The following is a 57671-nucleotide window of genomic DNA, read 5'->3' on the forward strand; positions in this document are numbered from 1 at the left end:
GCATGTGTAAGGCACGCCGCCAGCGTTCACCCTGAGCCAGGATCAAACCCTCCATCTCTATCTCGGGCTCGTCCTTCTTATCCGCAGAGCTGCTATCTATTTTTCAATGACCTCCTCAACCTCGCGTCTTCTAATTTACCATACTTATCTTTTTCTGTCAACCCTTGCCTTTTGTTAAATTTTATTTAAGAAAAAAACAATGGCTTCGGAAACCCGAAGCCATTAGATTTTTATTCTCCGTATTCTTCGGCTAAATACTTATTAATTTGATCATCTGCCGTTTTTATTGCCGTTTCCATATCAACTTTTCCATTTACAAAATCAGAAAACATGTTTCCGACTACACTCCTTATTTCATACCATACACCTATTTGTGGATCAAATACTGCATTATCAATTTGAGTTAAAGGAATTTCAGCAAGTGGATCAGATTTTACATTTTCTTTCCATATATTTGTTTCAAGTGCACTCTTTCTTACTGGGATATACCCCGTATTTACTGACCAGAATGCTGTAACATCTGGAGATATAAGATATTTCATAAATTCCCATGCAGCTTTCTTTTGCTCTTCGGTTGCATTTGAAAACATAATAACATCGGTTCCCGCAAATGGTACATTTCTTGTTTTCCAAACAGGAACTGGTGCCCAACTCCAATTAAATTTTCCTTTAACCGAACTTTCAACATATTTTCTACCTGCAATTGTTCCAATATACATAACAACTTTTTGTTGACCAAATGGATCATTCATATATCCACCTTGATAATATGCAATTCCTTCATCAATTAATTTTTTTACAAATTTCAAAACATCCCTTGTTTCTGGACTATCAATATTTGAAACCCATTTTCCATCAACAAACTTCAAGATTGACCCGCCTCTCAAAGACAAAAGAATTTGGAACAAATCGGCAGTAGTTCTAAATCCAAAACCGTATTGATCAGGTTTCCCATCACCATCTACATCTTCTGTTAAAACCTTAGCTGCATAATATAATTCGTTAATAGACTTTGGAATATCTACACCATAAAGGGTTAAAAGATCAGCATTGTAATACAACATATACAAACTCTTGTTAAATGGAATTGCATAAACATCATTACCCCACATACAATTCTTTCTCAAAGGTTCATAAATATCTTCCCATTCCTCTTTAGTTAAACCTATTTCTGTATCCGAAAGAAAACCATTTAATTTTTGGACAACACCACTTTGAATAAGCTTTGCAGTCCAGTTGGAATACGCTTGTGAAATCGTAGGAAGTTCTCCTGCCTGAGCGCCAGCAAGCAATTTTTGGCTTAATGCACCATAATTTCCAACATATACAGCTTCAACCTCTATATCTGTATGAGAATCATTAAAAGATTTCACAATCTGTTCCAATGTTTTTCCGTGATTTCCACCCATAGCATGCCAGAACACAACTTTAGTTTTTGCAAATGACACCAAAACTAAAAGTGATAACAAAACTACCAAAAACTTTTTCATGTTACCCCTCCTTCTTATACGTTATTTGGCTTTATATATTATACCACATTGCGTACTATTTTTATATTAAAATAAAATTTACAAAACTTTATGTAAAAACATTAAAATCATATAAAGATATTAAAATCCATTTATCTTATTTTATCTTAGACAACACCATATTCTGGTATAATTAACAAAAGGAGGAATTTTATGGAAAAAATAATAGCCAGAGAATTAAATTTAGAAGAATGGAAAGTAAAAAATGCAATAAGTCTTCTAAAAGAAAACACAATACACTTTGTAGCTAGATATAGGAAAGATCAAACAGGTGGTTTGAACGAAATAACATTAAGAGAAATTGAAAAAAAGTACAAATATCTTGAAAAGGTAGAAAAACTAAAGAAAAAAATACTCAAAACTTTGGAAAAAGAAAGAAAACTCACAACTTCGTTAAGAAAAAAGATACAAAATTCATACAATTTAACAGAGCTTGAGGATATCTACCTTCCATACAAAAAAAGAAAAAAAACTAAGGCAGATATTGCAATAGAGAACGGTCTACTCCCGCTTGCAGAAAAAGCATGTAAAAACCAAAAAATAGATATAAAAACACACTATACATCTCTTTTTAATACGAAAGAAAAAATAATAGATGGAATAACGGACATATTGGCCCAAAAATTTGCACATAACGATATAATAAGAAAAAAGTTAGAGTTAATTTTACTTGAACATGGACACATAAAATGCCAAAAAAAGATAAAAGAAAAAACAAAATACGATACATACGACAAATTTGAAAGGAAAATCAAACATCTCAAAGAACATAATATACTATCTATTAATCGAGGGGAAAAAGAAGGTGTTTTACAGGTAAAACTGTATATTAACAAAAAACACCAAGAATACTTATACAGTCTAACCAAATGGGAGCAAAATAAAATAATACGAAAGGGTCTTGAAAAGGGATGGAAATTGTTATTTCCTTCAATTGAAAAAAGAGTAAGAAACACATTAACAAAAAAAGCAGAAGACAGGGCTATAAAGGTGTTCGCGGAAAATTTAAAACAACTCCTACTAACAAAACCACTAAGAAACAAAAGGCTCATTGCGATTGATCCAGGTAATAAAACAGGATGTAAAATTGCAATTCTCGACGAATTTGGTAACCTATTAGACTATGCTATTATATTTCCCACATCTCCTCACCTTGATTTTGAAAATTCAGAAAAGAAGGTTTTAGAATTTATAGAAAAATATCACCTTGATTTAGTAGTTATAGGAAATGGAACTGCCTCAAGAGAAGTCCAAAAATTCATAGTATCTCTTATAAAAAAACATAAATTAGATATTAAATACACTTTTTCAAATGAAGCAGGTGCATCGGTATATTCCACTTCAGATATAGCAATTGAAGAATTTCCAGACTTAGATCCAACCATAAGAAGTGCAGTTAGTATTGGAAGAAGAATCCAAGATCCTATGGCAGAACTCGTAAAAATAAATCCAAAGTCACTAGGTATAGGGCAATATCAACACGATGTTAATCAAAAAAAACTAGATGAAGAACTCAAAAATGTAGTTAGTGATGTGGTAAATTTAGTTGGAGTAGATTTAAACAGTGCTTCTTCAAAACTTTTAGAATATGTCTCTGGAATAACCCCTTCTATTGCAAAAAAAATAATAAAATACAGAGAAAAGATCGGAAAATTCACCGAAAGAAAACAACTACTTGAAATAGACGGACTTGGAAAAAAAACATACACGCAATGTGCTGGATTTCTTAGAATAAAAGATGGAAAAAATCCTTTAGAGGCAACCGGCATTCACCCTGAACATTACAATATAGCCGAAGAAATATTAAAAAATCAAAACATTAAAGAAATTTCTGAAAAATACAACATTGGAAATCTAACTTTAGATTACATATTAAATGAGATTAAAAATATGGGAAAAGATTTAAGAAATAGCTCACATGAAGTTATATTCTATGATAATATAATAACATTTGAAATGCTAAAAGTTGGAACAATTCTAAAGGGAAAAGTAACAAATATAACAGACTTTGGTGTTTTTTTAGATATCGGATTAAAAGAAAGTGGCTTTATCTATAAAAAACTTCTCAATAGAGAAATGAAAATAAATGATATAATAAAAGTAGAAGTAATTGAACTCGACAAAGAACTAAGACACATAAAGCTAAAACCTGTATGATATAATTTTTCTATGGAGGTGAAAGAATGGAACTTAAAGTTTTGACTTTTATCCTTGGTGATGAGGAATTTGCAATTGATATCATGAAAGTCGACAGAGTAAAAGAATACGAAAAAACAACTAAACTTCCAAATTCATTAGACTTTGTTGAAGGTATAATAAACCTCATGGGAGAAGTAATACCGATAATAAACCTCAGAAAAAAGTTTATATTACCGGACTTTCAAGACAAAGAAAAATCAAAGATCATAGTAATTAGATTTGAAAATGAAAAGAAAATGGGCTTCTTAGTTGATGATGTTAAAGAAGTAATAACTTTAACAGGCGAACAAATTGATCAAACTCCAGAATATAGTGGTCAATCATCAGAATTTCTATTGGGTGTAGCAAAACTCGAAAACAGGATGATACTAATACTAGATGTAGAAAAAGTATTAAAAAAAGAGGAAAAATTAGAAATTTCCTCCATGGTTAAGTAACATATAAAGACGGGGGATTAACCCTTATCTTTACCTTTGTAGGATATTTTGAAATTACTTCGTTTAAAATACGATTTGTTTTACCTACATCATGCGTTTTTACTATAAAATGATACAAGAAGTTATTTCTTATTTTTGGAATAAAAAATTCAGTAGGTCCAAGTATTTTCAGATTAAAATTTTCAAGTTCAAGTACAAGTTTTTTTGCATTTTTTAGACCAAGCTCCTTATTATTAGAATAAACAATAACCTGAATAATATCTACAAAGGGGGGATATTCTAGATCCTTCCTTTGTTTTAATTCGTATTCATAATAACCTTCTACATCTTGTCTTAATGCATATTCTATGACAAAACTATCTCTTTCATAAGTTTGTATCAAAGCTTTCCCTTTTTCCTTTCTTCCAGCTCTTCCTATTACTTGAACTAATAATCTAAAAAGATTTAAAGAAGAATTGTAATCTGGGATATTCCTCATTGCATCTACATCAATAACCCCAATTAAACTCACGGTAGGAACATCTAATCCCTTTGTAATCATCTTTGTTCCAATTAAAATATCAATTTCTCCTTCGTATAATTTTTTCAACACCTTTTGAAATTTTTGGTAATTTTTTACCACTTCCGTATCAACTCTTACTATATTTCTACCCGGGAAAACTTTTTGTAATTCTCCTTCCAATCTTTCAGTTCCCATTCCTTTTTCGTAAAAAAGGACAGAACCACAAATTTGGCAAGAAATTTCAGGAACACTTTCAAATCCACATATATGACACTTCAATTTTCTTTCAGATTTATGGTAAGTTAATGCCACATCACAATTTGGACACTTTAATACATTTCCACAATTTTGACACATAATTAAAGAATATCCTTTTCTTCTAACAAAAAACATAACACTTTTTCCATTTTCCAGTTCTCTCTTAACATTTTTCAAAATACTCTTTGAAACATATGGTATAACTTTTTCTTCTTCTTTCATATCAACAACTTCAACCTTCGGAAGTACCGTCCCGTACCTCTCCTTTAACGTACAAAGTTTCATATCATTCCTTGTAGCCTTCACGTAGTGTTCCAATCTAGGGGTAGCAGAACCAAAGATTACAAGTCCTGGAAATTTTTCTACAAGGTAAATCAAGTCATAAACAACTTCTCCGTCTTGATAATAGCTATCATCGTGTTCTTCGTCAACAATTATCAAATCTTTATTAAATGGTATAAAGAACGCACTCCTTGTTCCTACAAGTATATCGATCTTCCCAGTTACTGCTCTCATCCATAACTCTATCTTTTGACTCTTTGTAAGATAACTATGAAATATCCCCACCTTTTTCCCAGAAAGTCTTGATTTTATCCTATTTACCGTCTGTTCTATCAATGAAACTTCTGGAACAAGATATAATGTCTTTGAATTGCTTTTTTTAATTACAGAAAGATAAACTTCTGTTTTCCCACTACCTGTTACACCATATAACAATACCTTTAATTTATTTTTCTTTAATATATCTTCAACAATTTTTTTTTGACTTTCGCTTAAATCTATATCTTCAAAATCCTTCGGAAATTCCTCATTTAATCTCAACAATCCCTTTCTTTCAAGCTGTAATAAGACATCCTTATTTATATCCAAAAACTCCCTAAGTTCTGAATAAGTGGTGTAATTGTTCACAAGAAGATAATCTATAACTTTTTTTTGCTTTTTGGTAAGTTTCTTTTCAAAAATTTCCGAAGGTAAAGCATTTAAAAATACATATAACTCTTTCCTTGGCCTTGGAAACTTATACTGAAAATCCTTTTCTATGTAAATTACTCCGTTCATTAAAAATTCCTTTAATTTTTTTTCTCCAAACCTTTCAATAAATTCTCCAACTGCCATTCCATTAAAGTCATAAAGTGGGTTATTAGAAAACACTTTTTCAACAAAATAATTTTCTATCCCCTTTGGAAAGGAAAGATCAAACAATCTACCAATTGGTGTATTAAAAAAATTAGAAGCCTCATTCAAAGCTTCAACAAACCACCCTTCTAAAAAACTCCTACCATCTACCTTTCCTATTACTTCACCTTCAACCTTTCCAGGATTTTCTTTTAAAACATAACCTATCTCTTTTCTTCCCCTAAACTTTAAGAAAATCCTTTCGCCAGTTTCCAATTTAAAATCAGAGTTTACAAAGAAAGTCCTTTTAAAACTTGAGTTTGAAATTGCAACTTCGTATATCATATAATCACCTCATTAGAATTGTACCATATTATAAAACTTGACTTATAGTTAATGATATTGGATAATATAAAGGGTAAAAAATAAAATAGGAGGTGATAAAATGCCACTGTACAGATACGTTTGTAAAAAATGCGGAAACGAAAAAGTTGAATTGCACTCATTTAAAGAACAACTGAATCTCGAATGCGAAATATGCGGTTCACAAATGGAAAAGGCAATAGGAAGAGTTGGTATAGTCTTTAAAGGTAGTGGATTCTATATAACAGATAGCAAAAAAAGTACTTCTTCAAATAATTCTAGTTCAAATGATTCTAAATAAAATTAATGCCCCCTTACGGGGGCCAATTATAATCCTACTTTAATTATAAATTAAAGAGGTTTAACATTTGCTGCTTGAGGACCTTTTTGACCATCTTGAACTTCAAATTCCACTTCTTGTCCTTCTTTTAATGTTTTGAATCCATCTGTTTGAATAGCACTCCAGTGAACAAAAATGTCTTCTCCGTCCTCCTTGGTAATAAATCCATAACCTTTTTTTGCATCAAACCACTTTACTGTACCTTTCATAAAAAAACGCCTCCTCGTAAATCTTTTTACAATCCCCGCCTCTCGGGGTTGATTAAAGTATACACCCATAATTATTTTTTGTCAACTGTTTTTGAGCTATTTCAAAAATAAAAAGAAAACACTCAAACTTAATCGAAAATTTCACAACTATATTCTGCCACAACTTCCTTGAAATTCTACTTTCAAGGGGAGACCTAGGTATTTTTAAAAGAACTGTTTACTCTTTTATTTAGAGAGACATTAGAAATGGGAACGTTATACTTTGAGAAAATTCCATATCTTAGAGCTTTCCATCTTCAATGAACTTCAAGAAAATATATAAAATGTTATTGTAGACAGTATACGATGTTTTATCCGGAATAAACCCAATAAAAAATCCATTTTGGAAACATTAAAACTATTTTTGCCTACAGAAAAAATGTAGTTTTTAACCTTTTTTACGATTAACTTTTAAAACAACAGTAATTTCGCCTCTTACTCCTTCTGAGAATCTTTCTAAAGCTCTTTGCACTGTGCCTTTAAAATATTCTTGATGAACCTTTGTGAGTTCCCTTGCCACAAAGATCTCCACATTTCCTAAAATATCATACACATCGTTTAACGTTTTCATCAATCTTTCTGGACTTTCAAAAAAAATATATACATCTGACATATCATTTTCTTTTATTTTTCTTAAAATCCTTCTTCTTTTTTTATCTCTAGGCATAAATCCCAGAAAAACAAACCTATTCCCATAAAAGCCACTTGCAGCAATAGCAGTTAGCACGGAACTTACTCCAGGTATTACATCCCATTCAATATTATTTTCCACACATAAATTAACCAGTTCAGTTCCTGGATCAGCAATTACCGGCATACCCGCATCCGAAAGATAAGCTATATTTTTACCATCTTTCAACATTGATAAAATTTTATCTATCTTTTTTAACGATGAATGTTCGTTATATGAATCTACAGGTTTCTTTATTGAATAAAAATTTAAGAGCTTCAATGCTCTTCTTGTATCTTCTGCAAAAATATAATCTACCTCTTTTAAAATTCTAAGTGCCCTTAAAGTTATATCTTCTAAATTTCCTATTGGCGTTCCAATTATATACAACAAAACTTTTTTCTCTCCCTCTCTGCAGATTTCAAAATTTTATCTACATCTTGAAACTTTATCAATCCAAATTTTTCATCAAATTTTTCATACAATAACTCTCTCAATCTGTTAATTTCAATGTTTTTAGATTGGTCAATTCCATATTGAACTATTTTTTGATTTGTATTTTTAAAACATCTATCAACGTTATCTATAGTCTTTAAAACAATAGAACCATGCTGCAAAACAAATGATCTAGTTCTCATTTGCGCACTTCCCACTACTTTTTTGTTATCCAAAACAATTTCATACCAAGATGGTGCATCAAAGCACACATTGGTGTTTCCGCGAATCCCTCGAGATACTAACCTTACAGGCACATCTAATTTATTTAAAACATCTACAATTAATTGCGAAATTGCTTTATAAAGACTTATGATGGACAATCTATACAGCTCATGTCCATTTGGAATAACAATACTATATGTCAATTCATATTTGTGCAATACCGCTCTACCACCCGTAGGTCTTCTTACACACTTTATATTATTTTCCCTCAAAAAATCAAAATCTACATCTTCAACACTTTGATTTTTACCTAATGAAAGTGTTGGTTCTTTCCAAGTATATAGTCTAAAAAATGGAGCATTGGATTTCCCCAAAACATAATCAACTGCCATATTCAAATCTCCCGAAAGCTTCCACGTTTCAATGTAATACATTTATATCCTCCTAAATGCATCTAACACACTCTCAGCAATAGCTGTGTATTTATCAACTTTTAATTCTGCAGCCCCTATAATACTTTCCTCATATGAATTGTATTCTTTTGAAAGGTGCGTGATTATAAATTGTTTTCCCGCAATTGTTGCTTCAATAGAATCATCCACTGAAATTGCAAAGTTATGAATATTTTCAAGCGCATTTAAAACGGCATTTCCAATAATTATTGGAATATTCTTGCGCGTTTTCGGGCCAGCAAATTCCCCTATAAAAACCTCCTGGCCATGTGTTATTTCTACCTTTACACTTAATGTTCGTTCTTTTTCCTGGACATTTATATCTGTCAATCTATAAGGAATGATCTTTGAGGATTCCATGCCTAAATTTAACTGAGCAATACTAACCACTTTTCTATCAATCTTCAAACCTAAACTCGCAAATAAAACGGTTTCGATATCCCTTACAAGTTGTTTGGGGCTTTTCTCATCATCTGCGACAACATGTATCTCTACAACTTGATCATTTTCAATGACAACTTTTGCAGCCTCAACCCCAGGAATCTTTGAAAGAACATTTTCAACACTTTCAACTTTTAACATACTATCCCCCCAAATCCTTTACAAAACCTCTAAACTTTTCAAAATCATCCACAAAACTTTCCACATATCTCCATTTTTCTTTCAAATCTTCCAAATCTACTTTAAACATTCCAATAACTTTGTCTTTCATATCAGAAATAGGAAAATATTTACCAGGCTGAAATTTATACTTATTTCTTAAAAATGAAAAAAATTCTGCGTATAAATTTTTATGTTCTCCTTCTCCAATACCTACAAAATAAACCCCATCATCTGTTAAAAAAGTCTTTAAAAAATAGTAATTCTTCCCGTTTAAAGCTAAAAGCTCATCATATGTCTTATCATCCACCTTTTTGGAAAAATTAAGCCAACTTTTTCCAGAAACCTCTTCTGAAAACAATTCCTTTGAAATTAGAGACTTTTCACCACCAAGTGCTAAAAAATGCGTCATTATTGGGAATTTTAAAATTCCAGCAGTCATAAATGGAATTTTTCTTGTTGAAAAACTATTTATATATAAATTTTCAAAATCTTCATTAAAATATTCCATTTTATAAAGTGATGGTGTTCTTAAAAACGGATTACTAAGTGAAACTCCAAAAAAGAACTTACCATCTGGATTATAACCAGCATTTAAAAAAAAGATACCATTAGATCCCACTGTAACAAGTATTAGATGTTTATGAAAAACATCTAGTACATCTTCAAACTTATACAAAAAATCCATCAACACATTCTTATCTTTTTCGAGTAAACTAAATACTTCGTTCATTAAAGGTCTCAACTTTTCAGGACCAAAATATACCATTTTTAGCGTCTCCTAGTTATAAAATATTCAATGCTTCTATTCCATGTTTTTTCTTCCTCATCCGTAAAATAACAAGCGGGTAACTCTCCACGTTCCCTATGATATGCTATACACTCACAACATTTACCTTTTTTAGGACATCCAGGATAACTACAATTACACTTTTCTAAGTTTTTTTCAAAATTTCCACAGTACATCATAAATCCCCCTTTATTTCCACTACCTCATTGTTTTCATCCATTATTAAAACTTTTGGACCTTTATATTCTCCATCAGAATACACACCAAAAGCCATAATAATTACCCTGTCACCTTCTTCTACTAACCTCGCAGCAGCACCGTTTATCACTATTTTTTTACTTCCTCGTTCTTCAGGGATTGTATAAGTAACAAAGCGCTGGCCGTTGTTCACATCCGCTACCAAAACCAATTCATATGGTTTAATATTGGACTTTTCCAAAAGTTCTATATCTATACCTATACTCCCCATATAATTGATACTTTTATCCGTCACACGTGCCATATGTATCTTTGATTTTAACAAAAATTCCTGCATTTTACTCCTCCTCATCTTTTAAAGGTAATTCAAAAATAAATGCATTTCCATTTTCATCAGGTTCAACCCATATTTTTCCATCATGTTCATCTTCTATAATTTTTTTACATATTGGCAAACCCAATCCCGTTCCATGTACTTTTGTTGTAAAAAATGGAATAAATAACTTTTCCAAGATATCCCTGGGAATTGGAGTACCTTGATTCCAAACCTTAATCTTTACAGTGTTTAAAAATTTCTTTACTTCAATTGATATTTTACCACCATATGGTGTTTCATCAATAGCATTTTGAATTAAATTTATCAAAACTTGTTTTAATCTCTGTTTATCCGCATACACTTCAACATTTTCATCGGCTTTGAATTCAAAAAGTATATTTTTATCTTTTATTTTATCCTCTAGTAAAATATAAACTTCGGATATTAATTCATTTAAATTAAAGAGGACAAATTCTGTTATCCTCCTATCTCTACTAAATTCCAAAATTTCACTCACAATTCCCTCTAATCTAACAATTTCATCTGATATTATTTTTATGTATTTTCTCCTTTTATTTTCATCATCTATATACTTTTCAAGTCTTTTTATAAACCCACCTAAAACAGATATGGGATTTCTAAGTTCGTGAACCACTCTCGCAGCCATTTCACCAAGTACAGCTAATTTTTCCTGTTTTTTTCTCTCTTTTTCCAAAATTACCCTTTCTGTTACATCCTCAAAAGTAACTATTATACCCTTTATTAAAATCCTTTCTGCATCCCAAAGTGGAGAAATAGAAACATCAAAGTATTTTTCCTGTCCCATTACGGGTATTAGGTAATTTGAAAGTTTTATCTCTTCCTTCATCTTTAAAACTTCAAAGGCCATGCTTTCTATATCCTCAAATTCAGATCCTAAATCTGCTAACCTTTTTTCTATCATCTGTTCCTTATTTCTACCAAAATAATACTCTGCGCGCGAATTCCACTCGCTTATATTCCCATTCTTCGAGATTACAATAACTGCTGCTGATAAATTTTGTAAAATGAGCTCTGAAAACTCTTTTAAAAATTCCACTAAATTCTTTTGCTTTTCCAAATTAATAGTCTTATCCTTTAATTCTTTATAATTCAACGAATTTTCAATGGCAAGTCCTGCACTATCCGATATTAATCTTAAAATTTCCACATCTACATTCGAAATTTTATGCTTTGAATACTTATTATCCAATATTACAACACCTATTGTGTCATTCTTTCCAATCAAAGGTACTATTACAAATTCATCGGTATCCAATAAAGGAACAAGATAGTCTAGTTCTTCCACTAAAACCTTTTTATTCACATGTACTATTTTTCTCCTTAAAACAGCTCTTTCTAAAAATTTACTAGATCTATATGGAAAAATCTTATTTCTTATTTTCTGAGTTAACTCGTTGTTCAGATCAAGTCCCAACGATTCTTCTCTCAAATATTGAACAATATCTGCATACTTCATCGCTCTTTGATTTGCTTTTTTCCAAATAGTGTCAACTTCCTTTTCATTAGCAGGACCTATCCACGCCTTCCCTATCAACGCATTTTTTTCATTATCTTTTAACAAAAGAAGTGCTCTGTTAAATCCCAGTGTTCTTCCCGATGTCAATCCAATTAAGAAAATTTTTAAAACATTATTTGGGTCATTACTACTTCTCATCGCCTGGCTCAAATAATGGACTATACTCATCTTCCTTAGTTGTTCTTTCTGGCCCTCTATCAATTTTTCATGCTCTTTTTTTAATACGTTTAATTTTTCCACTTCAGATTTTAAATTTTCATAGAATACAAGTCTGGAAATAGCCAAGTTAAACCTCTTTACAGCAGAAATTACTAAATCCAAATCAAAATCTTCATAACTTTTATCTGGAATATAACCTTCTCCATGTCTTTTATTAATAAAAACAAGCCATTGTTTTTCATCCACTGGTACACTTATCAAAGATTTTACAACTAAATCAGAATTTATAAAATTAACACTAGGTTTTATCAAAATCTGTGGTTGTTTTTTAAAAACAAAAAAGGAAAAATCAGAAAAACCCGGTATTATCTTCCCAACAAAGTCTTTTGGCTGAGAATATTCCACAAAAAAATCTTCCCCTTTTTTTCCAACCAATACAATAAGATCACTCGGCAAATACTCGGAAAGTTTTTCAACAAAATTTCTCTTTAACTCAAATAAATCTTGACTCTTCTCAAAAATGTCCGTCAGTTGTAGAATATTCTCCAATTTTTCCTTTCTCTTTTCAATCAAAAACAAATCACATACAAGCCCAAAAATATTTGAAAATTCATCAAAAAAATCATTCTTTTCAAATTTTTCATTTGAAATTATCGCACCTATTTTCTTGTCACCAAAATACAAAGGAATAACATCTTTATCATTTGCAGGCACCTTTTTTCCAACATCTTTTCCCGCAATTATTCTATAAATATTCTTTCTCTCTTCGTATAAAGAAAGTCCTAATTCTTTTATATTAAGTTTTTCTCTCAATAAATTAGCGAGCCTCTCTAAATTTTCATTTGGATAACCAATTTCAAACAAATCTTTCACTGCATTATAAATTAAAGAAAATTCAATCATAAAATCACCTCAAGTATATTCTACCACAAAAAAAGCACCCATATGGGTGCTTTTTTTATTCCTGAAATTCATATAAAATAAATTTTCCATTTTTCAAACGCAGTAACATATTAATTTCATTAGTTTCCATATTTCTAAAAACAAAAAATTCGTGATTCATTACTTCCATTTGTGCAATTGCTTCTTCTAAACTAGTTATCATCAAATTAACTCTCTTTACATTTGAAATCTTCTCATCCTTTTCTCCCTCTGGCATCTCATCCTTGAAAATTTCACCTAGTCCTTTATTATTTGCCTTATGCGTAGGCCTTACATAATCTTTTTCTCTTTTAATCTTCTTTTCAAAAGAATCTGTTAAAATATCAATTAAATTATAAATATCCATGGATTTTTCCGAAACAATAATGTCTTTTCCCAAATAATGCACCATTATTTTTCCTACATACTCTGAAGAATCTTTCTCAAATTTAATATCTAGATGTACATTATCCTCAATAACCCTATCTACCTTCTCTAACCTCTTTTCTAAGTAATTTTTAATTGCATCGGTAATTTCTACACCTTTTGTTGAAACACGAAAATCCATAAAATCACCTCCTACTGGTTTTCCTGAATTTTTCTAAGTCTAAAGTTTACATGTGGTGCAAATTCTAAAAGATAAAAAGACAACGTTAAAATCAAAAAGAGAGTTTTCAACAAAACATTACTTTCATTTATCTTTTTATCTACTATCAATATCAATGATACCACAAGTGATGCTGAAATAATAAACAGCAAAGGAAAAAAATATGACAAAAAACTAAACGTAATAGAAAATATTATGTAGAAATAAAAAATTATTTTATTATTTTCGGATATATCTGGAATTTTAAGACACCATTTCCATAAAACTATGATATAACCAAGTAGTCCAATAAAAAATATGGTATTCGACACAAATATATTTTTTAGAACAAAACTAAAAAATAAATTTGATGAAAAACCTATTGAAAAAAGAATAGAAGAAAATACCACCAAATCATCGCTTGGCAACTGATTTGAAAATAACTTCTCTAAATTTTTTTCCATAAATTGGAGGTATACCTCCTGTCCCCCCCTTCAAATTAAAACTGACCTATAACAATCCCAAATACCTCGGGACCTGTATGTACTCCCACTGCTGCACTAATCTGGGCAATATCCTTTATATTAAAATGCTCAATTAGTCTATCTAAATATTTTTTGTATTTTTGGCTTCCATATCCGGCTAATATATATGGTTTTTTTATCCCCTGTTTTTTTATAAAATCCTCACCAAGTTCAATTATCTTGTCAACTACACCCGAAAATTTCCTATCTTTTGCAACCAATTCTACCGTTCCATCACTATCCACACTCAAAATGGGTTTTATTTTTAATATTCTACCCAACAGTGCTTTTGCTTTACCTATTCTTCCTCCCTTTTCTAAGTATTTTAAAGACATTACCCCAAAAAGAAGTTTCGTATTCTTTCTTAACTCATCAACAAGCTCCTGGGTAATCTTTACCCCTTTTTCCAAATAATGAACAATTCCTCTATATAGCACATACAATTCAACACTAGCACTTTTTAAATCCAAAACAGTTACTCTATCCTTATACGGGGCACTAATTGCTTTAAACATGTTGTATGTTCCACTTAATTTACTAGATATAGAAAGCATATATACATGTTCATAACTTTCCAATAATTTTTTTAGCAAATCTTCCGTTTCCTTGGGATTTGGCAATGAAGTAGAAAAAGTTTCTGCCTTATCTAGCATGCCGTAAAAATCATCAACGGTTAAATTTTCCTTATCAATATACTCTCTACCATCAATATACACTCTTAAAGGTGCATAAAAAATAGGATATTTCAATTCTACATCGGGTTTATCAAAAGATGAATCAACAATAAATGCAACCATTTCCTATCCCCCCAAATACTCATGAGGATTTATTTCATCCTTAACATCCTCTGTTATTATTATAACATTTTCACCATCACAATGTAAAAAACCATCATCAACTATATACTCAAATTTTTCATCGTTTTTTTTTGCAATTACTTTATCTACTTTTAACTTTGCTATAATCGGAGCCCTATCCTTTAAAATTCCCATTTCTCCCACTTCTGTTCTTACGGTAACAATATCTACTTCTTTATCAAAATACAAACCATTTGGATAATATATCTTTAGGCGCAAATTCTTCACCTCCAAAAAATGCGTGAGCAAAATTGCTCACGCTTTTTGTAATTTTTTGGCCTTTTCAACTGCCTCATCTATAGTACCAACCATGTAAAATGCCATTTCTGGTAAGTCATCATGCTTTCCATCTAATATTTCTTTAAATCCTCTTATTGTCTCACTAACTGGCACATATTTTCCAGGAATATTACTGAATTTCTCAGCAACGTGCACAGGTTGACTCAAGAATCTTTCTATCTTTCTGGCCCTTTGAACTATTAGTTTATCCTCTTCCGATAGTTCTTCCATACCAAGAATTGCAATGATATCTTGCAAATCTTTGTATCTTTGCAATACTTCTTGGACACCTCTTGCCACTTCATAGTGTTCCTGACCCACTACATTAGGATCCAACATCTTTGAAGTAGAATCTAATGGATCCACAGCAGGATAAAGCCCTAAAGCTGCTCTTCTTCTTGACAAAACTACAGTAGCATCAAGGTGAGTAAATGTTGTAGCAGGAGCAGGATCGGTAATATCATCAGCGGGAACGTAAATTGCCTGCACCGAAGTAATTGATCCCTTCTTTGTGGAGGTAATCCTTTCTTGAAGTTCTCCCATATCCGTCGCAAGGGTGGGTTGATATCCCACTGCAGATGGCATCCTTCCAAGAAGTGCTGATACTTCACTACCAGCCTGAACAAACCTAAAAATATTGTCTATAAATAACAAAACGTCCCTTCCTTCAACATCTCTAAAGTACTCTGCAATAGTCAACGCAGACAGAGCCACCCTAAACCTTGCCCCAGGGGGTTCATTCATTTGTCCAAAAACCAACACGGTATTGTCAAGCACTTCCGCTTCTTCCATGTCCAGGTATAATTCGTTACCTTCTCTTGTTCTTTCACCAACACCGGCAAACATGGAAAAACCATGGTGCTCAATTGCTATATTCCTTATCAATTCCATAACCAAAACAGTTTTTCCAACACCTGCACCACCAAAAAATCCTATTTTTCCACCCTTTGGAAACGGAGCAAGAAGGTCTATAACCTTTATACCTGTTTCCAATATCTCAACCGATGTGGATTGTTCAGTAATGGATGGTGGAGTTCTGTGTATCGGCCAATATTCTACATTTTCAACTTTTTCCAATCCATCAATTGGCTCACCTATAACGTTAAACATTCTTCCCAAAGCACCTTTTCCCACAGGAACTTTTATAGGTTCACCTGTATTTATAACTTCAAGACCTCTCATTAATCCATCTGTAGTGTCAAGTGCAACTGTTCTTACAGCGTTATCACCTATGAGCTGTTCAACCTCTAAAATAAGCTTTTTACCAGTTTGAGGATTTACAACCTCTAAAGCATCATATATATCTGGAAGTTCCTCCTCATCAAATTGAACATCCACTACAGGACCTATTACTCTTAAAATCTTTCCTTTAGATTTCTTTGACACTTTATCACGCTCCTTTAAGATTATTCCTCTTGCAATGCTTGAGCGCCAGAAACTATTTCTATAAGCTCCTGGGTAATCGATGCTTGCCTTTCTTTGTTGTATTCAAGTGTTAATTCTCTGATCACCTCTTCTGCATTTTCGGTTGCATTTCTCATTGCATTTTGTCTTGCATATAACTCACTTACTTTCGTTTCAAAAGCATACGAATATATACTAGTCGCTACCATGAATTCCACTGCTTTCTTTGTTAACATTTCTATATCTGGCTCAAATTCATACCTTGAAGATTTTACACCTTCAAAAGTTATTGGTGTTAATTTAACAATTTCTGGTTTTTGGATCAACCTATTTTTAAACTTTCCATATGCAACATAGATAATTCCAACTCCATCGTTTAGTAAATCATTAGTCAAAGTTTTAGAAAAATCAAAATTAGGAATATCGTATGCACGTTCGTATATTCTTCTTGTTTTTGGATGTTTTCTAAAAAACGGAATACTTTTATTACCTATAGCGTAAACATACTCTATCTGTTCTTTCTCAATAAAATTCAAAGATGCTCTTCCTATTTCAGTGGGAAATGCCCCGCACAACCCCATATCTGTTGATATAACGATTAACGCCTTTTTCCCATTCCCCGTTAAGAATGGATGTTCGCCTATAAGCTCTATATTCTTTATCATTCTAACGGTTTCATCCAAAAACTCCCTTACACCCTGTAAACTTTTTTCTATTTTTTTTACCCTTGCAGTAGCCACCATTTCCATGGCTTTTGTAATTTTTTTCAAAGACTCCGTTGCTTGGACCCTTTTCTTTATTAAAAGTAATTTACCCCTACTCATTTAAATCACTTCCCGTACACTTTCACAAATTCATCTTTGAATTCTTCTATGGCATTTTTCAACTCTTTTTCCGTTTCTTCATTTAAATCTTTTGTTTCTTTTATTTTGTTAAGCAATTCTTTTTTGTTCTCCCTTAAAAATTGTAAAAGTCTCTTTTCGAATTCTTTAACTTTTTCAACTTCCAAATCGTCTAAATATCCATTTATACCTGCGTATAACACAACAACTTGATCTTCCACCTCAAGTGGTGCGTATTGCTCTTGCTTCATTAACTCCATTAACCTTTGACCTCTTGTAATCTGTGCCTGCGTTGCAGGATCAAGTTCCGTTGCAAATTGTGCAAATGTTTCTAATTCTTGATATTGTGCAAGATCAAGTTTTAGAGATCCTGCTACTTTTTTCATAGCTTTGACTTGTGCGGCTCCACCAACACGAGATACTGAAAGACCTATGTTTACCGCAGGTCTCTGTCCTGCATAAAACAGAGATGGTTCTAGATAAATTTGTCCATCGGTAATTGAAATGACATTTGTTGGAATATAAGCAGAAATATCATTTGCTTGTGTTTCTATAATTGGAAGTGCAGTTAGTGATCCACCACCATATTTATCATCAAGCCTTGCGGCTCTTTCAAGTAATCTAGAATGCAAATAAAAAACATCACCAGGATACGCTTCACGTCCAGGTGGCCTTCTTAGCAAAAGTGAAAGCTGTCTATACGCAACTGCATGTTTTGATAAATCATCGTATATCACAAGTGCATCTTTTCCATTGTACATGAAATATTCTCCCATTGCACATCCTGAATAAGGAGCAATATACTGCAAAGATGCATTATCAGCAGCACTTGCAACAACTACAGTAGTATACTCCATAGCACCTTCTTCTTTTAGCTTATCTACTAAACGTGCAACCGCCGATGCTTTTTGTCCAATCGCCACGTAAATACAATAAACACCTTTTCCCTTTTGATTGATAATTGTATCGATGGCTATAGCAGTCTTACCAGTTTGTCTGTCTCCTATTATTAATTCCCTTTGCCCCCTACCAATTGGTATAAGGGCATCAATTAATTTAATACCAGTTTGTAGAGGAGTATCAACTGGCTTTCTATATATAACACCTGGCGCTTTCACTTCAACATCTCTATATTCCGTTGTATTGATTGGGCCAAGACCGTCAACTGGCACACCCAAAGGATTTACAACCCTTCCCAACAATTCTTCACCAACTGGAACCTGCATGATCTTTTTTAATCTTTTTACCGTGTGTCCTTCCTTGATGTCTTTGTAATCACCTAATATAATTATCCCTACATTATCCTCTTCTAAATTAAAAGCAACACCAATTGTACCCGTTTCTACAAATTCTACCATTTCATTTGCCATAACGTTATTTAATCCATATGCACGGGCAATACCGTCACCTACTTGTATAACCTTTCCAACATCATCTAAATTTATCTCCTCTTTAAAACCCTCTATCTTTGATTCCAATACTTTTACAATTTCTCCGGGATTTATTCTCAAAATGTCACCCCTTTCTCAAGGAAAAAACTTCCCTTGCAATCTTATTGAGTCTTCCACTAACCGAGACATCAATCATTTTTCCCGCAAATTCAATTACCGCACCTGCTATAAGTGTTTTATCCACTTTTTCTTCAATAACTGGTGTTCTATCTACATACCTTTTAACAAACTCTTCGATAGCCTTTTTCTCCTCATCAGAAAGTTTATCAGCACTCTTTACATCCACTAATATCTTATTTTCAATATCTACAGACGCGTACTTGTAATAAACTACCATTTGCGGAATAAATTTTTGCCTCTTATTTTCAAAAATTAGAGAAACAAAATTTAGAAAAATATCATCACTGTATTTATCCAACGCTTCCTTAATAACACTCACTTTTTTCCAAACCTTCACCGTTGGATTATCAAAAAAACTTCTATAATTCTCATAAACAATATCCAAAACCTTTAAAAACTGGCCATATTCTTCCAATTTATTTAATTTTTTTCCAATTTTCAACAATGCACTAACATATTTTGAAGCAATAGTAGAATACCTCATTTTTCCTTCTCCTTTAACATTTTAATAAGGTATTCTCGTTTTGCCTTCTCATCCAATGTCCCTTTTAAGATCTTCATAGCAAGAACCACTGCTACTTCACCAACTTTTTGCTCGACTTCTTTTAACATTTCTTCCTTTTCCCTTTTTATTTCTTCTCTTGCAGCAGTAATTATTTTTTCTCCTTCAATTTCTGCTTTTTTCTTTGCATCTTGTACTATTTTTTCTGCTTCTTCTTTGGCTTTGTTTATTATAGAATCTGCATTTTCTCTCAATTTTCTCAATTCTTCTTGTGATTGTAATTTTAATTCCTCTGCTTCTTTTCTCAATTGCTCAGCTTTTTTTATTTCTCCTTCAATCTTTTCCTTTCTTTCATCCATAACTTGAAAATACTTATCGTATAAAAATACTTTTAAAACGTACAAAAGCAACAAAAAGCTCATCAGTTGAATTACTGATGTCAAATTGATTTCAAACATATCCATAAATATCGCCTCACATTATAAGGTAAGAAGTATAAGAAATGCAATTAAAAGTGAGTAAATTCCTGTAGATTCTGCAACTGCGTCTGCAATCAACATACGTGTAGTAATTGTTCCAACCATCTCAGGTTGTCTTGCCATTGCATCCATTGCATGAGCACCTATGTTACCTTCACCTATACCAGGTCCAATAGCACCGATACCCATTGCCAATCCTGCACCAATTGCTTTTCCCATTATAACTAATGCATCTGCCAAGCTCTTTTCCATAACTACCAACCTCCTTATGATATTTTTTCTGAAATATATGCCACCGCAAGCATTGAGAATACCAAAGCTTGAACTAAACCAACAAAAATTCCAAAATACGCCCAATAGAAAACTGGCATAAATAGATATTTAACTAGATATGTCAAAATAAATGTTAAAATAGCTCCTCCACCAATATTTCCAAACAACCTCAAAGAGTGTGAAATAGGTTTTGCAAGTTCTCCTATTATATTCATAGGCAACATTATAGGCATAGGCTCAAGCCATGATTTTAACCAACCACCAAAACCTTTTGCTTTAATCGCAAAAGCATGGCTTATCACAAAAACCATTAACGCATATGTTAAATTTGTATTTAAATCCGCAGTGGGTGAAAACCACGTATCTTGGAAAAGGGTAAACTTAACGTGCCCATCAACTACGTTTACATTAAGTCCTGGCATTGCACCACCGATTATATTCGAGATTGATATATACAAAAATAATGTCGTGGCAATTGCAAATGTGGGCCTAACAAACTTTGGATCATCTATAACACTTTCTACAACCTCATACATAAAATCCATTATGGACTCTGCAAATGATTGTCTTCTGTCTGGAATAACTTTAAAATTCTTCCCCACACGTACTGCAAAAACTATCAATCCAATTATTATAGTCCAACTCATAATAATAGTAAGTGGATTTATCCTAGTATACCACGCTTTTTCATCTGAAAGCTGTATAATCCATCTATTGGCAAGTCCTCTTGTAACTTCAGCTGTATCTTTTGGAACAAAATATAATGCATTTATTATCCCCAAAACAGTATAAATTATCAAAAAAACTACTAGAAACCAACTAATCTTTTTTTTCACTATTTTCACCTCCAATCAGAAAACCCACTATATAAGCTCCTATTTTAACATTTATAAGTCCTAAAAAAACACCTAACAAAGCTAATACTTTCTCTTTAAACAATACACCAACTAGTAGAAAAAGACTTGCAGAAAACAAATATCTTATGTAATAACCCTTTTTAGACCTTTTCTTTAAACCCAAGTTAATTATATCGTAATAAAGAGAAAATACGTATAAAACAGCACCAATTGTACCTAAAACGTAACTAAAAATAAAACTTCGTTCATAATTTGTCAAAATCGTTCCCAGTATCGTACCAATAATTCCCAAAATTATTATAACATTTACATAACTTTTAATCACCTTTTTCACGTCTGTCTACCTTCTCAACCTCTTTTAGCATCTGCCTTATGGCATTGTACAATCCCGAAATCGCGCCAAAAAAGAGAAATATGATAGTAAATAATTTTTCCGTATTAAAAATCTTATCCAAAAAATTTCCAATAAAATATGAAATTATTACATTTCCAAGGATAGTTGCACCAAATATAGTTACCAAATTCAACTTATTTAGTTCTTTAACTATATTGTTTTTCTTCATACTACAAAGATATCTCTTGGAAGACTTGACAAAACTTCACAACCATTATCTGTTAACAATATATCGTCTTCTATCCTAATTCCAAATTTTTTTGGAAGGTATATACCAGGTTCTACTGTAACAATTGAATTTTTTGGAAGAGGTTCTTTATTTGTAAAACTTAATCTAGGTTCTTCATGAACTTCCAAACCAATACCATGTCCCAAAGAATGTCCAAAGTATTCGCCATATCCTTTCTCAGTTATATAATTCCTTGCTGCTTTGTCAATTTCCGCACCAGTTAACCCTGCACGTGCTATTTCGATGGCCTCTTGTTGTGCTTTCATAACTATGCTGTGTACATTTTTTACCTCATCACTTGGTTCTCCTATACAAAATACACGCGTTAAATCACTTGCATACCCATTAAAATACGCTCCCCAATCCACTACCACTGGTTCTCCAATCTCAATTTCTTTATCACTTGCTATACCATGCGGGAGTGCTCCTCTCCAACCAGACGCTACTATAGTCTCAAATGAAAACTTATCTCCGCCTAATAATTTCATTTGATATTCCAAATATGCTGCAACTTCTTTTTCTGTAATCTTCGGTCTTACTATTTCTAATGTCTTTTTAAAAGCCTCTTCTGCAATATATACAGCTTTTCTAATATCTTCAATCTCACTCTCTGTTTTTACAGCCCTTAATTTTAACAACTCAATTGAAACGTCTACAAATTCAACATCTAAATGTCCTGCTAAATACTCAAAATGTTTCGTCAAAGTCCTATCTTTTTCTATTCCCACCCTATTTACATTCATCTTCTTCAAATACTCAACTATAATATCCAAAAAACGCTTATCTGCCTTGTATTTTACAAGTTCAAACTCCGATTCCATTTTTGCCTGTTCCCAATATCTAGAATCAGTAATTATTATCCTTCTATCTTTTGAATAAATTACACCAGAAAAACTTCCAGTAAAACCAGAAATAAACCTTGTAGTAGGTTTATTTGAGCCTTCAATGTTTAAAACTACAAGTACATCTAATTTCTTAGATAACAGTATATCATTTAAATCCATAATTTACCCCCTTTCAAATTCTTGGCGTGCCTGGCGGGATTTGAACCCGCAACCTCTGGATCCGGAGTCCAGGGCTCTCTCCAATTGAGCTACAGGCACTAAACCAATATAATTTTACCACCATTTTTTAAAAATTTATCCACAACATCTTTGAATTTTTCATTTACAATAACCAAATTATACTTTTTTTCAATTGTATCTTCATTCCTGTAAACAAAATTTTTTTCTTTCATATGCAAAAACGCAATGGAAAAATTCCTAGTTAGAGCATCTCCTTTTCTACCCTTAACAGGAGTAACTTCATAGTAAAGTACATCTTCAACATCTTCACAATCAAATTCAACATCTAAAAATTTTTCAAGTACAAATTTCTGGGAAAGTATGGGGTTTTTAATATAGTCCATAAAGATCTGTCTGGCACTAAATGCATCGTCATCTTTTGCATTAAAAGATAAAGCCATCTTGGTGGTTAATCTTTCATCTATTAAAAATACATCTATGCCTTTTCTTTTTAATTTGTAAGCAAATTTTAAAACTTTAAAACTTTGCTTAGAATAATTTCCACTCATGGAAAGCGGTATACCTAAAACTACTTTTTGAAACTTTTCCAACAACTTATTCAATTGCGTGGTATTTACTGTTCCACTTTTTGATATAAAATCACTTCCAATAGCATATCCTGTTTTTTTATCTCCATAATCTAGTGCTAAAATCATATTTCCCCCTAAATATTAAGATAAACATCGTACATCTCTCTTTCCTCGATCATCTTGTAAATATCTTTAATAGATGCATTTAAAAGTGTCATAGTGTATTTTTCAAAATAAGAAAGTTCCAACTCCCTTTCAAGAATTCTAAGTATTTTTTTGTCGTTCTTGTAATCAAGAATTGCATGTTTTAACACCTTTGGAGAAATATTTACATCTTTTGAAAAATCTATAAATTTATTTTTATTATCTATCTTTAAATCATAAAATCTTAAAACTGCTTCTTCTAATCTCTTCTTATCTGGAAAAATTTTCAAAAGATGATTTTTTCTCTTTAAAGCATCTTCACTGTTATAATAAAGTTGCAAGATTACATAAGAATCACCAGATACTGCATCTATTAACTCTTTTATGCTTAACGGAAAATCAAATATTCTAACTTCTGCACCATTTTCTAACATTGAGGGTAATCCATCAGAATTAGTTGAAGAAACCAATTTTTTTATCCTTCCTTTTTTTATTAAACTACTAATCACACACTTTTGAAACGGTTTTAATATAGGACTGTAAAACACCAAATCTTTAAATTCATACCTTCTAGAAATTAGTTTTTCATAAAACTTTGTCACATATGAATAGTTTGAAAACAAAAATGCAATTGAATTAATTTCGTGTTCAATCGTTTTTTTGGAATTCCGCTTATCTTCCAGTCCAAAATTTATCTTCTTTTCTTCGTAAAAAATTGGAATGTTACTTTCAAACTTATACAAACTCGTAACAACAAAATCTTTTTCCCCTAATTTTTTTAATAATTTTTCATATAATTCATACGACAGTGAAGACAAAATCTGTATTTCATTCAAAATTATGAAGTCAAAATCATCTAAAGGAATTTTACCTTCAGTAATCATTATAGGGTTTGTAATAACATGTTTTGAATAATTTCTATTTAATGAGTTAACAAAAGTTATTCCATCAGGTGAATGCCTGGACAAGCTTTCATAAACATGCAAAGCCTCGATATTTGTTGGATTTATCACTAGCGTTCTACCTTTATTCATTAAATAAAGCAAAAAAGCATTCCTAGTCAACAAATCCGATTGCAAAACAAATGGTTTTTCTTTAAAAAGGTACTTTTCAATTCTTTCATACCTTTGGGAAAGTTCACTACTATCCCAAAAATCCCTAAATTCGTCTCCTTTTTGGCTTTTCCAATCGTTTGTAAAGGAATATATAAAGTATTTATCTTTATAATCTTCCTCATACTCAGAAGAAATTTTAAAATCCAAGATATTCAAAAATGGACCAACACCATTTTGTCTTATGTTAGCCACAATATCCAACGAAGTCAAAACCGCGTGAATGGCTGGAATATCATAATAGTTCTTTTTTAAACCAAATCCTATTCCTTCAACGGTATTTTTATTTTTACTCTTTAACACCATTCTTACATTTGCTCCAAAATTTCCAAAGAACCTTATTCTTTCAACCAAATTATTTTTTATCAAAAAAACAGGTTCAGGATTCCCATGTCCAAACGGCTCCAAATAACTTAAAGCCTTTATTACATTATCTCCAACATCATCTAAATCCAAAACAGCGTCTACTTCCAATTTAGAATCCACTTCAAAATGACTGTCACCAAATTTTTTTGAAATCACATCGATAAGCTCGTTAATTTTTTCTTGTCTTATACTAAATCCAACTGCCATAGGGTGTCCACCAATTTCTTCAAAATACTCGGAAAACTTGGAAAGTACTTCCAAAATATCAACACCATCTACACTTCTACCAGAACCCCTGCCAATTCCCTCTTCAAGTGATACAACAAGAGAAGGTTTATTGTACCTTTGTACAAGCTTTGTAGCAACAATTCCTAAAACACCCGCATGCCATTTTTCGCCAGCGACTATCAAAATAGGTAAATCTTTTATCTTTGAACTTTCTATTTTGTTAACAGCCTCTTTAAATATCTTATTTTCTATCTCTTGTCTTGTAAAGTTATATCCCATTAAAATCTCTGCAAGTTGTTCAGCAGACGAAAGATTATTAGTTGTAATCAGTTTATAAGCATCCTCTGCAGAATACAATCTACCTGCTGCATTGAGCTTGGGAGCTAACCTATAACCAATATCTTGACTGGTAATATTTGTAATATTAAGTTTTTTCATCAGTTGCACAAGACCAATCCTATCTGTTTCATTGAGTTTTTTCAATCCTTCTTTTACAATATACCTATTTTCATCTACCAGATCCACCATATCCGCTATTGTTCCAAGTGCAACTATATCCAAGACTTCATTGATTTCTTCATCTTTAAGGTTTAACTTTTGTCCCAATGCAGAAATTAGCTTATACGCCACGCCAACACCCGCAAAGTCCCTAAAAGGATACATTTCATCTTCCCTTTTTGGATCAACAACCGCATGAGCTTTCGGAATTTCATCCTTGATAGTATGGTGATCAGTTATTATCACATACATTCCCAACTCTTTTGCCCGTTCTACAGCTTCAAAACTTGTTATACCACAATCTACACTTAACAACACCCTAAACCCGTTCTTATAGAATCTTTCCACAATTTCAGGTTGTATACCATATCCCTCATCAAGACGATTAGGTATATAGTAATCCACCTTCCAACCATACTTAGAAAGGAAAGACACTAAGGTTGCAGTCCCCGTTATACCGTCTACATCATAATCTCCATACACAAAAACAGGGTACCCTTTTTCACGGGCAAGTAAGAGATATTTAACAGCTTTATCCATATCTTTCAATAAAAATGGAGAGCGCAAATCGTCTTTTGATGGATTGATAAACTTATACGCATCTTTAGGTGTAAGATAACCTCTGGAAACTAGTAATTGCGCTGTAAGTAGAGGAATATCCAATTCCTCAGCCAACTTTTCTGAAAGTTCGGTATTAATTTTTTTCAATTCCCATTTCACTATTCTACTCCTTCCTTTTTTTATTTTTTTACTTTTGTACTTATTTTACCATATTAAAAATATTTTTAGAATAGTGTATAATATAACTATAGTAATATAGTAAGTGTTCCAAGTTCCACCAGCACTAAAGTTCTAATCTAAAAGAACCGCAAAAAAACGAGGAGGTGGAATTATGGGGAACACGTATTATTGGCTTGTACTTCTTGGAGACTCGGAATACCATATTTTACCTATCCTTTTTGTTCCCTCTCAATCACATGTAGATGCGCTCTTGGAAACCATATACAAAAACAAACTAATCAATTTTCAAGTAAAAAAAGTAATGTTTTCGGATAATTTTGAATCTGTTAAAGAGGTTACCATGAAATATGCAAATTAAGGAGTGATTAAATTTGGTTACAAACGGTATTGCATACAACGCTAGGGTAAGGTTTTCGGTTATTGATAGTACAAATATTATCCAAGAGGTAACAAATAAACATTCCCTATCTCCTATCACAGCCGTTGCACTTGGAAGATTGTTAACCGGCGTTTCACTTATGATTCCATGGCTTTCGCAAAACGAAACACTTACTTACATAGTTGAAGGGAGTAACAAGATAAAATATATTGCTGCCCAAGCAAAAAACAACGGAGATGTAAGGGGATATGTTACACCCAAAGTGGTAGAAACTTTTTTAAACAAAGACGATAAATTTGATATCAAAAAAGCAATAGGTAATGGAACTTTAAAAGTTGTAAAGGACTTAGGTTTAAAAACCCCTTATGTTACACCATCCAAATTAGTTAGTGGTGAAATAGCAGAAGATTTAGCTCATTACTTTGCCACTTCTGAACAGATTCCAAGTGCTATAGCTTTAGGAGTCTTAGTGGACAAAAATGGGATTAAACGTGCTGGTGGAATTATTATTCAAATATTGGATAAATCCCTTTCCCAAAAAAGCATTATAGAAATTGAAACAAAATTCAAAGAGATCACTCCAATAACTAACTTTTTGGAAAACCATTCTGCAATAGATGCATTAGAGTATGTCTTTGGTGATAAAATTGAAAAAATAGAAAAACACAACGTCCAATTTAAATGTAGTTGTTCACATGAAAAAGCCATAGATTCAATAAGATTATTAAAAATTGAAGAATTAAAAGAAATTTTAGAAAAAAATGAAGACGTGGAAGTTGAATGTAAATGGTGTAGTACAAAATACATTGTTAAAATTCCAGAGATTAAAAAAATCTTGGAGGAAAAAAATGAGCATCTCAACTAAAGTTACGTACATTGTCACTTTAATTTCAACTACAATTTTAGCTTTGGTATTAATATTTTTGTACTCTACTATAGATTCACTAATGATAAAATCCACGAAAGAAGATTTGCTAAGAACGAATCCAAAGGGACATATGATGCAACCTTTTATGAGAAAAGATATATACATATTAAGGAATGGTATTTTAATTTTGGATCCATATAACATAGGGATTGTTAAAAAAGAAGGAAAAGTAAAAATAAGCGATAGAACTTATTTATTTGTAAAAAAGCAAAACACTATTTTTGGAAAAGATATTACCCCCATTGAAGAATCCATATTAAACATTAAAAAAAAGATCATCATTTTATTTTTAATTTCTATTACATTGATAAGTACACTCACCTATTTTATAACTAAAAAATCGTTAAAACACTTACATGACTTTGTAAATAAGATTTCAAAACTAACAGGAAACGATCTCAACTATAGGTTTATAAATCCACACACCAACGACGAAGTTGAAGAACTCGTTGAAAAATTCAACGAGTTAATGGATAAAGTTGAAAAAAATTACAAATTACAAGAGGAATTTGTTTCAAATGTTTCTCACGAATTAAAAACCCCTATAGCAAATCTAATTGGTTATTCAAAAATGCTACAAAGATGGGGCATGAAAAACAAAGAGATTTTAAAAGAAGGTATTGAAAACATTGTACAATCTGCAAACAAAATGAGAGAATTAGTTGAAAATATGATAATGATTTCAAAAAATTATGAACTTGAAAAAGAACAAATACATCTAAGACCTTTTATTGAAGGTATTATAACAGACAACAATGTGGTAATATCCGGAGATGGTACTATAGAAGCAAACAAAGAAGCCCTGGAAATTGTCATTAAAAATTTGATCAAAAATGCATTAATACACGGAAAACCTCCTGTTGAAATCTTACTTCAAAAAGACAAAATAGAAATTAAAGATCATGGGCAAGGCATACCAAAAGAGCTTAAAGAAAAAATTTTTGAGAAATTTTCAAAATCTAGAACTTCAAAAGGTCATGGATTGGGATTGTATATAGTTAAAAAGTTATGCAATCAAATGGGATTAAATATGTATTTAAAAAACTCAACTCATACTACATTCGTTATTGAAAGGGGTGAAAGATATGAAATCTGATATCGAAATCGCAAGGGAGGCAAAGTTAAAAAAAATATCGGAAATAGCAAAGGAAATAGGTATCGATGAAGAATACATTGAACCATACGGAAAATTCATTGCAAAAGTAAATCTAAACTTTTTAAAAAAAATAAGCGAAAGAAAAGATGGAAAACTCATATTAGTAACTGCTATAACCCCAACTCCCGCAGGTGAGGGGAAAACTACAACGAGTATTGGTCTTTCAATGGCATTAAACAAATTGGGAAAAAAATCCATAGTAACGTTAAGAGAACCCTCGCTTGGACCTGTTTTTGGTATTAAAGGTGGTGCAGCAGGTGGTGGATATTCTCAAGTGCTTCCCATGGAAAATATAAACTTACACTTTACAGGAGATATTCATGCTATTTCATCTGCACACAACCTAATATCCGCTGTAATAGATTCACACATTAAATTTGGAAATGAATTAAAAATAAATCCCGCGAAAGTATTCTGGAAGAGAACAATGGATATGAATGATCGTGCACTAAGACAAATCGTTGTAGGACTTGGCGGAAATACAAATGGTCTTCCAAGGGAAGATGGATTTATAATAACCGCTGCATCGGAAATAATGGCGATACTCTGTCTTGCAAAAGACTTAAAAGATTTAAAAGAAAGACTTGGAAATATAGTACTTGCAGAAAGCTTTGATAAAAAACTAATAAAAGTCAGAGATTTAAAAATAGAAGGCGCTCTTACAGTACTTTTAAAAGATGCGATTAAACCAAATCTTGTACAAACAATAGAAAACACACCGGCGTTTATTCATGGTGGACCTTTTGCAAATATTGCTCATGGTACAAATAGCATAATATCTACAAAAATGGCACTAAAATTAGCAGATTACGTCGTTACTGAGGCAGGATTTGCCGCAGATTTAGGTGCAGAAAAATACTTAGATTTTGTCACACAAGTTGCCAATTTCAATGTAAATGCTGTTGTATTGGTAGCAACAATAAAAGCATTAAAATACCATGGTGGGGTAAATAAAAATGATTTGTCCAAAGAAAATGTAGACGCAATGCTAAAAGGTATGGATAATCTAAAAACACACATTGAAAATTTAAAACTCTATAACGTACCAGTAGTAGTAGCATTAAATGTATTTCCAACAGATACCGAAAATGAATTAAAAGCATTTTCAAATAACTGTAACGCTCCACATGCATTTTTAAGGGCATTTCAAATGGGAAGTGAAGGCGCAATAGATCTTGCAAAGCTTGTAACTGAAAACATCTCAGAAACCCCACATACACCAATTGTAAATTTCAATATGTCCATAGAGGAGAAACTTGAAACACTTGCAACAAAAATCTATAGGGCAAAAAAAGTTATATACACAGATAAAGCAAAGAGTAAATTAAAATTCCTAAAACGCCATGGATTTGAAAACTTACCAGTAATTGTTGCAAAAACTCAATCAAGTATATCTGATGACCCCAAGAAAATAAACGCACCAAAAAATTATGATTTTACAATAAGGGATTTTGAGTTATCCGCTGGCGCTGGATTTGTAGTAGCTCTAGCTGGTGAAATAATGAGAATGCCAGGACTTTCGAAAATTCCAAACGCAACTAACATAGATATAGACGAAGATGGAAATATAATAGGATTATCCTAAGCTGGTCATACGACCAGCTTTTTTATTTTTAAAGCATAATTTAGTAAAAAAAAGAAAATACAAATATTTTGCCTGGAAAATGATTTATGTTAGGATTTTCACAAAATATCGGCATTGAAAAATCAAGTATTTTAAGTAATAATTTAGGTGTACTACAACACAATAGGGAGGTTTAAAAAATGAAATTAAGCGAATTAGGCAGATTAGAAGCACCAGGTCCACTCTATAAAATGGCACAACATCAATTCTTAAAAGCAGCAAAACTCATGGATTTAGATCCAAACATTGGAAACTTTTTGCTTTGGCCACAAAGATCGTTGGTAGTACATTTTCCAGTAGTAATGGATGATGGTAGAGTAGAAATATTTGAAGGATATAGAGTTCAACACAATACGGCAAGAGGTCCTGCAAAAGGCGGTATAAGATATCACCCTGAAACAAATTTAGACGAAGTTTCCTCACTTGCATTCTGGATGACGTGGAAATGTGCTGTTGTTAACCTTCCATACGGTGGAGGAAAAGGTGGAGTTAGAGTTGATCCCAAAAAGCTCTCCGAAAAGGAACTTGAGAAATTAAGTAGAAGATTCTTCTCTGAAATTCAAATGATGGTAGGTCCAACAAAGGACATCCCAGCACCTGATGTAAACACCAATGCAAAGATAATGGCTTGGTATATGGACACCTACAGCATGAACTCAGGTAATACAACACTTGGAGTCGTAACGGGTAAACCTCTTGATCTTGGTGGTTCAGAAGGAAGGCCAGAAGCAACAGGGCGTGGTGTTTCAATCAGTGCAGCAGAAGCATGTAAAGCACGTGGTATAGACATTTCCAAAGCCAAAGTAGCAATTCAAGGTTTTGGTAACGTAGGTTCGTTCTCTGCAAAGATACTTTCAGAAGAATACGGTGCAAAAATAGTAGCAGTAAGCGATGTGAGTGGTGGACTTTACAATGAAGAGGGCTTTGATGTTGACGATTTAATCAAATATAGAGATGAAAACGGTGGATTAATCAAGGGATATCCAAAAGGAAAACCAATCTCAAACGAGGAATTACTCACATTGGATGTTGATATCTTAGTCCCAGCAGCACTTGAAAATGCAATCACTGGAAAAATTGCAAAAGACGTCAAAGCAAAGATAATAGTCGAGGGTGCAAATGGTCCTACAACAGAAGAAGCAGAAGAAATCTTAATTGAAAAAGATGTACTTGTAGTTCCAGACATTCTAGCAAACGCTGGTGGTGTTACAGTATCTTACTTTGAATGGGTACAAGACCTTCAAAGCTTCTTCTGGGATGTAGATGATATAAGAAAGAAATTGCATAAGATTATGACTAAATCCTTCGGCGAAGTATACGCAACAAAACAAAAATACAACACAGACATGAGAACAGCTGCTTACATTGTGGCAATTGGAAGAGTTGCAGAAGCAGTCAAAAAAAGAGGATATTTCCCAATGTAAAAAATACCCGGGGTTATTCCCCGGGCTTGTTTTTAAAAAGAAGGAAGGCTCACGCCTTCCTTTTATACTCTTTGACTGATTAAATCAACAATATCTTTAACCGTATTGATTTTAGAAAGATCCGAATCTTCTACTTTAATTCCAAACTCATCTTCAAATGCCATAACTAAATCTACCATATCTAAAGAATCTGCCCCTAAATCATCTGTTAAACTTTTTTCTTCCGTAACTTCATTAACATCTACTCCAAGTTGCTCGGCTATAATTTCTTTGATTTTTTGCACTTTTTCCATAATACTCACCTCCCACTATGCAAAATATTACCACATTTAAAAGTTAGTGTCAAGTAAAAATGTTAAACTCGTTTAATTGTAACAATAAAATGAAAGCCAGCGTGTTTGCTAGCTTTTTTAATCATAATTCGATAAATAATTTTGCCAGTTTACCAATAAATGTCTCTTCTTTTATATCATTAATTTCCGGTTCATAGCTTAAAAGCTCCATTAACTGTAAAATAAAATTAGGTAGATTCTCTGTTTTTTCAAAATTTTCCCAAAAATCATCCAAAGAGGTCTTTGTGTACTCAAGCATATTAATCATTTTTTTAAAAAGTGGAATATTTATATTCGAAAGCTGTTCTAGTACTTTTTCAATTATCTCAGAAAAAGGCATGCCACCAAATACTCTACCAAAATAAATGATTTGAATTACTTTGTAAAACACCACTGCTTCGTCTATATCAAAGAGTAAAAATGAAGATTTGGCTAGATTCTTCTCTATTAAAATTGGATCGGCACCAGCAATATACCCACTTGAAATAACAAGTACTATCCTTTGGTTAAAAGGAAAATTCCTATACCTTTCAAGTTCTCCTAAAATAACCTCTCCCTCATCGTTGGTAAAATCAAATGCATACTCAAGTTCTTTAAAAGGAAAGTGGATTTTTTCTAACTTACTCTCTATCAAATCTTTCTCTTGCCTAGCCTTTCTTAAAAAAGCAACATATTCTGGATCAAATTTTTCTAATTCGTTTAAAATAAAGTCTTTATATCCATCAATAAATAACAAAGATTTTAAATAATTTTCCCTGTACTCTTCACCTGCAAGCTTTAAACTCTCACTTGCTTCTTCATATAACCCCAATAATTTTTGCTGCAATCCCAACTCGTTGTAAACCTCAAAAGACGGGAAGTTTTTGGATAACTCTTTTAACACCTGCAACGCTTGAAGATGTTTTCCAAGTTTTGACAACGTATATGCCAGATTATACGCAATCTCCGGTTTATACTCAATTGACAAACCATCTTTAAAAACTTTCTCTGCTTTTTCAAATCTTTGTGTGGTATTGTACAAAACACCTAATCTAAGAAAAATTTGAGATAATTTTTCCACCTTCAAAGCTGCTTGGTATGCAATTTCCGCATCTTTATACTGACCATTTTCAAAATACGCATCACCTACTTTTAACAAGGGAAGTGCAAAGTCCTTGTTAATCTCAAAGGCTTTCATATACATTTCAACGGATTCATCGTATTCTTTCTTTAAATACAAAACATTTCCAAGTTCGTAATATCCCAAATAAAAAGTAGGGTTAAGCGAAATAGAACGTTTTAATTCAACTTCTGCATTATCGTAATCTCCAACTTTTGAAAATAATAATCCATAATAAAAATGGTACCTGTAATCATACATTACATTTTTTGCTTTTTCCAAAAAATTTCTTGCTTTCTCATAATTTTCATCGTTTAAGAGTTCTTTAAACTTTTCATAATAGAAATAGGTAAGATAAGATGCCCAATATTCATTTTTCTCCACGGAATATTGAGCCTCTAATCCCCTTAGTATTACATCTAGTGGAATCTTGTTAATCTCGCTAATTAAAGGCATATCCTCAGCTAAAATGGGCAATTTAACGGGCAAATTCTGTTCTTTTGCAATTTCTGGCTTTACAGGTAAATACACAATTGCCTTGATTTTATCATCTCCTTATCCTATACCTCCAAATTTTCTACCTGAAATTACGTGAAAGTGTATATGTGGTACTTCTTGCCCCGCGTTCTTTCCATTGTTCTGCACTATTCTATATTCTTTAAACCCCAATTTATCGCTTAACTCTTTTATTATGTAAAATATCTTCCAAAAACGTCTTTGATCATCTTCGGATAATTCATGTATTTTTTCCACATGTTTTTTATAAATAATCAGAAGATGAATTGGTGCAACGGGTTTTATATCTTTTATGACTATAAAATCTTCATCTTCGTACACCTTTTCAGAAGGTATCTCATTTCTTATTATTTTACAAAAAACACAATCCATATTTATCCCTCCTTATAATTCCACTATTTGCTCAACTTTTGGACCTACTGAAATATAACTAATCTTTCTTTCCAATTCCTTTTCCAAGAAATTTACAAAATCCAAAAATTCTTGTGAATCATGGGTTTTCCATCCCTTAAAATATTCATATATAGGTCTTGCCCTATCAAGAAGTGACATACTTTCTACTTTTGTTATTTTTTCTCCATCTACGTCGTATCCTACACAAACTGGTATTTTTTCAAAACCATTTAAGATATCACTCTTTGTCATAACTAATTCAGTAGCACCAGAAACCTTAATCGCGTATTTCATTAAAGGAATATCCAACCATCCACATCTTCTAGGTCTCCCCGTTGTCGCACCAAACTCATGTCCCATTCTTCTAAGATGTTCTCCTTCTTCACCAAGTGCTTCACTTGGAAATGGTCCATTCCCTACCCTAGTAAGGTATGCCTTGAAAACACCTAGAAATTTGTTCACTTTGACGGGATATCCAACTCCACTTTGAATACCTGTTGTGTTACAATTTGTTCCTGTAGCAAATGGATAAGTTCCAACATCCACATCTAATAAAACCCCTTGTGTACTTTCAAATAAAATCTTATTGTTTTCAATTAAGTCTATTATTTTTCCATGTGGAACAACAAACTTTTTAATACTTTCATAAGCCTTTAAAATACCATCATACCCATCTATTTCTATTCCATACATTTCTTTGTAAAAGTTTGACAAAAAATCCCACTTATCTACAAAGTTGTATTCCAAATCTGCAATTCTCAAACCTATTCTGTGCACTTTATCCGCATATGCAGGTCCTATACCTTTTTTCGTTGTTCCAACTGCACTTTTTCCTTTTATCTCTTCTATTTTTTTATCCAATAACTTGTGATGTGGTAAGACTACATGTGTCAAATCAGAAATATACAATTTTGGTTCTTTTCCATTTTTCTCTTTATATTCTTCAATTTCTTTCACAAGTTGTTCAATATCAAGTACCACACCATTTGAAATAATTGCACCAACATCGTATTTTAAGTGTATTGATGGAAGTAAATGATGTATCATTTTAAAATTTTCATATTCCACAGTATGTCCCGCGTTACTTCCTCCACTATACCTTACAACAAAATCATAACCTTTTGAAAAAAAAGTCGTCACCTTTCCCTTTCCTTCATCCCCCCACTGCAAACCAAAAAGCACACTTTTCAAATTAATTCACCTCACTTAAAAGTTTTCTATGCTCGAAAATTTATCACTCTTTGTGTTCTCTATATTTGACAGTCTTTTAAATACCTTTGATCTTATAAGCTCAATTTTTTTTATACTAGTATTAAAAATCTTAGCGATTGAATACATTTCCATATTTAAATTAACCACGATATTTCCCTTACCGTGAAAATACGTTCCCCTTTTCAAAGAAAGCATTTCTATATTTGAATGAGTCATTACAACTCTTGAAAAATCACTTGCATTAAAGCTTTGAGATGAGAGAGAAAAAATATCCATATTAGTTAATCCTTCCGCCATAAAAGTGTTGTTGTTTAACTTGTTAATAATTACCTTTCTTGTGTTTGCAATATTTAAATTAGTAATCGTAGAATTTTCCAATACCAACAATCCTACATGTTCTACATTTAACCTGTCTACTGTTGAATCCTTAATAACCACTAAATTTGTTTTGCTTAAATTTAATATTGGTAAATTTATGTCTTTTAGAAAAACCAATTTTCCACCATTTGATGAAACTTCACCTTTATACTCCCTTCCCTCAAGATAAAATGTTCCATTTTCTTCAACTTCAAATTTCAAGTTTCCCGTAAACTTTACATTCTTTGGAACATACACTGTACCCTTTACAACTATATTTCCAACACCTATAGTTTTTAATTCAACGTTCTTCTCAAGAAGCAAAACAGATTTTTCCGGAACAAGAATCTTTCCCACAATCTTGTAAGGAGATTTTGAACTCAAAAGTATATTCTTATCAAATATTCCAGATATAGGAGTTTTTGAATCAAGCGGTGTAATATTTTCTACACTGGGAGGAATGTAGATAAAATTTCCTACATTTCCCGCATCATCCATACCACAGACAACCATGGAATCAACATCATACCTCTTAACCGTTTTTTCAAGTTTTCTTTCAAAAAAATTCAATCTACTATTATAATCTACTTCATATACCGGAATTTTAAATATTACAAGGTTTGGATCTCTTATTGAAAAATTCACTAAAGTAGGAGGAACCGTATCAACTATAATCTTAAACAAAAATTCTTGATAACTTCCCACCAATCTCAACGAGTGTGCCCCATCCTCAAAATCAAGCCCACTAATCCTATTTTCGGTTATTGGAATTCCATCAAAAAAACCTAGTAGTCCCTCAAATTCAATGTAAACATCTTCTTTTCCTATATACCGTGGAATGCTTAACGAAAACATACTCAAAGATATCAATAGAATGACTAGTATCGTTTTTTTCACATTATACCTCCAAACTTTCCCCTGGTCTTAATACTACACAATTTACATTTAATTTCTCAACTTCCAATTTAAATCTATCCACATCAGCTTTTATCACATCCCAGGTGTTATAATGCATAGGTATTACCATCTTTGGTTGTATAAACTCTACAGCTTTTACGGCATCATCTACATCCATAACAAAATTTCCACCAATTGGCAAAAGTGCAATATCCACACCCTTTAAAAGTTCCATATCTTTAGTAAGTCCTGTATCTCCTGCATGGTATATAGATTTTTCACCATATATTACAAATCCACCTGGATTACCCCCATATATGATGTCACGTCCTTCTATTATTCCAGAACCGTGAAGTGCAGGTGTCATCTTTAATTTTCCAAATTCAAAATTTGTTGCCCCTCCAATATGCATTGGATGTACTTTTTTCACACCTTTTGATTGTAGATAACTACATATTTCAAAATTTGAAATAACTGTAGCATTAAATTTTTCAGAAAGCTCCACAGTATCACCTATATGATCCCCATGTCCGTGAGTTACTAATATATAATCAATCTTTGGTAACGAAAAATTTTTTGGAAAAGATGGATTCCCTGTAATAAACGGATCAATTAAAATATTCTTTTTAGTTTCCAATAAAAAAACCGCATGACCTAAAAAGGTGATTCTCATATTTTCGCCCTCCTTTTTGCTCTTCAACATTTAAGATTATACTCTAAAATAACTTTAAGTTGCAAGAGATTTTTTATTAATTTCATGATAAAATCAATTAGGGGGTGAAAAAGTGATGTTAGATCTACTTTTTGCCGAAATAGGATCAACAACAACGGTGGTTACGGCATTTCACAATTTAGACGGTAATGTAAAAATTGTAGGACAAGGCGAACACTGGACAACCGTCAATGAAGGTGATGTAACAATAGGTATTGAAAGGGCAATTGGAAAATTAAAAGAAAAAATCGGCGAAAAAAAACTAACTTGGGATAAATTTGCAGCATCTAGCAGTGCTGCAGGGGGATTGAAAATGACTGTACACGGTCTTGTGTATGACATGACCGTGCGTGCCGCACGAGAAGCTGCATTAGGTGCAGGTGCAGTTATTAAATACATTACGGCGGGAAAAATGGATGACTTTCACATAAAAAAAATTAAAGAAATCCAACCAAAACTCATACTTCTTGCAGGTGGTGTAGATTACGGTGAAAAGGAAACGGTGATTCACAATGCAAAAGTTCTATCAAAATTGGATTTAGATATCCCAATAATTTACGCGGGGAATGTTGCAGTTGCAGAACAGGTGGAATATATACTTAAGAATTCTGGAAAAACTGTTTTTATTACGGAAAATGTATATCCAAAAATTGACCAACTCAATGTAGAACCTACAAGGAATATAATAAAGGAAATATTCGCCCAACACATCACCAAAGCCCCGGGAATGGAAAAAATATATGAAATTGTAGATTACAATATCCACACAACACCTGGTGCAGTTATGAGAACTACCCAACTTCTTTCTGAAATTTACGAAGATGTCCTTACCATAGATATCGGTGGTGCAACAACCGATGTAGATTCAGTAACAGAGGGAAGTAACGAAATACAGGAATTAATGATAGCACCAGAACCAAAGGCAAAACGCACTGTAGAAGGTGATTTAGGTTTATTCGTAAACGCGCACAATGTAATCAAACTAATAGGCGAAGAAAACTTAAAACTTGAATTTCCAAATTTGTCCGAATTAAAAACAAGAATATCTCCATATCCAAAAACAGATGAAGATGAAAAATTTATCGCAAAACTTGCACTGTATTGTTTTCAACAAGGCATCAGAAGACACGTGGGAATTAAAAAACATATATATACCCCACTTGGAAGAAAAGTCATAGCCGAAGGAAAAGATTTAACAGCCATTAAGTTTTTATTTGGCACAGGTGGATTTTTAAGCCGTTCAAAATATGCACCACAAGTTTTGAAGTCTATAAATAATCTCTCTAAGTTACATCCGATGGATCTTTTACCACAAAATAAAGTAAAGATATTTAGGGATAAATATTATATATTTGCAGCTATCGGTGTAATATCTACGGAAATAGATAAAGACTTTGGAAAGAAGATCCTAGAAAAAGATATAGAAGAGATTGGAGGTTAAACAATGTATGAAAATGAAAAAGTATTAGTTATCCCAACCAAAGAAGTAGAGAAATTATGTAACAAAAAAACAGGTCTAATTAAAGTCCCAGAATATGATATAATTTCAATAATAAAAGAATATGGTAAATTCGTAGATAGAAATACTGCAGAAAACGATGAAACAATTAGACAAGTAATTCCATATATAATTTTAATGGAAAACAACAAATTTCTCCTCTTTAAAAGAACTACTGCCCAAGGAGAAAAAAGATTACACAATAAAGTTACAATAGGTGTTGGAGGGCACATAAATACAGAAGATTCTGTAGAACCTATTGAGGCATTAAAAAAAGGAATGATAAGGGAAATAAACGAAGAAGTTGATGTTGAAATCAAAAATATAGAGTATCTAGGATTAATCAATGTAACTGACAATCCAGTAAGCAGAGTACACGTAGGACTTTGCTATATTGCAAATGTTAAGTATTTTGGTTTAAAGGAAAAGGAAAAATTCATTGAAATATTTTCAGATAATCCAGGCAGATATTTTGAGGAGATGGAAGGATGGAGCAAAGTAGTGGTGCAATCGTTAGATCATATGCAAAAATAAATCTCTTCCTTGATGTCATAAAAAAACGCAGTGATGGATACCATGAGATTTTATCTCTATTTCAAAATATATCCCTTTATGATCGCTTAATAATAACAAAAATCGATAGAGGACTTGAAATAAAATCAAATGTTGATATAGAAAACAATATATTGTACAAAACTTGGGATATTTTTTGCTCAAAATTTAAAGAACCAGAATTTGGCCTTAGAATAACTCTCGAAAAAAATATCCCCATGCAAGCAGGATTAGGTGGTGGAAGCTCAAACGCAGCGGCTTTGTTATTTTATTTATCTGATCAAATGGGAATTCACAAAAACCAGATATTAAACATAGCCTCAGAAATAGGAAGTGATGTTCCATTTTTTCTTTTTGGCGGAACGGCTATAGTAAAAGGGAAAGGCGAAATAATTGAACCTTTAGATCCATTAACTGGTTATAAAGTGAATATAATTACATCCAACGGTATTTCCACAAAAAAAGCATATCAAAGCTTAAATCCCACTTTATTTGGTAAGGCGCCATGTTCACCATACATACTTTATGAAGCGTATAAAAATAGAAATATAACCGAAATAAAAAGATGTACATACAATATATTCGAAAAAATAGTGACGAAAGCCAATAAAGAAATTTCACAAAATCTAAAAAAACTAAAAAAAGCTTCTTTAATATCTGCACTAACAGGTAGTGGTAGTGCAGTATACGGTATTTCATTTAAAGAAGGTGAATTTAAATTTATTCCAAGGGGGATTGAATATGAAAAAGTTAAGCTATAAAGATTTAACTTTAAAAAATTCTGTATTCCCAAGAGTAAATTCTTCGAAAAATATAAGCCCATGCGAAACATTTATTGGACGAGAAGATGCATTTAAAGCTATGCAATTTGGTCTTTCTATGAAACAAAAGGGATATAATATATTCATAGTAGGTCCAAGTGGCACTGGAAGGAAATCTTTTGCCATTTCATTTGCAAAAAAATTTTCCAAGAAAAAGAAAAATTACCACGATTTGGTCTATACCATTGATTTAGATGAAGCGTACGCTGCAAAAGCCATAATACTTCCACCAGGTGAAGGAAAGAAACTAAAGGAAAAGTTAGAAAACATCTCGGAAGACATATTCAAAAACATCCAAAAAACATTTGAAAGTGAAGAATACGAAGAAAAAAAGAAAGAGTTAGAAATGGAATATGAAGAAAAAAAAGAGCAAATTTTAAGTGAACTCTCCAAAAAAGCAGTAAGATTGGGATTTGTAGTAAAACTTACTCCCACGGGCATCGTTTATGCTCCCCAAATGGATGGAAAACCATTATCCCCAGAACAATTTGAACAACTACCTGAAGATATAAAAAGAAATTACGAAGAAAACGCAAAAAAACTGGACCACTTAATCTCAGGAGTGATATATCAATTAAGAAAAATCGACACTGAGTATAGAGAAAAATTCAACGATTTGGACAAATATGCAACTTTATTCTCCATTGATTCACTCTTTGAAGAACTTAAAGAAGAATTCAAATACTCTGAAAAACTTTTAAATCACTTTGAAAAATTGAAAAATCATATAGTGAAACAAAGCGTTAAAATCAAAAACTTTGAAGAATGGAAGGGATATATAAAACACATCCTAACCGTAAACTTAATTGTGGACAACTCAAATTTAAGCAGTGCTCCTGTTGTTTTCGAAAATAATCCCACTTATCCAAACTTATTTGGTAAAGTAGAATACATATCAAAATCCGGAGTGTTATACACAGATTTTTCAATGATTAGGAGTGGTGCTATTCACAGGGCAAATGGTGGGTATTTAATTCTAAATGCCGAAGATATACTTAAATTTCCATACGTTTGGGATAAGTTGAAAAAAACACTAATTTCCCAAAAAATTACCATTGAAAATATAGATAGTGCGTATGGAATAAACCCTACAATAACATTAAAACCTGAACCAATTAATTTAGACTTAAAGGTAATAATAATTGGAACACCAGAGTTATATTACATACTCTACGAATATGATGAGGATTTTAAAAAATTATTTAAGGTTAAAGTTGAGTTTGATTGGGAAATGAACGCAACAAAAGAAAATATAAAACAATATTATTCTTTCATATCAAGCGTAGTTGAAAATAACGAACTTAACCCTTTAAATTCAAAAGCTTTAAAAAGGGTAATATGGTATTCAATGAGACTTTCGGAAAACAAAGATAAACTTTCCATGAAAATGGGAGAAATATCAAGCCTCATAATAGAATCGGATTACTATTCAAAACTACGGAATGCAGATACAATAACAGAAGAAGATATCCTCAATGCAATAAAAAATAGGGAAAATAGAGTTCGATTGATCATGGATAAATATGATGAAGCACTCAAAAAATACGAAATAATGATAGAAACCCAAGGAAAAGTTGTGGGGCAAATAAACGGACTTACGGTAAGTCACTTTGGAGATTTTTCATTTGGTATGCCTGTAAAAATAACCGCCAAAGCATATGTGGGAAATACCGGAATAATCGATATTCAAAGGGAATCAGATTTAAGTGGTAATATACACAGCAAAGCGGTATTAACTCTAATGGGGTACTTAGGTAGTAAATATGCAACTGAATTTTCATTATCACTTGGAATATCTATAAGTTTTGAACAAGTATACGGTGTAGTTGAAGGAGATAGCGCCTCTCTTGCGGAAACTATAGCCATAATATCTGCAATATCTAATATTCCAATTAAACAATCTATAGCAGTAACCGGATCAATTAACCAACACGGTGTAGTCCAACCTATAGGTGGTGCTATAGAAAAAATCGAAGGATTTTATAGATTATGTAAACATAGGGGACTTGATGGTACCCATGGGGTAATAATTCCAATGGCAAATGTAAAAAATCTAATATTAAAAGATGAAATATTGGAAGACGTAAAAAATGGACTTTTCAACATTTGGGCTGTATCTAATGTTGATGAAGCAATTAAAATTTTAATGGATAAACCTGCCGGAAAACTAAACGAAAAAGGCAAATATCCAAAAGGTTCTGTTAATTACTATGTTAGCGAAAAATTAAGAAAAATCCATGAACATCTAGAAGGAAAAAAGAGCAGGAGGTAATACAATGAGAATACTAAGTGGTATGAGACCAACTGGAAAATTACACATTGGCCATCTTTTTGGTGCACTCCAATCATGGGTTAACCTTCAAAAAGAACACGAAGCCTTTTATTTTGTGGCAGATTGGCATGCATTAACTACACATTACAACGATACTGATGAAATAATCAAAAATTCCATTGAACTTGTTAAATCCTACCTTGCAGTGGGAATTGATCCAAACAAATCCACAATATTTATACAATCGGAAATAAAAGAACATGCAGAATTAACATTACTATTTTCAATGTTTGTTCCTGTTTCACGACTTGAAAGGGTTCCAACTTACAAAGAAATCAAACAACAACTAAAAGATAGAGATTTATCAAATGCAGGATTTTTAATCTATCCAGTTTTGCAGGCTTCAGATATACTCATTTACATGGCAGAAGGTGTACCTGTTGGTGAAGATCAAGTCTATCACATAGAACTTACAAGAGAAATTGCAAGAAAATTTAATTACCTTTATAAAGAAGTCTTTCCAGAACCAAAACCAATACTTTCAAAGGTCCCAAAACTACTTGGCACAGATGGCAGGAAGATGAGTAAAAGCTATGGAAATACCGTACCTCTAATTACAAATGAAAATACACTCAAAAAGATGGTAATGCCCATGATCACAGATCCCGCAAGAAAAAGAAGAACAGATCCGGGAAATCCAGAAAAATGTCCCGTATGGGATTATCACAAAGCCTTTGGAATTAACAGTGAAGATGAAGCTTGGGTAAAAGACGGTTGTACAAACGCAAAAATTGGATGTGTAGATTGTAAAAAATTGCTACTAAAAAATATGAAAGAAAAATTGGAACCCATCTGGGAAAAATACAACTTGCTAACAGATGATTATGTTAAAGATGTCATCGTAGATGGAAATAAAAAAGCAAAAAAGATCGCACAAGAAACCATGGAAAAAGTAAGAAGTGCTATGAACCTTGATTATTCTTTTTTGAAAGGCACAAGGTGATTCTATGAATACTTGGCTTCAAAATTATTGGGATAAAAGTTTGCTTTCAATTATTACAATTATAATATCGTATATTTTGTATAAATATCTGATAAAATTAATATACAAATCAATAAAAGCGTTTGGTAAGGAAATCAAAGCCCCAAAAACTGTTCAATTTTTTATCGGAATAATCATCGCAGTTTTTGCAATTTTAATAATTCTAAGCATTTTTGATATTGATCTATTACCATACATTACAGGACTTGGAATCTCAGGAATAATTGTAGGTCTTGCACTTCAAGAACCACTCACAAATTTTATCTCTGGAATACTTGTTATGACCACTCGAAAATTATTCGAAGGTGAAGTAGTAGACATAAATGGAATAACTGGAATAGTTGACGAGATAAAAATAAACCACAGTTATTTAAAAACCTTTGATGGAAAATTGGTGTTACTTCCAAATAAAAGCGTTTGGAGTGGAACTGTAACTAAATACTGGCCCTCTACGGTAAGACGTGTAAATATGGATGTTGGAGTATCATACGATATCAATCTTGAAACAGTTCTCAAGCTACTAAAAAAAGCAATAGATGAAGAACCTCTCGTTGTAAAGGAAAATGTAAATAACTTTATAGCCTTCAAACAATTTGGAACAAGTTCCATAGATTTTACAGTATACTTTTGGGTTGAAAGAAATTCCTACTTTGAAGCAATAAATGCCCTTGCAATAAGAATAAAGCAAATATTCGATGAAAATAAAATAGAAATTCCATTTACACAGATAGACGTTCATATGAAATAACTTTTTTAAATTCACAAACTTTATGGTAAAATTATTATGTTAATCAAAGATAACAATTGCAGGAGGTGGGCTTTATGTTTAAAAATCTTTCAATTAAATCAAAGTTGTGGTTGCTTATTATTCTTTCTTCTGTGATACCTTTAGTCGTTGTTTCAACTTTTGCAATCTTTCATGCTTTTCAATTGGGAAAGGATATGGGAAACAATGCACTACTAGCCATTGCCCGAAATGGTTCAAGTAATTTAGACAACTTTCTAAGTGGTTATATAAATCTCATTGATTTTCTCTCAACAGATGCAAATGTAGTAGGCGCATATGAAAATAAGCATGATGAAAGAACATGGATGCTTAAAACATTTGAAAATATAAAAAACAAATACAAAGACATAATCTTTGTTTATCTTGGGCTTTCAAATAAAAAATTCCTTATTATCCCCGAAAGTGATCTGCCACCTGACTATGATCCAACTGCAAGACCATGGTACAAAGATGCTGTAAAAAACAAAGGTAAAGTAATAATAACAGAACCATATAACGACGCTTCAACAGGAGACATAGTTATCACAGTTGCAAAGACAGTGAAATTAAATGGGAAAATAACAGGTGTTGTTGCTTTAGATTTTAAAGCATCAGAACTTACAAAAAAATTACTGTCTACTAAACTTGGAAAAGGTGGTTATTCATATCTACTTTCCCCAACGGGAAAAACACTTTTACACTCCGATGAAAGTAAAATTGGAATGGATGTATCAAACTTTGATTGGTTTAAAAAGATGAAAGACAAAAAGGAAGGAATAATTGAATACGAATATAAAGGTGTTAAAAGGGTAATTGCATTTTCCAAAACAAACAATGGCTGGATTTTTGCATCTGCAGCACTAAAAAGTGAAGTAAATGACCATGCAACAAAAACTATGATATCTCTTTTTACCATTTCTTTAATTGCAATCGTATTTGCATTCTTATTTGGTACATTTACGGGAAATTCCATTGTTAAACCCCTTAGAAGCCTTGTAACAATCATAGAAAAAATCGGTCAAGGTGATTTAACTATGCGTTCCAATATCAAGTCTAATGATGAAATCGGACGTATTGCAACTGAACTAAACAAAACTCTAGATAATCTTTCTAGCTTAATCTCTCAAGTCGACCAAAATGCCATAAAATTAAATGAAACTTCTGAAAAACTTTCAAGACTTTCAGAAGAACAAGAAACAGAAGTACAATCCTTTACTCAAAACATCGAAGAAATCAATTATGAAATTCAAAATGCTTCTTCTGCTATCGAAGAAACAACAAGTGGTGTTGAAGAGGTTGCAGCAAGTGCTCAAAACGTCTCCAAAACTTCTCAAGACCTTACCGAAAAGGCAAATGAGGTATCCAACGCAGCAAAGATTAGTGAAAAAGCATTGGATACAATAAACCAAATAATAAACAATATAAAGGAAAAATCATTATCTATGTCTGAAAAAGTAGATGACCTTGCAAATAATGCTACAAATATTGGTGAAATTGTTGAAACTATCTCAAGTATAGCAGAACAAACAAACTTACTTGCACTTAACGCTGCAATTGAAGCTGCAAGGGCTGGTGAAGCAGGTAAAGGGTTTGCCGTGGTTGCAGATGAAATAAGAAAACTTGCAGAAGAAAGTAAAATGGCAACTGATAAGATAACTTCTATTTTGAAAAACATCCAAACGGGTTCTGAAAACGTAAGAAATGAAACAAATGATATGGTGGAAATTGTAACAAACGCAAGTAAAGAAAGTGAAAGCGCAACACTAAATCTTAGAGGAATATTAGGTCAAATTTCCGATATTTCCGGTATGATAGAAAATCTTGCCGCAATAGCCCAAGAGCAAAGTGCTGCAGCTGAAGAAATGGCAAGCGCAATGGATGTTGCAAGTAGAAATGTAACAAGTGTTGCAGAAAAAATGGATATGGTTGTTAACAGTGCAAAAATGCAACTTGAAAAAACCACTGAAGTCAAACTTGAAGGTGATAAACTTTCTGAAATTTCTCAACAACTCTACAATGAAGTACAAAAGTTTAAATTATAGAATAAATTCAAAATTCAAATCCTCCGCACAATGCGGAGGATTTTTAATTTTCCCCATTTTTTCCGATAATTATTAAGGAGGTGTTTAAAATGGATGTTAAAAAAATAGGAGGATATGGATATATTCAAGGAATTAAAAGGGAACATATAGAAAAAATAAATAGAGAGAAGTTTAAACAATCAGATTTTTCCTCAGCACTTGAGATAAAAAAACTGTTAGAAGATTCAAAAAAATTACCAGAAGTAAGAGAAAAATTGGTTTTAGAATTAAAAGAAGCTATTAAAAACGGAACTTTTAAAATTGATGCCGAGAAAATTGCAAAATCTATTTTGGGAGGATAAAAATGAAAGAAATAATAAAAAAACAAACAGAATTAATTGAAAAAATTACCTCTTCATTTAAAAGCGCACAAGCTGCGCTTATAAAAAAAGAAATACAAGATTTATCCAAGAACATAGCAATGGTTGAAGAATATTCCCTAGAATTTGAAAAATTAGAAGAATTATTATTAAAAGAACTCAATAATCTAGGATACTCTTCTATAACAAATTATATTAATTCAACAAATGATAAAGAGATGTCCATTTTACTTGCCACATTTATGGAAAAACTAAATGAACTTTCCATAGTTATGTCAAACTTTAAAGAAATGCTGGATTTTGAAAATAATTACTTTGATTTTGTCAAATCGTTATTTTCAAATACATCTCAAACATCTACGTATTCGAAGACTGGATACGAAAAAGTAAACTCTAGTTTTTTTAACAAATCATACTAGGGAGTGATTGAATGCCAGATATTAGCCTTTTCGGTGCTTTAAATACAGGACTTTTGGGTATTTATACAAGCAAACTTGCAATGAATGTTGTATCACATAATATAGCAAATGCAAATACACCTGGATTTTCAAGACAGGTACCTATTATTCGTACAATGCCACCCATTCCCGCAACTACTTTAACACAACCGTCTATACCATTACAGATCGGAACAGGCTCAAAAGTAAAAGACATCCAAAGGATTAGGGATAAATTTTTGGATATTCAATATAGACAGGTAAATAACAAATACAACTATTGGGACTCGATAACTTCAAATTTACACTTTGTCGAACAACTCTTTGCAGAACCAGGTGATTCTGGAATAAGATATTTATTTGATTCAATGTGGTCAGGTATGGAGGAAATAATAACTGATCCAACTAATAGTGCTGCAAAACGAGAACTTGTAAGTAGAGCTGAAGAATTTGTCAAAAACATAAAAGATTTATACTTAAGACTCGAACAACTAAGAGAAGATTTAGACTTTGAAATTACCCAAAGAGTTGATCAAATAAATTCTATGGTAGAAAGACTTGCCGATATAAATTCAAAAGTACGTCTATCAATGGCCCTAAAATCCACTCCCAATGACCTGTTGGACGAAAGAGATAGGATATTAGATGACCTTTCAAAGCTTGCAGATATTTACTACACAGAAGATGCCTCAGGACAAATCACGTTGAGGATAGGGGATCAAATAGTCCTTACGGGAAGTGATATCAATAAATTAAGAGCACTTGAAAGGCCATATGGAAAGGGTTTTAAAGAAATATTTGTAAGAAATTCAAAAGTTGATATACACGATGGAAGTCTAAAAGCAGCTATAGATTTGAGGGATAAAACAATAGTAAAGTACATGAACAGGTTAGATGAATTTGTACTATATCTAACCGACAAATTCAATCTAATCCATAGAGATGGGTTCAACAAAGACGGTAGTGTAACTGGTCTAGACTTTTTCTCACAAATAGAAACAGATAACATTGAAAATTCCGTTTTATTTAGATTAGCTGGTACCAAGAGAGTTGAAGGTGGACCAATAAAATATATTTCAGGTATGTCAAATAGAAATAATGTAAGTGATATAACCACAAAACAATTCATTGATCAAGGTTCCATAGTATTTTTTGACGGTTCTACAAATGTTAGTGCTATATCTGTAAATGCCGGAGACACAATCCAAGACTTTATAAATTCCGTTTCTGCTTCTGGACTTTGGTTTTCATTTGAAACTGCAATGCACAACAGTGCAACATATTTACTCAGAATGGTTGGAAGCACAAATCTAAAAGATACTTTGGCACTAGATTTTAACGGAAATATGTTCAATACAATGGGATTTGACACAAAAGATGTCAATATATTCGTAATAAATCAATCTGATTTTAACGTTGAAAATGGTAATTACAAAATAAATATCAACGGTATCGAAGCCAACTTAAACATTACTTCAGGTTACACATTAAATGACCTTGCAAATGATTTAAACACAAACTTTTCCACCGAAATAAAGGCATTTGTACACAACAATAAACTTTTAATACTTCCAACCAAAAATAACGAATTTAACCTAAATAGAATAAATTTGCAAGACCCCGATGGACTGTTCACACAGGCAAATATTCACATTGAAACGTACAAGGCATTGGACACAAGTAAAGAAACACTTGATAACATATTAGACAGAACAGATCCATTTAAAATAACTATAGGAGCAACTGAAATAGAAATTGATCCAACACAACTAACTCTAAAAGACTTTGTGAAAAAACTAAATGAATCGGGAACAGGAATTCTCTTTGATATAACACCACACAACAAGGTAGTAATTAGGGGTACAAGATCAATGAACTTTAAAATAGACAAAACTATTAAAGGACCAGAAGAATTATTTGTAAAATTGGGATTTATAGATCCAGATAGCGATCCTACAAATGATTGGAACGAAAAATATATATTTCTAAATCCTTTCGATGCTCCAAAAACACTTAGAGAGAAGTTTTCAAAGGCAGACACACTCTTTGTGGACAAAATAATAACAAATGAACCTTTTAGATTTGTGGAAAAACTAAAAGTGAATACAACTGTTTCTTCCAACCCTGAAACTATAGCCGTTGACTTTGGAATCATAAAAGATAATACAAATTGGGACGCAAAAGTATTCAATCCAACAGGTCAGGCAAATACCAAAATAATGGAAATGCTTTCTTCAATGAGATTTGAAAAAATACTAAACGATGGTCGAGAGAGTTTTGCAGAATATCTTGGGGGTATAGTTGCTGAAATGGGTGTAGAAGGTGAAACCGCAATGAAAATGAAAAACAATACAGATATAGTAATGAAAGACATAAGCAATGAACGTGAAAGGGTAAAAGGTGTCTCATTAGATGAAGAAATGGCAAATATGATTAAGTTTCAACATGCTTTTAACGCATCTGCTCGTGTTATGACAGCAGTAGATGAAATGATAGGTAGAGTGATTGACAGACTCGGTGTTGTAGGAAGATAGGAGGGGATTTAGATGAGAATAACAAATGGAATGATAAACGAAAGAACATTGTTTAATATACAAAAGAGTTTGTATAGAATTAGCAAATTACACGATAAATTATCATCTGGTAAAGAGGTATCATATCCAAGTGACGATGCAGTAGTTGCTACACGCTCTTCAAACATATCAAGTAGATTAAGAGAATTAAAGCAATTCAAAAGAAACGTTGAACACACCCAAAATTTTGTCAATATATATGATTCCACCATCCAAGAATTAACAAATGTCTACCATAGAATAAAAGAATTAATTGTAAGGGGTGCAAATGGAGTTAACGATGTAGCCGAAAGGGAGTCAATAGCAGAAGAATTAAAAGAGCTAAAAAACCATTTAGAAGATATAGCAAATACTCAATTGGGAGGAGAATACATATTTGGTGGTGCAAGATCAGATTTAAAACCCGTGGAAAATGGAAAGATCCAAACACCACCAGAGGCAAATGTTAAAAGAAAAGTAAACGCACTTGGATTTACCATTGAATACGGTATCACAGTATACGATGTTTTTAAGCTTGATACGGGAAAAGATGCATTTACCGTAATCAATGACGCAATAAATGCTTTAAAAGAAGGAAATTCAAAAAAACTTTCAAATATAACACTCAAAGAAGTAAATAAACTGGAAACATCAACAATGGATGTATTTGCACAGATAGGTGCAAACACAAGAACATTAGAATTAATAAGTACAAGGATAACGGATATCGATACATTCATGACAGAGTATCTCTCAAAAGAACAAGATGCAGATTTAACAAAGGTACTAACTGATCTTTCTATGCAACAATCTGTGCTGCAAGCCGCCTTAAAATCTGCAGCACAAGTATTACAAAAAACTTTGGTTGATTTTGTATGATAAAATTGCCACCATTTGACAAAAATTTTGGGAAAGAAATAAAAACAATAGATATAGAAGGTCATAAACCGACGCACGCGTCGGCTTTGTTGCTTTGGTATTCAAAACCTACAAAAAATGTTAAAAAAGTATGTGAACTTGGCTCTGGAACGGGTTTTGTCTCATTTGGATTAGAAAAATACTACAAATTAGAGGTATTGGGGCTAGAAATATTAAAAGAACTCTACGATAATGCATTAAAGGCTATTTCCATAAACAAAGCGAAAAAATTAAATTTTATGCATATTGATGTAAAAGATGTAAAAAAACACCTAAAAGCGGAATCATTCGACATGGTGGTGTTTAATCCCCCATTTCACTTTTCCTCCACATCGGATAAAATTATCAGGGAAAAATCCAGAAAAGGATCCCTAAGTATCCTTCAAGACTTTGTTGTTTCTGCTTCCTTTTTGTTAAAAAACAAAGGGCTATTTGTAACAGTTATTTCTCCATATGTTCTCCCTGTATTTATGAATCTCCTCACATCAAATAAATTAACACCTCAGCAAATGTGCATCGCATATGGAAAAAAAGCAGAACTAGTCTTAATACGCGGAAGAAAAAATGGTGGTAATCATCTTGAAATTGACCCTCCTGTATTTTTGTATTAATTTTGTGATAAAATATATTTGAGGTTGAGACTATGAAAATTCTTACAATTTTATCGATTTTTTTGATTATTTTTTACATATTTACGGTTATATTTTTCCCATTTATAGAATTTTTTGAATTAAAAATAATGGATTTATTTTATAGAACACGGGGTACAATAAAGATAAATCCAGATATCGTTATTGTAGGTATTGATGAATATTCCCTTACATCTCTTGAAGCGCAAAATGATGTATGGCCATGGTCTCGTTATCACTACGGCAAAGTAATTAAAAACATATTTAAAGCAGGTGCCAAGGTGGTTCTTTTTGATATATCCTTTACAGAAGAAGACGAAGTAAACCCAAAATATGACAACTATCTTGCAAGTATACTTTCGGTATATAGGAATGTAGTCCTGGGGAGTTACTTAATTAATGAAAAAGACACCTATAAAAAATACAACGAAGAAATCAAAAAAAAGCTTGAAAAAAATATAACTTACCTTAACTATACTTACAAAATGAAAAATTTCAAAAACCTTGACTACTTAACTCCCATTCAAATATATAAAGTAAGACCACCTATATTAAAATTCTCATCTCTTGTTCCATCCGCTACCTATGAGATAGGAGAAATAGATATAGACGGTGTTGTACGTAGTATTCCTTTATTTTTCAAAGAAAATTGGTCAATGGAAAGAGGACTATCCTCCGGGTTTCTTCCACATATGGATGTTCTAGCAGTTGGTCTTTACAAAAACTCAAATCTGAAAAACTTGATAGTTGACTTTAAAGAAAGAAAGGTAGAATTAAATAACCTAACCATTCCATTTGACTCAAATGGACTTTTTAGATTATTCTACTATGGTGATAAAATATTCCCTGAAATACCGTTTTACGATGTAGAAACGGGAAAGTTTGATCCAAAACTTTTTAAAGATAAGATAGTTATAATTGGTTATACCGCAACGGCTAAAGGTCTATACGATCTTAGAATAACACCTTTTTCAAACAACACACCTGGAGTATTCATTCATGCAACTGCAATACAAAATATGATTAATAAAGATACTTTAAATAGAATACCTATTTGGGGAAAGTTAGTTATTCTTATTTTTACACTAATATTTGTCTTATTATTCTCAAGATCTAAAAATATAAAGATAAACTTAATTTCATTCCTTTCAATCCCATTAATATTAATAATTTCCTACGTCTTTTTTCTCAACAAAATATACATAGATTGTTTTTATCCCATTGTTTCAAGCTTAATAATTTCAACCACAAGCATATCCAAAAACCTTATAAAGGAAAACAGGGAAAAGAAAAAAATGAAGGAGTATCTATACAGATATGTTCCAGACAGTGTTGCAGATTTTTTGGTGAAAAAAGGTAAAATAGAATTAGGAGGAGAAGAAAAAAATATAGTCGTACTTTTCTCAGATATAAAGGGATTCACTGCTTTATCAGAGAAATTGGAAGCATCAAAACTTGTCGAAATATTAAATAATTATCTTACCAAAATGAGTAATATAATTAGAAATAAATACCAAGGTACTATAGATAAATTTGTTGGTGATGCAATAATGGCTATATTTGGAGCACCTGTAGAATACGGGAATGAAGTAGAACGTGCTTTAAAATGCGCCCTTGACATGAGAAAAGAACTTGAAGCGTTTAACAAAGAATACAACCTTAATCTTGATAGTGGTATAGGTATCCATATAGGTCCTGCAATCGTGGGAAATATTGGTGCACCATTTAGAATGGATTACACTTCAATTGGAGATACGGTAAACACTTGTTCAAGGATAGAACACCTTACACGCGATGTCCCCGCTGGTATAATTGTTTCTGAAGATATATACAACCTTTCAAAAGAAAAGTTTGAATTTAAATATATAGGCAAATTTAAAGTAAAGGGAAAAAGTCTTCCGTTAAAAATATATGAGTTAAAGGGTGAAAAACATGAAACTTAAAAACATTTCTATAGATAACAAAGGTGAAAAAGGAAAAAAATTGCTTTTAAGGTTAAATATAAAAAAACATACAGTGGAATTTTACGAATCCATAGATATTGATGCTATTTACTTACTTTCAAATTATTTTGAAATTTTTGATCCAGAATTTATAACTCCAGTACTTCCAAAATTGCTAAATTCCAATAACTTAGATGAATCTTTAAAAATTCTTAAAGATTTTTGGCATCTTAAAGAATTAAAATTAACAGACAAGGTAAAGGAAATAAAGTTTGAAAACAACATATTTGAATATCCGCTTAAAAGTAAGGCCTCAGGGGAACTTGGTACATTGATATTTTATAGTGTAACTCCAGAATTTGTACTCAACTTCCTTTCAATATCAGATTCTATTACTTCAATACTCGAAGGATTAATAATCCAAAAGAGAATGTCCATTATTCTATCAGACACCATAGATGCTTTATCAGAAGCTCTAGCCAAAAGAAGAAACAAAAATCAAGAAAAAAATAAAAAAATAGAAAAAAATATAATCTCACTAGGAAAAAAATTTGGATTCAATATGGATTTGTTAAAACTTTGTGCAAAAATATACGACATAGGTATGATTGGCATACCGGATCAACAAGAAGATAGTGGAGAAAAACACGTAAAATACGGTTATGAAATATTAAGCAAAATAGAAGATATTCCAAAAGAATTGCTAGATGCAGTACTATTTCATCACGAAAAACTTGACGGAAGTGGTCCTTTAAATGTGAAAGATGTACCGTTAATAGCACAGATTATCGGGATTGTAATTGAAGTCTTTGAAAATAATGTGCCAATTGAAAGTTTATCTGGAAAATATGATCCACGACTTTTAAAGGAGCTAAAACATGGATAAATTTATTCATTTGTTCCTTGGGCACTTATTTGGAGATTACGTTTTTCAAAACAAATGGATTGCAACTAAAAAGCCTAGAGAATTTAAAGTATTACTCATCCATATTTTAATCATCTTTTTAAGCCAAACATTTTTCTATCTTGGAAAAAATTTCAATTTAAAATCACTTTACTTGATAGGTATTCTATCTGTTATACATTTTTTTATAGACTTTATAAAATTTGTAAATAACAAAAAAAAGTTTTTCAGCTCACACAAATATTATTTGATAGATCAAATGATGCACATTCTATCGATTATAACAATCGCATTTTTCATACCATCCACTAGCTTTTTTATTCCAAAAAACATATCGGTAATCTTAAGCTCTTCTGTATTTAATGCCTATCTTCTAGGAATCTATTCTTTCTTCCTCAAAAATGATACCGCATACAAAAGAGATATTGAAGGTTATATAGTTAGAGGATTTTGTCCTGTAGTATATCTTTTTGGGCCTGTTTATTATTCTATATACACTCTAATTACAGGAGTGTATTCAATATACTTTCTAAAAAAACATCAAGTAATTTCATGGGCATTGTCAATAACCCTGACAATAGTATTTATGGAGGTGATGTTATGAAAAAAATAATTTTTCTATTACTATTTTTTTCCTCTCTTATGTTCTCAAAGCTAATCGTAATCCCAGATGCAACCCAAGTTTATACAGGTGGAGAAGTTGGGATAAAGATTTCTTCAGATGAAAAGGTATTTGTCGATTTTAATCTAGGAGGTTTTGACGATCCTGATATTATCTTCGATGGTACAGATAAAGATTACGTAAAATACATTGCTCCATTAGTTGAAGGAAGCGACACAATAATTTTTAAAACTTCAAAGGAAACTGCAACTCTAACAATATATTTTGTAGAAAAAAGAGAAGATTTAAAAACGGCTGTAGCAAAAGTCAGTAATTTTTCGGGAAATGTTGCAATAAAAAAGAAAGATATATGGGAAGCTATCACAAACAACACAATTATTGAAGAAGGCGATGAAATACTTACAATGGAAAATTCTTTTGTTGAAATATCTTTCCCAGACGGAAGCATTTCAAGAATACTTGAAAATTCTCAAGTTTTAGTGGAAAAACTACGATATGATGGTAAAGTAGATATTGTCCTAAACCTAAAAAAAGGAGAAAATTACAACATAATCCAAAAGTTTCTAACTTCTGGCTCAAACTTTAAGGTTAAAACATCCAGCGTTACAGCAGGTGTAAGAGGTACAAAATTTGCAGTAATTAATAAAGATGGAAAGATTAATATTACTACATTTGAAGGGACTGTGTTTGCATATTTTAAAAACGGAAAAATACTCCCCGTAAAAAGTGGATTCTCTGTTTCTTCATTCGCAAAACCTACAAAAAATACCATACCTGAAAGTGAATTTGAACCAAAAAAAGAAACTATTGAAAAACCAAAAGGTAAAGCAGAAAGCATCACCGAAAATGCGGAAATACCACCAATCTCAATTGAACCTGTGAATAAGAATAAAACAAATTATATGGTTTATTCTATTGCACCAGAATTTAACATTGGTTCTGTAACCCTTGGAATAGGTTTTACCGCATATTCCACAGAAGTAGGGGGAAATCTATATTATGGACTCCCATCTTCAAACCCAAGTACCAATATAATAAACGCATTTACATTGAATTCCGTTGCTTTTTCTTTGTTTGGAGCAAAATTTAGATATGGAAACATGATCCCAATTTCACTTGCAATGGGATTTACCACAAGAGATTTCTACAACTTCAGCGCAAAAACTTTTGATTTTGCGTACGAAAATGAAACAATGTATTTATTTATACACCTTCCATATGAACTTTCAAAGATTTATCCCATTGAATTTACAAATTCTGATTCAGTCTTTATGGGAGAATTTGCCATAAAATTTGATCTTCCATTTATCGGCAAATCAAAACTAGGTATATCCACCGTATACGATAAAGATGCAAGTCCCATGTATGTTGAAAACAATTCCACTCCTATAACCTTGGCATACTCTTTCTTTGCCAAAAAAACACTAATCGATAACATAGACTTAGGTGTTGAACTTTCAATGGAAAAAGGAGAAAAAAGTACATATGGTGCGTTTGCGGGAATATACGGAAAACTAAGTTTGTTAAATATTACAGGAGGTTTCTATTATCATTTTAAAGACTTTATCCCGTACTACTTTAACCGAAATTATGCAAAATTAAAGTATAATAATAAACTTCCCGCTATGAATTCAAATGCGGCCTTTGGATATCTTTTTGGATTTGATTTCGATTCAAATTACGCTACAGGAAGATTCTATCTATACGGATTTGATCCAAAACTTGAGGGCGAGGGAAGGATAATAGTTCCTGCAATAGGTAAATTCAGTGGTCTATTTATATCAGCTTACTACTATGATCCCACACCATTTATCGATGGATTGTTAAGTAATGACACAAATTCATATATAAAAATAACATATCCATTAATTGGAGAGTCTTTTACCGGTGGAATACTATTTGAATGGAATGGCACCGAATGGGTTGAAAATGTAATCTTTGGAACTGAAATTGGGAGGTGATTACTTGTATGCACCATATTGGATAATAGGAATTGAATATAAAGATAGGTTTGTTGGTAAAAAAAGTAGATATACATATAAAATAAACAATATAGTATTCCATCTTTTGGGAAAAGATTTTAACGCAAGCGTTTTAAAGATATTATCTAACGAAGAAATAGAAAATATCAAAGTTTTAGACGATTTTGATAGAATACCATACATTGCTGCTAATTTAAATAGCAGTATAAGACTTTCTACGTTACTTAGAAATATCCAAGAAAAAATCTGCAATCTAATAGATGCAGAAGCAGCATCTGTATTACTTTACAAAGAAGATCACCTTGAATTTCTTTCCACTGTAGGAAAAGCAAGTGGAAAAATAGAAAGTATCCCCGTACCTATGGAATCAATAGCAGGTACTATATTTTTAAAAGAAAAAACGTTAGTATTTAACGATATTACTAAAGCTCCACACTTTAAAGGGGTAGATAAAGCGTCAAAATTCAAAACAGAGAATATAGTAGGAGCCCCCATATATTCTGGGGA

Annotated in this window: 57 protein-coding genes and 1 tRNA gene (1 of these 58 running past the window's edge); 25 read left to right on the forward strand and 33 right to left on the reverse strand. The window is 32.0% G+C overall.

What is annotated here, in order from left to right:
• Positions 1-230 precede the first annotated feature (230 nt).
• Positions 231-1490, reverse strand: coding sequence for an ABC transporter substrate-binding protein (locus XO08_RS02470; RefSeq protein WP_075665480.1), 1260 nt, complete (start codon positions 1488-1490; stop codon positions 231-233).
• 192 nt (positions 1491-1682) lie between these two features.
• On the opposite strand from XO08_RS02470, the gene XO08_RS02475 reads away from it, so the two are divergent.
• Positions 1683-3686, forward strand: a complete 2004-nt coding sequence (locus tag XO08_RS02475) for a Tex-like N-terminal domain-containing protein (protein WP_075665481.1) — start codon at positions 1683-1685, stop codon at positions 3684-3686.
• Between the two features lie 26 nt (positions 3687-3712).
• On the forward strand, positions 3713-4165 hold the full coding sequence (locus XO08_RS02480; protein WP_075665482.1) for a chemotaxis protein CheW: 453 nt from the start codon (positions 3713-3715) through the stop codon (positions 4163-4165).
• Here the strand turns inward: XO08_RS02480 and priA are convergent.
• Complete coding sequence (gene priA, locus XO08_RS02485) at positions 4158-6386, reverse strand: primosomal protein N' (RefSeq protein WP_075665483.1); 2229 nt, start codon at positions 6384-6386, stop codon at positions 4158-4160. The genes XO08_RS02480 and priA overlap by 8 nt on opposite strands.
• A 100-nt stretch (positions 6387-6486) precedes the next feature.
• Here priA and XO08_RS02490 point away from each other — a divergent pair, with 100 nt between their 5' ends.
• A complete protein-coding gene (locus XO08_RS02490; RefSeq protein ID WP_075665484.1) occupies positions 6487-6705 on the forward strand; it encodes an FmdB family zinc ribbon protein in 219 nt (72 codons plus the stop codon).
• A gap of 50 nt (positions 6706-6755) precedes the next feature.
• Here the strand turns inward: XO08_RS02490 and XO08_RS02495 are convergent, their stop codons facing one another.
• The 25 genes from XO08_RS02495 to recJ form a co-directional block, all read right to left on the reverse strand.
• Entirely contained in the window at positions 6756-6953 is a 198-nt protein-coding gene (locus XO08_RS02495) for a cold shock domain-containing protein (RefSeq protein ID WP_075665485.1), read from the reverse strand.
• A 427-nt stretch (positions 6954-7380) separates the two neighbouring features.
• On the reverse strand, positions 7381-8055 hold the full coding sequence (rsmI, locus tag XO08_RS02500) for a 16S rRNA (cytidine(1402)-2'-O)-methyltransferase (RefSeq protein ID WP_075665486.1): 675 nt from the start codon (positions 8053-8055) through the stop codon (positions 7381-7383).
• Positions 8043-8756: a lipoate--protein ligase family protein gene (locus XO08_RS02505; protein WP_075665487.1), complete on the reverse strand. Its 714-nt coding sequence runs from the start codon at positions 8754-8756 to the stop codon at positions 8043-8045. The genes rsmI and XO08_RS02505 overlap by 13 nt, the downstream gene beginning before the upstream one ends.
• Positions 8757-9356, reverse strand: a complete 600-nt coding sequence (locus XO08_RS02510; RefSeq protein WP_075665488.1) for a heavy-metal-associated domain-containing protein — start codon at positions 9354-9356, stop codon at positions 8757-8759.
• A gap of 1 nt (position 9357) precedes the next feature.
• Entirely contained in the window at positions 9358-10143 is a 786-nt protein-coding gene (locus tag XO08_RS02515) for a DUF4895 domain-containing protein (RefSeq protein WP_075665489.1), read from the reverse strand.
• 2 nt (positions 10144-10145) lie between these two features.
• On the reverse strand, positions 10146-10343 hold the full coding sequence (locus XO08_RS02520) for a DUF6485 family protein (RefSeq protein WP_075665490.1): 198 nt from the start codon (positions 10341-10343) through the stop codon (positions 10146-10148).
• Entirely contained in the window at positions 10340-10699 is a 360-nt protein-coding gene (gene panD, locus XO08_RS02525; protein ID WP_075665491.1) for an aspartate 1-decarboxylase, read from the reverse strand. Before panD ends, XO08_RS02520 begins: the two co-directional genes overlap by 4 nt.
• A gap of 1 nt (position 10700) precedes the next feature.
• The gene (locus tag XO08_RS02530; protein ID WP_075665492.1) at positions 10701-13298 is read right to left on the reverse strand and encodes a GAF domain-containing sensor histidine kinase; all 2598 of its coding nucleotides are present in this window, start codon (positions 13296-13298) and stop codon (positions 10701-10703) included.
• A 55-nt stretch (positions 13299-13353) separates the two neighbouring features.
• Positions 13354-13884, reverse strand: a complete 531-nt coding sequence (hpf, locus tag XO08_RS02535; protein WP_075665493.1) for a ribosome hibernation-promoting factor, HPF/YfiA family — start codon at positions 13882-13884, stop codon at positions 13354-13356.
• Positions 13885-13895: 11 nt separating this feature from the next.
• Entirely contained in the window at positions 13896-14366 is a 471-nt protein-coding gene (locus XO08_RS02540) for a hypothetical protein (protein WP_075665494.1), read from the reverse strand.
• 35 nt (positions 14367-14401) lie between these two features.
• On the reverse strand, positions 14402-15223 hold the full coding sequence (locus XO08_RS02545; RefSeq protein WP_075665495.1) for a DegV family protein: 822 nt from the start codon (positions 15221-15223) through the stop codon (positions 14402-14404).
• A 3-nt stretch (positions 15224-15226) separates the two neighbouring features.
• On the reverse strand, positions 15227-15502 hold the full coding sequence (locus XO08_RS02550) for a F0F1 ATP synthase subunit epsilon (protein WP_075665496.1): 276 nt from the start codon (positions 15500-15502) through the stop codon (positions 15227-15229).
• Between the two features lie 36 nt (positions 15503-15538).
• Positions 15539-16948, reverse strand: coding sequence for a F0F1 ATP synthase subunit beta (gene atpD / locus XO08_RS02555; RefSeq protein WP_075665497.1), 1410 nt, complete (start codon positions 16946-16948; stop codon positions 15539-15541).
• Between the two features lie 20 nt (positions 16949-16968).
• Positions 16969-17790, reverse strand: coding sequence for an ATP synthase F1 subunit gamma (atpG, locus tag XO08_RS02560; RefSeq protein WP_075665498.1), 822 nt, complete (start codon positions 17788-17790; stop codon positions 16969-16971).
• Positions 17791-17795: 5 nt separating this feature from the next.
• Positions 17796-19319, reverse strand: coding sequence for a F0F1 ATP synthase subunit alpha (gene atpA / locus XO08_RS02565; RefSeq protein ID WP_075665499.1), 1524 nt, complete (start codon positions 19317-19319; stop codon positions 17796-17798).
• 4 nt (positions 19320-19323) lie between these two features.
• On the reverse strand, positions 19324-19863 hold the full coding sequence (locus tag XO08_RS02570; RefSeq protein ID WP_075665500.1) for a F0F1 ATP synthase subunit delta: 540 nt from the start codon (positions 19861-19863) through the stop codon (positions 19324-19326).
• Positions 19860-20345 carry a F0F1 ATP synthase subunit B gene (gene atpF, locus XO08_RS02575; RefSeq protein WP_075665501.1) on the reverse strand — a complete coding sequence of 162 codons (486 nt, stop codon included), beginning with the start codon at positions 20343-20345 and terminating at the stop codon, positions 19860-19862. Before atpF ends, XO08_RS02570 begins: the two co-directional genes overlap by 4 nt.
• Before the next feature lie 15 nt (positions 20346-20360).
• On the reverse strand, positions 20361-20612 hold the full coding sequence (locus tag XO08_RS02580) for a F0F1 ATP synthase subunit C (protein ID WP_075665502.1): 252 nt from the start codon (positions 20610-20612) through the stop codon (positions 20361-20363).
• Between the two features lie 14 nt (positions 20613-20626).
• A complete protein-coding gene (atpB, locus tag XO08_RS02585) occupies positions 20627-21469 on the reverse strand; it encodes a F0F1 ATP synthase subunit A (RefSeq protein ID WP_077287176.1) in 843 nt (280 codons plus the stop codon).
• Positions 21453-21824: an ATPase gene (locus XO08_RS02590; RefSeq protein ID WP_075665504.1), complete on the reverse strand. Its 372-nt coding sequence runs from the start codon at positions 21822-21824 to the stop codon at positions 21453-21455. Before XO08_RS02590 ends, atpB begins: the two co-directional genes overlap by 17 nt.
• On the reverse strand, positions 21808-22053 hold the full coding sequence (locus tag XO08_RS02595) for an AtpZ/AtpI family protein (protein ID WP_075665505.1): 246 nt from the start codon (positions 22051-22053) through the stop codon (positions 21808-21810). The genes XO08_RS02590 and XO08_RS02595 overlap by 17 nt, the downstream gene beginning before the upstream one ends.
• Positions 22050-23117 carry an aminopeptidase P family protein gene (locus tag XO08_RS02600; RefSeq protein WP_077197964.1) on the reverse strand — a complete coding sequence of 356 codons (1068 nt, stop codon included), beginning with the start codon at positions 23115-23117 and terminating at the stop codon, positions 22050-22052. Before XO08_RS02600 ends, XO08_RS02595 begins: the two co-directional genes overlap by 4 nt.
• 22 nt (positions 23118-23139) lie before the next feature.
• A tRNA-Arg gene (locus XO08_RS02605) sits at positions 23140-23216 on the reverse strand.
• Entirely contained in the window at positions 23216-23833 is a 618-nt protein-coding gene (locus tag XO08_RS02610; protein WP_075665507.1) for a RuvX/YqgF family protein, read from the reverse strand. The genes XO08_RS02605 and XO08_RS02610 overlap by 1 nt, the downstream gene beginning before the upstream one ends.
• A gap of 8 nt (positions 23834-23841) precedes the next feature.
• Complete coding sequence (gene recJ, locus XO08_RS02615; protein WP_077287178.1) at positions 23842-26775, reverse strand: single-stranded-DNA-specific exonuclease RecJ; 2934 nt, start codon at positions 26773-26775, stop codon at positions 23842-23844.
• Between the two features lie 172 nt (positions 26776-26947).
• Between recJ and XO08_RS02620 the strand changes: the two genes are divergently transcribed.
• The 5 genes from XO08_RS02620 to XO08_RS02640 all read left to right on the forward strand — a co-directional run bounded on the left by XO08_RS02620 (position 26948) and on the right by XO08_RS02640 (position 32307).
• On the forward strand, positions 26948-27154 hold the full coding sequence (locus XO08_RS02620) for a hypothetical protein (RefSeq protein WP_075665509.1): 207 nt from the start codon (positions 26948-26950) through the stop codon (positions 27152-27154).
• A gap of 13 nt (positions 27155-27167) precedes the next feature.
• A complete protein-coding gene (gene hslO / locus XO08_RS02625; RefSeq protein ID WP_077197966.1) occupies positions 27168-28040 on the forward strand; it encodes an Hsp33 family molecular chaperone HslO in 873 nt (290 codons plus the stop codon).
• Entirely contained in the window at positions 28024-29199 is a 1176-nt protein-coding gene (locus XO08_RS02630) for an ATP-binding protein (RefSeq protein ID WP_075665511.1), read from the forward strand. Before hslO ends, XO08_RS02630 begins: the two co-directional genes overlap by 17 nt.
• Positions 29189-30844, forward strand: coding sequence for a formate--tetrahydrofolate ligase (locus tag XO08_RS02635; protein ID WP_077197967.1), 1656 nt, complete (start codon positions 29189-29191; stop codon positions 30842-30844). The genes XO08_RS02630 and XO08_RS02635 overlap by 11 nt, the downstream gene beginning before the upstream one ends.
• Positions 30845-31023: 179 nt before the next feature.
• Positions 31024-32307: a Glu/Leu/Phe/Val dehydrogenase gene (locus XO08_RS02640; RefSeq protein WP_075665513.1), complete on the forward strand. Its 1284-nt coding sequence runs from the start codon at positions 31024-31026 to the stop codon at positions 32305-32307.
• Between the two features lie 62 nt (positions 32308-32369).
• Here the strand turns inward: XO08_RS02640 and acpP are convergent, their stop codons facing one another.
• From acpP to XO08_RS02670, 6 genes are all read right to left on the reverse strand, one after another.
• A complete protein-coding gene (acpP, locus tag XO08_RS02645) occupies positions 32370-32600 on the reverse strand; it encodes an acyl carrier protein (RefSeq protein ID WP_075665514.1) in 231 nt (76 codons plus the stop codon).
• 121 nt (positions 32601-32721) lie between these two features.
• Positions 32722-34194, reverse strand: coding sequence for a lipopolysaccharide assembly protein LapB (locus XO08_RS02650; RefSeq protein ID WP_075666690.1), 1473 nt, complete (start codon positions 34192-34194; stop codon positions 32722-32724).
• A 99-nt stretch (positions 34195-34293) separates the two neighbouring features.
• A complete protein-coding gene (locus XO08_RS02655) occupies positions 34294-34626 on the reverse strand; it encodes a histidine triad nucleotide-binding protein (RefSeq protein WP_075665515.1) in 333 nt (110 codons plus the stop codon).
• Positions 34627-34638: 12 nt separating this feature from the next.
• On the reverse strand, positions 34639-35838 hold the full coding sequence (locus XO08_RS02660; protein WP_075665516.1) for an adenylosuccinate synthase: 1200 nt from the start codon (positions 35836-35838) through the stop codon (positions 34639-34641).
• 15 nt (positions 35839-35853) lie between these two features.
• Entirely contained in the window at positions 35854-37113 is a 1260-nt protein-coding gene (locus tag XO08_RS02665) for a hypothetical protein (protein WP_075665517.1), read from the reverse strand.
• Between the two features lies 1 nt (position 37114).
• The gene (locus tag XO08_RS02670) at positions 37115-37786 is read right to left on the reverse strand and encodes a metal-dependent hydrolase (protein WP_075665518.1); all 672 of its coding nucleotides are present in this window, start codon (positions 37784-37786) and stop codon (positions 37115-37117) included.
• A gap of 115 nt (positions 37787-37901) precedes the next feature.
• Between XO08_RS02670 and XO08_RS02675 the strand changes: the two genes are divergently transcribed.
• From XO08_RS02675 to XO08_RS02755, 17 genes are all read left to right on the forward strand, one after another.
• On the forward strand, positions 37902-39266 hold the full coding sequence (locus XO08_RS02675) for a GlmL-related ornithine degradation protein (RefSeq protein WP_232218226.1): 1365 nt from the start codon (positions 37902-37904) through the stop codon (positions 39264-39266).
• A gap of 3 nt (positions 39267-39269) precedes the next feature.
• Entirely contained in the window at positions 39270-39857 is a 588-nt protein-coding gene (locus XO08_RS02680; RefSeq protein ID WP_075665520.1) for an NUDIX domain-containing protein, read from the forward strand.
• Complete coding sequence (gene ispE / locus XO08_RS02685; RefSeq protein ID WP_077287180.1) at positions 39812-40636, forward strand: 4-(cytidine 5'-diphospho)-2-C-methyl-D-erythritol kinase; 825 nt, start codon at positions 39812-39814, stop codon at positions 40634-40636. The genes XO08_RS02680 and ispE overlap by 46 nt, the downstream gene beginning before the upstream one ends.
• Positions 40617-42968, forward strand: a complete 2352-nt coding sequence (locus XO08_RS02690; RefSeq protein ID WP_075665522.1) for an ATP-binding protein — start codon at positions 40617-40619, stop codon at positions 42966-42968. The genes ispE and XO08_RS02690 overlap by 20 nt, the downstream gene beginning before the upstream one ends.
• Before the next feature lie 4 nt (positions 42969-42972).
• Entirely contained in the window at positions 42973-43971 is a 999-nt protein-coding gene (gene trpS, locus XO08_RS02695) for a tryptophan--tRNA ligase (RefSeq protein ID WP_075665523.1), read from the forward strand.
• Positions 43972-43975: 4 nt separating this feature from the next.
• The gene (locus XO08_RS02700; RefSeq protein WP_075665524.1) at positions 43976-44758 is read left to right on the forward strand and encodes a mechanosensitive ion channel family protein; all 783 of its coding nucleotides are present in this window, start codon (positions 43976-43978) and stop codon (positions 44756-44758) included.
• Between the two features lie 74 nt (positions 44759-44832).
• On the forward strand, positions 44833-46818 hold the full coding sequence (locus XO08_RS02705) for a methyl-accepting chemotaxis protein (protein WP_077287182.1): 1986 nt from the start codon (positions 44833-44835) through the stop codon (positions 46816-46818).
• A gap of 89 nt (positions 46819-46907) precedes the next feature.
• A complete protein-coding gene (flgM, locus tag XO08_RS02710; protein ID WP_075665526.1) occupies positions 46908-47159 on the forward strand; it encodes a flagellar biosynthesis anti-sigma factor FlgM in 252 nt (83 codons plus the stop codon).
• 2 nt (positions 47160-47161) lie between these two features.
• Entirely contained in the window at positions 47162-47596 is a 435-nt protein-coding gene (locus XO08_RS02715) for a hypothetical protein (RefSeq protein WP_075665527.1), read from the forward strand.
• 11 nt (positions 47597-47607) lie between these two features.
• The gene (flgK, locus tag XO08_RS02720) at positions 47608-50148 is read left to right on the forward strand and encodes a flagellar hook-associated protein FlgK (RefSeq protein ID WP_077287184.1); all 2541 of its coding nucleotides are present in this window, start codon (positions 47608-47610) and stop codon (positions 50146-50148) included.
• A 12-nt stretch (positions 50149-50160) separates the two neighbouring features.
• Positions 50161-51045: a flagellar hook-associated protein FlgL gene (gene flgL / locus XO08_RS02725; RefSeq protein WP_075665529.1), complete on the forward strand. Its 885-nt coding sequence runs from the start codon at positions 50161-50163 to the stop codon at positions 51043-51045.
• Complete coding sequence (locus tag XO08_RS02730; RefSeq protein ID WP_075665530.1) at positions 51042-51695, forward strand: tRNA1(Val) (adenine(37)-N6)-methyltransferase; 654 nt, start codon at positions 51042-51044, stop codon at positions 51693-51695. The genes flgL and XO08_RS02730 overlap by 4 nt, the downstream gene beginning before the upstream one ends.
• Positions 51696-51727: 32 nt before the next feature.
• On the forward strand, positions 51728-53656 hold the full coding sequence (locus XO08_RS02735; protein WP_075665531.1) for a CHASE2 domain-containing protein: 1929 nt from the start codon (positions 51728-51730) through the stop codon (positions 53654-53656).
• On the forward strand, positions 53646-54542 hold the full coding sequence (locus XO08_RS02740) for an HD-GYP domain-containing protein (RefSeq protein WP_075665532.1): 897 nt from the start codon (positions 53646-53648) through the stop codon (positions 54540-54542). The genes XO08_RS02735 and XO08_RS02740 overlap by 11 nt, the downstream gene beginning before the upstream one ends.
• Positions 54535-55164 (forward strand): DUF3307 domain-containing protein, encoded by a 630-nt coding sequence (locus XO08_RS02745; protein WP_075665533.1) that lies wholly within the window; start codon positions 54535-54537, stop codon positions 55162-55164. Before XO08_RS02740 ends, XO08_RS02745 begins: the two co-directional genes overlap by 8 nt.
• Complete coding sequence (locus XO08_RS02750) at positions 55161-57143, forward strand: FecR domain-containing protein (protein WP_075665534.1); 1983 nt, start codon at positions 55161-55163, stop codon at positions 57141-57143. Before XO08_RS02745 ends, XO08_RS02750 begins: the two co-directional genes overlap by 4 nt.
• 4 nt (positions 57144-57147) lie before the next feature.
• Positions 57148-57671 carry the start of an HD domain-containing phosphohydrolase gene (locus tag XO08_RS02755; RefSeq protein WP_075665535.1) on the forward strand. It continues 685 nt past the right edge of the window, so the window shows 524 of its 1209 coding nt (coding positions 1-524); its start codon is at positions 57148-57150; its stop codon lies beyond the right edge, outside the window.

Origin of the sequence: Thermosipho sp. 1074, from assembly GCF_001999655.1 — a bacterium.
GTDB lineage: Bacteria > Thermotogota > Thermotogae > Thermotogales > Fervidobacteriaceae > Thermosipho > Thermosipho affectus.

Bases quoted from the DNA above. Each gene is read 5' to 3' on its own strand.
- XO08_RS02705 (WP_077287182.1), top strand. From the start codon at position 44,833: ATGTTTAAAAATCTTTCAATTAAATCAAAGTTGTGGTTGCTTATTATT.
- XO08_RS02510 (WP_075665488.1), bottom strand. From the start codon at position 9,356: ATGTTAAAAGTTGAAAGTGTTGAAAATGTTCTTTCAAAGATTCCTGGG.
- XO08_RS02620 (WP_075665509.1), top strand. From the start codon at position 26,948: ATGGGGAACACGTATTATTGGCTTGTACTTCTTGGAGACTCGGAATAC.
- XO08_RS02480 (WP_075665482.1), top strand. From the start codon at position 3,713: ATGGAACTTAAAGTTTTGACTTTTATCCTTGGTGATGAGGAATTTGCA.
- XO08_RS02540 (WP_075665494.1), bottom strand. From the start codon at position 14,366: ATGGAAAAAAATTTAGAGAAGTTATTTTCAAATCAGTTGCCAAGCGAT.
- XO08_RS02600 (WP_077197964.1), bottom strand. From the start codon at position 23,117: ATGGATTTAAATGATATACTGTTATCTAAGAAATTAGATGTACTTGTA.
- atpG (WP_075665498.1), bottom strand. From the start codon at position 17,790: ATGAGTAGGGGTAAATTACTTTTAATAAAGAAAAGGGTCCAAGCAACG.
- XO08_RS02505 (WP_075665487.1), bottom strand. From the start codon at position 8,756: ATGTATTACATTGAAACGTGGAAGCTTTCGGGAGATTTGAATATGGCA.
- XO08_RS02475 (WP_075665481.1), top strand. From the start codon at position 1,683: ATGGAAAAAATAATAGCCAGAGAATTAAATTTAGAAGAATGGAAAGTA.
- XO08_RS02630 (WP_075665511.1), top strand. From the start codon at position 28,024: ATGAGCATCTCAACTAAAGTTACGTACATTGTCACTTTAATTTCAACT.
- hpf (WP_075665493.1), bottom strand. From the start codon at position 13,884: ATGGATTTTCGTGTTTCAACAAAAGGTGTAGAAATTACCGATGCAATT.
- flgL (WP_075665529.1), top strand. From the start codon at position 50,161: ATGAGAATAACAAATGGAATGATAAACGAAAGAACATTGTTTAATATA.
- XO08_RS02635 (WP_077197967.1), top strand. From the start codon at position 29,189: ATGAAATCTGATATCGAAATCGCAAGGGAGGCAAAGTTAAAAAAAATA.
- XO08_RS02745 (WP_075665533.1), top strand. From the start codon at position 54,535: ATGGATAAATTTATTCATTTGTTCCTTGGGCACTTATTTGGAGATTAC.
- XO08_RS02530 (WP_075665492.1), bottom strand. From the start codon at position 13,298: ATGATTGAATTTTCTTTAATTTATAATGCAGTGAAAGATTTGTTTGAA.
- ispE (WP_077287180.1), top strand. From the start codon at position 39,812: ATGGAGCAAAGTAGTGGTGCAATCGTTAGATCATATGCAAAAATAAAT.
- XO08_RS02735 (WP_075665531.1), top strand. From the start codon at position 51,728: ATGAAAATTCTTACAATTTTATCGATTTTTTTGATTATTTTTTACATA.
- panD (WP_075665491.1), bottom strand. From the start codon at position 10,699: ATGCAGGAATTTTTGTTAAAATCAAAGATACATATGGCACGTGTGACG.
- XO08_RS02570 (WP_075665500.1), bottom strand. From the start codon at position 19,863: ATGAGGTATTCTACTATTGCTTCAAAATATGTTAGTGCATTGTTGAAA.
- XO08_RS02470 (WP_075665480.1), bottom strand. From the start codon at position 1,490: ATGAAAAAGTTTTTGGTAGTTTTGTTATCACTTTTAGTTTTGGTGTCA.
- XO08_RS02700 (WP_075665524.1), top strand. From the start codon at position 43,976: ATGAATACTTGGCTTCAAAATTATTGGGATAAAAGTTTGCTTTCAATT.
- XO08_RS02495 (WP_075665485.1), bottom strand. From the start codon at position 6,953: ATGAAAGGTACAGTAAAGTGGTTTGATGCAAAAAAAGGTTATGGATTT.
- XO08_RS02740 (WP_075665532.1), top strand. From the start codon at position 53,646: ATGAAACTTAAAAACATTTCTATAGATAACAAAGGTGAAAAAGGAAAA.
- XO08_RS02750 (WP_075665534.1), top strand. From the start codon at position 55,161: ATGAAAAAAATAATTTTTCTATTACTATTTTTTTCCTCTCTTATGTTC.
- XO08_RS02730 (WP_075665530.1), top strand. From the start codon at position 51,042: ATGATAAAATTGCCACCATTTGACAAAAATTTTGGGAAAGAAATAAAA.
- XO08_RS02595 (WP_075665505.1), bottom strand. From the start codon at position 22,053: ATGAAGAAAAACAATATAGTTAAAGAACTAAATAAGTTGAATTTGGTA.
- XO08_RS02680 (WP_075665520.1), top strand. From the start codon at position 39,270: ATGTATGAAAATGAAAAAGTATTAGTTATCCCAACCAAAGAAGTAGAG.
- XO08_RS02515 (WP_075665489.1), bottom strand. From the start codon at position 10,143: ATGGTATATTTTGGTCCTGAAAAGTTGAGACCTTTAATGAACGAAGTA.
- priA (WP_075665483.1), bottom strand. From the start codon at position 6,386: ATGATATACGAAGTTGCAATTTCAAACTCAAGTTTTAAAAGGACTTTC.
- XO08_RS02715 (WP_075665527.1), top strand. From the start codon at position 47,162: ATGAAAGAAATAATAAAAAAACAAACAGAATTAATTGAAAAAATTACC.
- flgM (WP_075665526.1), top strand. From the start codon at position 46,908: ATGGATGTTAAAAAAATAGGAGGATATGGATATATTCAAGGAATTAAA.
- XO08_RS02640 (WP_075665513.1), top strand. From the start codon at position 31,024: ATGAAATTAAGCGAATTAGGCAGATTAGAAGCACCAGGTCCACTCTAT.
- XO08_RS02655 (WP_075665515.1), bottom strand. From the start codon at position 34,626: ATGGATTGTGTTTTTTGTAAAATAATAAGAAATGAGATACCTTCTGAA.
- trpS (WP_075665523.1), top strand. From the start codon at position 42,973: ATGAGAATACTAAGTGGTATGAGACCAACTGGAAAATTACACATTGGC.
- acpP (WP_075665514.1), bottom strand. From the start codon at position 32,600: ATGGAAAAAGTGCAAAAAATCAAAGAAATTATAGCCGAGCAACTTGGA.
- XO08_RS02520 (WP_075665490.1), bottom strand. From the start codon at position 10,343: ATGATGTACTGTGGAAATTTTGAAAAAAACTTAGAAAAGTGTAATTGT.
- flgK (WP_077287184.1), top strand. From the start codon at position 47,608: ATGCCAGATATTAGCCTTTTCGGTGCTTTAAATACAGGACTTTTGGGT.
- XO08_RS02545 (WP_075665495.1), bottom strand. From the start codon at position 15,223: ATGGTTGCATTTATTGTTGATTCATCTTTTGATAAACCCGATGTAGAA.
- XO08_RS02675 (WP_232218226.1), top strand. From the start codon at position 37,902: ATGTTAGATCTACTTTTTGCCGAAATAGGATCAACAACAACGGTGGTT.
- XO08_RS02670 (WP_075665518.1), bottom strand. From the start codon at position 37,786: ATGAGAATCACCTTTTTAGGTCATGCGGTTTTTTTATTGGAAACTAAA.
- XO08_RS02650 (WP_075666690.1), bottom strand. From the start codon at position 34,194: ATGCCTTTAATTAGCGAGATTAACAAGATTCCACTAGATGTAATACTA.
- XO08_RS02610 (WP_075665507.1), bottom strand. From the start codon at position 23,833: ATGATTTTAGCACTAGATTATGGAGATAAAAAAACAGGATATGCTATT.
- atpF (WP_075665501.1), bottom strand. From the start codon at position 20,345: ATGGATATGTTTGAAATCAATTTGACATCAGTAATTCAACTGATGAGC.
- XO08_RS02580 (WP_075665502.1), bottom strand. From the start codon at position 20,612: ATGGAAAAGAGCTTGGCAGATGCATTAGTTATAATGGGAAAAGCAATT.
- XO08_RS02490 (WP_075665484.1), top strand. From the start codon at position 6,487: ATGCCACTGTACAGATACGTTTGTAAAAAATGCGGAAACGAAAAAGTT.
- XO08_RS02690 (WP_075665522.1), top strand. From the start codon at position 40,617: ATGAAAAAGTTAAGCTATAAAGATTTAACTTTAAAAAATTCTGTATTC.